We start from the raw sequence: 57,671 nt of genomic DNA, 5'->3' as shown, positions 1-57,671 counted from the left end.
CTCATCCCCATACGTCTGATAGAAGGGCGTATCACCCATGTCAACATCAAAGGCCAGGGCAGGCTGCAGGCACAATATCTGGAACAGAGACTGGTGCTGGCGCCAGAAGTATTCAATATGCCGGTTTTGCAGCAAAGGTTCCAGTTATTGCTGACTGATCCCTTGTTTGAAAAAATCAATAGCCGGCTTATCCCTGGCGATGTGCCGGGTACCGCCATACTGGACATTGACGTACAGCGCGCCCCAGCCTATGGCATGACGGTGTTTTTGAATAATTACCGCGCACCGTCTATCGGGTCCCAAGTACTGGGTAGTGCAGGATGGGTACGCAATCTGACCGGGCGCGGTGACATGCTGGATGCCAGCATCAGCCATAGCGAAGGGGCTGATCCTGTTCATTTGGGCTGGACCATGCCGCTGAATAGCCGTGGCACCAGCCTGAAGCTGAGTGCCGATCAGGGCAGTTCATCCGTCATTGGTGAATCGCTGGCTGCCATCGATATCAAAAGCCGCAGTTCGGGTGGCGAGGCAGGGTTGACGCAGACCCTGCAATCGTCGCCACAAAGAAAAATTGAACTGGGTTTAAGCTATGCGCAGCGCGAAAGCCGTAGCAGTTTGCTGGGTGAAGCCTTTTCATTTACGCCGGGCGAACCGGACGGACACTCGCGCATCAGGGTCTGGCGTTTTTCGCAGGAATGGACAGAACGTGCAGAAACCCAGGCACTGGCAGTGCGCAGTGTCTTTGCCTTTGGCCGCAATAATATAGACCAGAGTGCAAGTGGTGCTGGTGCTGCTGGCGTGCCGGATGCCAGTTACCGCATCTGGACCGGGCAACTGCAATATGTAAACAACCTCGCGCAAGATGGCAGACAGATCGTCGTACGCGCCTTTGTACAACAAACCCCGGATCGTTTGTTGCCGCTGGAACGGTTTTCACTGGGCGGTGCCGCCACCGTGCGTGGCTATCGTGAAAATGCCTTGGTGCGTGACCGCGCTTTTTTGTTGAATGCAGAGTTTCATTACCCGCTCAGCTTTGCCGCATTCGAGGGACAAAAAATAAAGCTGATCAGCTTCGCCGATATGGCCATCGCAAACAACCAGGATGAGGCCACACAAAAGCTTGCTTCAATGGGCGTAGGCATGAACTGGCAGTGGAATAAATGGAGTGCCGATCTGTTTTTAGCCCGTAAGCTCAAAAGTTTGCCCAATGCCGGTAGCGGTAATTTGCAAGACCACGGTGTGCATTTTCAAATGACTTACCACGTGTTTTAAGCGGACGAATCATGCACACCTTCAACCATACACAATGTGTCCGCAAAATATTGATCGCATGCCTGGCGTCGTTCAATTTTATTTTGCCTTTCGCCCATGCCCAAATGGAAACACTGAATAACAAACTGGATTTATGCGAACGCGGCAATTACAGCCAGGTATTGCAACCCTTGCTGGCGCAATACAGTGCCACCAGCGTACAGGCTGATAAAGTCAGGCTGGCCGCAGCGATTGCTGCCAGCTATATACAGATGCAACAGACTGCGCTGGCCGAACCCTATCTGCGCTTTGCCTACGAACATGCCGATACCGCAGTGGACAAGGCCGCCCATGCCATTGCCCTTGGCAACTGGCAGCAAAGCCGTGGTAATGCAGATGCCGCGCGCGCATCCTATGATGTTGCCATAACCCTGGCTGGAAGCGATGCCGGCATTGCCATCAGCAGTGGTTTAAATCGACTGAAGCTGGATGGCGGCAAACTCAGCGCCACGGCTCGCATCAGTAGCCTGAATGCATACTGGCAACGTCTGCCAGCAGTCAGCAAGCCGCAGGCAAGAATACGCTTTGCCATCAACCTTGGGGCGCAGGCAAAAGCTATCGGGCCAGCTGGCCATGCGCTGGCTTATCAGGCATTCGATTATGCGCGCCAGTTGGCGCAGGCCGGGCAGGAAAGCCGTCTCTTGCTGGAAGCGCTGGATCAACTCGCGCAAATGTATGAAGATGCCCATCGCCAGGACGACGCACTGGCCCTCAGTGATCAGGCCATGTTGGTGGCGCAGACAATGCAAGCCCATGATTTTCTGATTGCTGTCGAATGGCGTCGTGGCCGCATTTTGCGTCAGCGTGGGCAGACTGATATGGCAATTGCTGCCTACCAGCGGGCACTCGATCATATTGAGGCCATACGCACCGATATCCCGGTCGAATATCAGGATGGAAAATCCTCATTCCGTGAAACGCTGGAGCCGGTTTACCTGGGATTGGCGGATATGCTGTTGCAGGGCGCAGATCAACTGAATGCCGCTAATAAGGAACAGCAATTGCGACGTGCCCGCAACGTGCTTGAACTCATCAAGCAGACCGAGCTGCAAGATTATCTGGGTGACCGTTGCGCAGTTGAAAGCGCACGCGCCAATCGCCGTTCATCCACACTTGCGCCTGGCACGGCCATTATCTATCCGGTGATCTTGCCAAGCCGCATGGAATTGCTGCTGGAAACCGCTGGTGGCATGCAGCACCGCAGCATCGCTGTTTCCGCCGACAGCTTGCGTGCCGAGGTCATCGAATTTGGTAGCAACATCCGCGATAATCTGTCCTTCAAACCGCAAGCAAAACGCCTGTACGATATGCTGCTGGCACCGTTAGACAGTCTGCTGCAACAAAAGAAAATTGAAACCCTGGTAATTATTCCTGACGGTGCTTTGCGTCTACTTCCATTTGCCGCCCTGCATGATGGCCAGCGCTTTGCCATAGAAAAATATGCGATAGCCATCGTCCCGGCACTGACACTCACAAATACCGCTGCGCGCGAACAACAAGGTACAAACTTGAAAACCCTGCTGGCCGGTATGAGTGAACCGGGTGCCGTCGTCGATAAACTACCTGCCGTGATGGTAGAGCAGTTGCTGGCCGCCGGTCCGCAATCTGCGACAGCCACCGTGGCCACCTCAGCCACCACAGGCCGCCAGCTAAGCCGTGGCAGTTTCACCCGCAGCATGCGCAGCCTGCCAGCAGGCAAATCCGGCGCTGACAGCAACGCTGCTATGTCTGTTACCGATAAACCTGCTGCCGAAAAACTGCTGCGGCACCAGCAATTGCAGCAAATGCTCTCGCTCAACGGTGTCGATGAAGAAATACGCATGCTGGAAAAACTTGCACCAGGCCAGACCCTGCTGAACGCCGGTTTTACCGTGTCTGCATTCGCCGGGAAAATAAAAACCGGCGATTACCAGATCGTGCATATCGCCTCGCATGGTGTATTCGGCGGCACGGCAGACAACAGCTTCCTGATGGCGCATGATGACCTCATCACCATGAATGGTTTGCAGCAATTGTTGCGTGCAGGTGAAAAAAACAGTCGCGGGCTGGAATTGCTGACCCTGTCCGCCTGTGAAACGGCAGAGGGCGATGACAGGGCTCCGCTGGGCCTGAGCGGCGCAGCCTTGAAGGCACACGCCAAAAGCGCACTCGGTTCGCTATGGCCAGTATCCGATGACGCCGCCAGCGCCCTGATGGCGCAGTTTTATCGCAATCTGTCTTCACCGGCAAACAGCAAGGTGCAGGCTTTGCAAAAAGCCCAACTGGAACTGCTGAAAAACGACAACTACAGTCATCCTTTTTACTGGGCACCATTTATCATGGTCGGGAGCTGGTTATGAACACGACCCTGTTGCATTTCCCTGTGGGGCAGAAGCGTCGCAAACAGACCATGCGTGCCATGCACACAGTCATCTGCATTAGTTTGTTGTTCGCCTTCGGCACCACACCTTTGCTGGCAAGAGCTGGTGCTGTCACCGATGGTACGGTAGGCCCGGTACAAAATTTATCCGGCAATTTTGTGATTCCACAAAACCTGGGTACGACCAAAGGTGCGAATTTATTTCACAGTTTTCGCAGCTTCAGCATAGACAGCGGTGAATCAGCCAATTTCACTACGACTACCGCCTTGCAGAATGTCATCGCCCGTGTCACTGGTGGTCCGGCATCCCAGATCAATGGCTTGTTGCAATTGACAGCGGCCACAGGCAGCCAGCCTAATTTCTACTTCATTAATCCGGCAGGTGTGATTTTTGGTGCAGGTGCGGCACTGGATGTGCCGGCGGGTCTGCACATCAGTACCGCCAATTACCTGAAATTTTCTGATGGTAATTTTTATGTTGATGCCACGCGCGCCAGCACCCTGTCAGCAGCAGCACCCGAAGCTTTCGGATTTTTAGGCAGCACCCGCGCTACGCTGGAACTGCGGGATGGCGCCACATTGTCAACCCGGTCGCAGCAGGTAATCAGCCTGATCGCTGGTGATATCAGCATCGACAATGCCAGCTTGCAGGCGCCGGGTGGCAATATCCGTGTCGCTGCCGTGGGCAGCGGCAAACTGGATGTGTCACTTGCAATTGCCGATGTGACAGGTATGAATGGACGGCTTGCTATTGTCAATGGCGGCAGTGTCAACAGCCCTGGCAGTGGTTTTATTGACGGTGGACAGATACGCATACAGGCCGGCGATATCGTCATCGATGCCCAGGGGGGCAGACAGGACACCGGTGTGTTCAGCAACGCGAAAGATGGTATTGCCAGGTCGGGCGACATACAGGTATCGGCCAGCGGGCAACTCAGCATTCTGAACGGTGCCCGCATATCTTCATCAACCTTCACCAATGGTAACGCCGGTGCTATCCGTATCGATGCCGATACTGCCGTGCTGGATGGCCAGGGCCAGGTGACAGGCATCTACAGTCAGGCGAATGACTTTGGCGGCAATGCCGGCAACCTTGACATCCATGTCAAAGGCAAGCTGGCAGTGCTGAATGGCGGTCTGATTTCTTCATCCAGCAATGCCAGGGGTAATGCTGGCACCGTCGTTGTCAGCGCCGGTGAAATCATGCTCGATGGCAGCGAAGCAAATGGCCCCGATACCGGTATAGTCTCGACTGCCAATACCGGCAGCAGTAATAGTGGTAGCGGTAATGCAGGAAAGGTCGACGTATCCGCCAGCGGCAAATTGACTATCCTGAGCAGTGCGCAGATTTCATCTGCCACCTATACCGCCGGGCAGGGTGGTGATGTCAAAGTCAGCGCTGGTGAATTGCTGATCAATGGCGATGGCCTGTCAACCGGCATCAACAGTATTTCTGGTGGCAAGGGAAATGCCGGCAATGTCGATGTGGCCATACGCGGTACTGCCACCATGCAGGCCGAGGGTGGTATATCAACGTCCGCATTTGACAGGGGCAATGCTGGCATCATCAAATTTCAGTCGGATAGCCTTGTCATTGACGGTCAGGGCCTGAGTGCCGGCATTTATAGTGATGCAGGGGATTTTCGTATGCCAGCCAGTTTTCAGGGTGGCAACGGCGGCAATATTGATGTCAGTGTTGCCGACAGACTGATGCTCACAGATGGTGGCCGGATTTCATCCACCACCTACACCAGGGGCAATAGCGGCAATATCAGCATCGTCGGCAAGAACGTTAGCATTAGCGGTGGCGAATCCGGCGTGCGTGCCGAGACCATAGGCGTGGGCAACGGCGGCAGCATCCAGGTGCAGGCCGGTCAGTCTGTATTGCTGGAGGCTGGGGGCAGCATTTCTTCTTCCACCCGCTTTATCGGCAATGCGGGTGCTGTCAGGGTTGATGCGGCGGCAATCGATATCAATGGCAAGGGCCAGGCCACCGGCATATACAGTGATGCCGGTACTCAGGCACAGGGCAATGCGGGCAGTGTGGACGTGAATGTCAGCGGCAAGCTGAGTCTGACCGATGGCGGGCAGATTTCCTCCGCCACCATCAGCTACAGCACCGGTTCGGCCGGCGCTGTCAAAGTTATTGCCGGCAGTCTTGATATGGATGGCAAACCAACTCAGATGGTAGATGCTGGCAGCGACAGGCCAGCGCCTGTCACAGGCATACTCAGCAGTGCCAATGCCGGTGATGAATATACCCGCTACTCGGTTGGCAATGCTGGCACCGTCAATGTGAATGCCAGCAGCATTACCATGCGTAATGCTGCGCAGATTTCGTCCAGCGCCTTTGCCAAAGGCAAGGCAGGTGCGGTCAATGTCAGTGGCGGCATTATCGATATCAGCAACCATGCCATCATCAGTTCAGAAGCCGGGCCTGCTTCCAGTGGTTATGCCGGCAGTGTCAACCTGGCAGCATCAGAGAGCCTGCATATCGATCAGGGCATACTGTCCATCAGCAATGCCGCAAGGCCAGATCAACCCGGTGCCATCAGCAAAACCTTGCTGGCCGTGAATGCGCCCGACATACAGTTACAACAGGCGCAGATCAGTGCATCTGCCAGCGGTAATGTGGCTGCCAGTGATATCCGGATCAGCTACGCCAGCCGTTTCCGGAGCCGTGCCAGTGCCATTACCACCAGCGCCCAGGATGGCAATGGCGGCAATATCGTGGTGCGCGGTAGTGGCCCGCTATTGCTGGACAGCTCGCAATTGACTACTTCAGTCAATGGGCTGCAGACCGGTAATGGCGGTGATATCAGCATTACCGCACCGGCGCTGGTTCTCAGAAACGGCTTTGTGCAGGCCAATACGGCGGCACCTGCTGCCTCTGGTGGCAATGTCAATGTTCAGGTTGATGCCACCATCGCCACCGGCAACCAGCTACGCATAGGTGGTCCGCCATTGAGTTTTAGCCGCAATAGTGGCAATCTTATTCAGGCTGCGGCCCCTGACGGCGTGAACGGAGTGATAAGATTGAGCAGCCCGCAAGTTGATTTTGCAGCCAGCCTGCTGACCTTGTCGGCACAAGCCTATGATTTGGGAGATCTGACCATGGATTTATGTCGTATCGGTAACGGCAGTTCACTTAGTCCGGTTGGGCGTGGCGGCTTGCTGCCTACGGCTACCGGTCTGTTGAAGCCTTGATCTTGTCAATGCCAGACCAGCCATGACATCTCGTCCTGTTTCCACACGCTTTCGCCCCGGGCCAGGCTGGTGGGTGCCTGTGCTGCTGTGCGGCTTTGCTGCGTTGTTGCTCAACTGGTCTGGGACACAGGCGATGGATAACAAGCTGCTGGATATCCAGTTTTGGCTGGCGCGTGAGTATTCACCACAGACGGTAGAGCATGAACCCGTCATCGTCGGCATCAATGAAGCTTTCCTGGATGAAGTCGATGAACCACTGGTGCTGAACCATGTGTACCTGGCCGAATTCCTGAAAACCATGAACCTGGCCGGTGCCAGGGCAGTTGGCATGGATGTCAGCCTGCCCGAAAAACGCTACGATACCCTGGCCTCTACCCGTAAGACCGATGCCGATTTTCATAAGGCCCTGCTGTCCGGCATATTGGAAACCATACAGGGTACACCTGTGGTGGCGGCCAAGGTCTGGGATATGCAGCGCCGGCATTTTATCAATATCCAGGTCGATTATGCCGCCGTGCTGGGTATGCAGAATGCGCGCTTCCAACCGCTTGCATCGGCAGAATTTTGCCGCGACAGCGATCAGCGCATACGTCGTTTCCCTGGTAAACACTGTCAGCCCGATGGCGGTGCCAGCGGCCTGGCGACAGAAGTCGCAGCTGCTGCCGGCGTCAGGCAAGACTGGTCGGGTCTGATCAACTACCGCCTTGGTCCGCGTTTTGACTACATTCCGCTGCAAGACGTACTGCAATTATCAGACAAGGGCAATATCGGTGAATTGAAACGCCGCTTTGAAGGCCGCGTGGTGTTATTGGGCGCGACCATGGAAGCGACAGACCTGGTCGATTTGCCCGTGCCTTTGGCGTCCTGGCTGCCTGATGGTGTTCCCAATCCTGGTGTACTGGCGCATGCACAACTGCTGCGCAGCATCATGAACCAGCGCATGCTGAAACCGGCCAGCAATGAAGTCCTGTTCACGCTGTGCTGTGTTTTTGTATTGTTCTGGTTTGGTCGCTCGGTACGTTGGAAAGTCGCATTGTTTGTGCTGGCTGTGACCAGTTTGCTGGCTGCCAGTACCGTCGCCATGCAATATGATGTGTGGCTGCCACCAACTGCCATCTTGCTGACTGGATTGCTGGCGCTGGGTTCCAGTAGTGCTTATCAGGGTTGGCGGCATTTCATCGACAAACAGCGTTTGAGCAAGGCATTTTCAGGCCGGGTCAGCCCGGCTGTGATGGATGAAATCGTCGCCGGACGTGAGCACAACTATACCCACAGCCGTCGCTTGCCAGTGTGCGTACTGTTTTCAGACATCCGTGGTTTTACCACCCTGTGCGAACATGCCCAGGCGGAAGAGGTAGTCAGTCTGCTCAACCGTTATTTTGCGGTGATGAGCAAGGCCGTGCATGAACATGGCGGCACCATAGACAAGTTTATCGGCGACGGCATGATGGCATTTTTCGGTGCCCCGAATGCCTTGCCCAGCCCCGAACAAAGTGCCTTCGATGCAGCACGTGACATGCTGTATGCTCTGGCGGACCTGAATACTGAATTGCAGCAGGAAGGCAAGCCACCACTTGCCATAGGTATAGGCCTGCATAGCGGCGATGCCGTCATCGGCCAGGTCGGCTCTGCCGAAAGGCATGAATACACCGCCATTGGTGACACTGTGAATACCGCAGCCAGGATAGAAGGCCTGTGCAAGGACGTTGGCTATCCCGTGGTATGTTCTGACACCGTGGCCGACAAATTGCTGGACCTGGTTACTTTTGTTTCCCTGGGCGAAAAGCAGCTCAAGGGTCGTTCAGCCATGGCGGTTTTTGGCTGGCAATTGCCGCAAGAAACCACCACCAATCTTTTAAAGAAACAGGCAAATCCATGATGTCCGCATTTACTTCACGTCGTCCGATTAGCATCGGCCAGGCTTTCGCATCTATGGCCTGTGCTCTGGTGTGCGCGCTGTTTGCCCTGATGGCCGGTAGCGCTCAAGCCGATACTGCATTGGGCATGGTGCTGGATGTGCAGGGCAATGGCAGGATGGAAGTGAATGGCGTCAGCAGCAAGTTGCAACTGCTGGCTTATCTGCAACCCAAAATGCAGATTACCGTCGATGCCGGTGCCAGAGTGTCGCTGTCGCTGTATGCCACCAGATCGGTATATCAGGTGACCGGACCGGCACAGGTCAGCATAGAAAAAGAGAATGTCATCAGCCTGCAAGGACAAAAAGCCGTGGTCAGGCCCATGGCAGAAAAACTGGTACGCGCAGCAGAAACCAGTAATGTGATTGCCGGCGCAGTACGTATGCGTCAGTTACCGCCACGTATCGCCATCACTGCACCAGAAAATAATAGCTTGTTGCTGGGTGATCGACCTGTATTCAGCTGGATGGCGGCCGAAGCGGCTGAATTTGACATCAGTATCCAGGCCGTGGATGAAAAACTCACAGACGAAAAGCCGATTGTCAGCCACAAGCTGAAAGAAAATAACTGGCAATTGCCCGACAATATACGACTGGAAGAAGGCAGGACCTATCGCTGGCAGGTTAGCTATGTCTCTGCCAGGGATGGAAAAACACAGATGTCACGTGCCGAATTCAGACTGGCCAGCAAGGCCGAAGCTGCTGCATTGACTGACTTGCGGCCAGATGAACAGGCTGCAGTTGAAGAGTGGGTATTGTATGCCGCCACGCTGCAAGGCAGGCGTGCCTATGCCGAATCCCGGCTGGTCTGGCAGTCCATCGCCAGACAGCGGCCAGACCTGGCCCGCTTTGGTGAAAGCGGGCAATAAACGAAGACCCCGATGCCGATCTGTTCAGCGAAGCAGATTCAGGCAGATGCGCTCATGCCGGTATCGAGAAAATCGACATGAAAATCAACAATCACCTGGCCTGCGATGCGTTGTACCGAGCCATCCTTATGCATACGGCTGACGGTCTTGTCTTCGCGTGAACGCACATCAATCTGAAATTCAGGGTGGTTCTTGCCAAAGGCATTGGCGATGGTTTCCCTGACCTGCGCCAGCAAGGCCGTTTCGGCAGCCGTCACCGTTTCGATGGCATCCTGATTTGCTGCTTCGATATGGGTGATTGTGTTTTCATTCTCACCAAAGAATTGATCGACAGTCTGCTGGAACTCGCGCTGGGTGGTCACGCAATATTGTATCTTCGCAATCGGGAACAGGCTGTGAACTATGCGCGACGCCATCACCCTTTCCGGATCAGTGGTCATGATGATGAGATTGTCAGCGTTTTCTTCCAGGACGATCCAGTGATGGTCTTCGACATACGCGCGCTTGAAGTTTTTCAGCGCATCCGGACGCACGCGGTCTGCCTTGTAAGGTTGGTAGCCGCATTCAAAATAAGCCGCCAGTGACTGGCCGATATCAGCAGGCTTCACCTCGAATTCATCGATCAGTATTTCTTCCACATCCACACCCTTGCGTCGTGCTGCACGTGCAGCCAGACCCAGTTCGGGAATCGACAGGATGGAAGATTTGATCAGGCTGTCAAACTTGGTATGGATTACCTGCGGTGACATCAGGCGCTGGGCAAATGCCACTGCCAGGGTATTGCGCAGATAGCGGAAACCCTCTTCCAGCAATGGCGGGAACTGGCAATCATTGCGGTTATTGATCAACTGCAGCACACCCAGCAATTCATTGCTTTGCTCATGCACCAATGGGCCGACCATCATCTGCTTGGTGCGGAAACCGGTACGCTGATCCACCCGGCGCAAAAATTCCAGATTCGGCGAGTGGGTTTTCAGCTCCGCTTCGTCGTAGACATTGCTCAGGTTGATGGTTTGCTTGCTCATGGCGACATAACCGGCCACACTTTTTTCCGAAATCGGCAGGGCAAAATCCTTGAATGAACTGAGGCCAGTCTTGACCTTGGATTCAATCGCATTTTTCCTGTAATTGACCGAATACAGCGTCAGGCGTTCACACTCAAACAGCTCGCATATACGTTGCGACATATCGAGCATGATTTGTTCGATATTGCTGGTCGAATGGATGGCATTCGTGATGGTTTGCAGGTGTTTGAAAAATTGTAAGCGAGCATGCACGTCGTCGTTGTCGTAGACATCATACTGATCTTCCTGGATACGGCGCACAAAACTCATAAATGGACTTTCAATAATTAAGGATTTCAGCGTCTATTCTGCCACAGCTGGATGGTCCAGTCGTTGTGACAATGACAAACTTGATGCGGCTTGCTTAAAAATTGACCAGCTTCCCTGACTTTGCGCACGAATGGCTGCATGTATGGCAGCATTTTCCGAAGGTTTTGTCGGTAAAAGTCGGGTAAGCCGTTTTTTGAGAGGGGGATGATGTGTCATGTCTGATACAGACAGTTACTGTATCAGACATGACAGTATGGCAAATAGCCGGGGGCTGGATTTACCAGATCGTGATGCGCTTGTCTGGTGCTACATACATCTTGTCACCTTCCTTGACATCAAAGGCCGAATAGAATGCAGGCAGATTCGTCAATGGGCCATTGCCACGGAAGGCAAAAGGTGAATGTGGGTCGGTATTGATCCTGAGTATGGATTCACCGTCGCGTGACTTGCCGCGCCAGACCTGCGCCCAGCCCATGAGCACGCGCTGGTTGCCGGTAAAGCCATCAATCACCGGTGCTGCCTTGCCGCCCAGGGAAATCTGGTAAGCCTTGTACGCAATCGACAGGCCAGAATTATCAGCAATGTTTTCACCCAGGGTCAAAGCACCATTCACATGGTAGCCCGGTAGCGGGCTATACGCGTTGTACTGGGCAATCATGGCGGTGGTCAGCTTGCCGAAGTTGACCTTGTCTTCTTTGGTCCACCAGTCGCGCAAATTGCCATCGCCATCAGACTGGCTGCCGGAATCATCAAAGCCATGGCTGATTTCATGCCCGATAACAGCACCGATACCACCGTAGTTGACAGCGTCATCTGCTGCCGGATTGAAGAATGGTGGCTGTAATATCGCCGCCGGGAACACAATTTCATTCAGGCGTGGGTTGTAATAGGCGTTGACTGTTTGCGGGCTCATGCCCCATTCCTTGCGGCTGACCGGTTTGCCCAGCTTGCTTAGTTGTCGCTGGTATTCGTGTTCACGTCCATGCATGACATTGCCGATCAGGTCGTTCCTGGCGATATTGAGCTTGCTGTAATCGCGCCACTGGTCAGGATAAGCAATCTTGGGATTGAACTTGGCCAGCTTTGCCAATGCTTCCTTCTTGGTTTCCGGGCTCATCCAGCTCAGGGTTTCTATGCTTTGCTTGTAGGCCTGCAGCAGGTTATTCACCAGTGCCTGCATACGCGCCTTATTTTCTGGCGGGAAGTATTTTTCCACATACAATTCTCCCAGCGCTTCCGACATGGCTTCTTCTACACGGGCGACACCACGTTTCCAGCGTACCTGATTGGCTGGTACGCCACGCAAGGTCTTGTGAGTAAACTCAAAGTCCTGGTCGACAAAACGCTGACTGAGGAACGGTGCGTAGGCATTCAGGACCTGCCACTTCAAATAGGTTTTCCAGGTATCCAGTGAAGTCGTGTCGATTATTTTTGCCAGTCCGCTGAAAAAATCAGGCTGACGCACGATCACATAGTCGACTTTGTCTGCCATGTCATTTGCCGCGAAGTAGGCTTTCCAGTCAAAGCCTGGCACCAGTTGTGCCAGTTGCTTCAGGTCGTTCTTGTTGTAGGTTTTGACGGGATCGCGATTGGCGACCTTGGTCCACTGTATCCTGGCGATCTCTGTTTCCAGAGCGAGGATGGTTGCAGCACTTTTTTCCGGATTGGTCTGGCCGCTCATGCCCAGCATTTTTTCCAGATGCTTCAGATAGGCATCACGAAAACCCTTGAGCTTGGCATCGTCTTCCTTGAGGTAATAATCGCGGTCTGGCATGGTCAGGCCATTCTGGCTCAGATACACGGCATAACGACTGGAATCGCGCGCATCCTGACTGATGCCTGCTGCCACCGGCAGGTTGATGCCCAGCTTGCTCAGGTGTGCCATCAGGGCAGGAAGCTTGCTCTTGTCATTTAATGCATCAATGCGTGCAAATTCTTTTTGCAAGGGTTTGATATCCAGCGCGTTGGCGCGGGCTTCATCCATGAAGCTATTGTATAAATCGGCAATTTTTTTCTGGTTTGAGCCGCTGGCCAGTTTGCCATCTTTGGCCAGTGCCTGAATGATGTCGTAAGACCTTTGTTCGGACAGTTCCCGTAGCTGGTCAAAAGAACCAAAGCGCCCACGGTCTGCCGGTATTTCTGCCGTTGCCAGCCATTTGCCGGACATGAACTGGAAAAAATCATCCTGTGGCCGCACGCTTTTATCTATCCATTGCAGATCAATGCCGGAAACCAGTGCAGGACTGGCTGCTGCGGTGGGCGCAGCATTGTCAGCAAAGGCGGTAGCCATGCCGGCATTGGCAAACAGACCAGCCAGTGCGAGAGAAATCAGGGTGCGAGACATAATATTTCCTGTTTATAGGTGTTGGATCAGGAAATGTAGATGCTTTAACTTGCGCAAAGTTCAGCCATTTTAAAGAAACTTTATGCTGCACCCCGGCAAAAATGGCTGCTTCTACCCTTGGCTAAATTACTGGTGAACCAGGCTCTTGCGATAGACAATAAAACCGGAGCGGTCGGCCACCTGATTATAGAGTTGCTGGGCAGTGGCATTGGTCTCATGGGTTTGCCAATACACCACGGTGCTACCGGCCAGGTTTGCCTGTTCATAGACCGCCTGGATCAGTGCCCGCCCGACACCTTTGCCGCGTGCTTCCGGTAGCGTGAACAGATCATTCAGATAGCAACTGGCTTCGATGCGGCTGGTAGTTCTGTGGAACAGGTAATGAACCAGCCCCAGCAATTGCCCGCCCTGCTCAGCCACCAGTGCGTGTACCGGCTCATAGCCATCAAAAAACCGCGACCAGGTCATCTGCGTGACAGCATCTGGCAGTGCATTCGGGCCTGTGCGCTCATAGAAACGGTTATAGCCATCCCACAGGACAGACCAGGCGGCAAAGTCTTCTTTTTTTACTGATCTGATCAGGATGTTGTTGTTCATAAGGTATGTTCTCAAAGTCTTTAAATAAATAATTGCTGTTCCATGACGGTAGCCATGTCCTGCACGTCTGTATTGCCGAGTTCACGCAAGCCGTTCGCTATTGTCATGCGATCCTCTGTGGTTTTGTTCTGGCTGGTCTTCCATTTGCCACAGAGGCGACGGATGGGGATTTCTATGCCAACGATCATGTCCATCATCCGGTCTATGTACTCAGCCGGTGCATCGCTGACCTGCCAGGGTTGATCCAGCTTGTGTTCGAAATGTGCGCTGAGCTCCGTCAGCAAGGCCAGGAATTGTTGCCTGTCTTCGACGATGCGCATAGGGCCGTGTGCATGCACAACCGCATAGTTATAGGTAGGCACAACCGCGCCAGTACGTTTTTTTTCTGCATACCAGCGTGGACTGATATAGGCATGCGCTCCCTGGAAAATCACCAGCAGATCTTTACCGCTAGCCGCGCTTTGCCACACAGGATTATTGCGGGCAACGTGGCCACGCAAGATGCCATACGGGGCATCGGCAGTCGGTGGTGTCACCAGAAAAGGCAGGTGATTGGCATCCAGTCCATTCTCATTGTGCGTGACCATGGCGGCCAGAGGATGGGCCTGTATCAGGGCGTGTAGTACATCAAGGCGTTGTTCGGAAAAATGATCTGGCAAATACATGATTATTCGATTTCTACGATGACTTCTGCGTGAATGGAATTGGCGATATAGCATTGCTCATGCGCCATATGATGTAATTCTTCGCGTTCCTGCAAGCCAGGTTGGTGCTCACCTGCATAGCGTTCGCGCGGACGTAAATGAATGCGGGTGATGGCCGGTTTGCCTTGCGCATTCTTGTCCATAATACCGACCGCCAGGTCTTGATACTGGTCCAGCACATAACCGCGCTGGGCCACGAAAGATAGATAAAACAGCATGTGGCAAGAAGACAGGGCGGCAACCAGGGCTTCTTCCGGGTCGACATTGCCAGCCTCAGACATCGGCAACGGGACTGACAGTGGTGACGATGAGGCAGGTACCGTCAATCCTCCATCGAATTCCCATTGGTGGGCACGGCTGTATTTATTATCGGTAAATGCCTGCTGGCCACGTTCCCAAGCAATTTTTGCCTGATATTGATGCATTTTTTTACTCCCTGCATAAGAAATTAAGTTAATCTTAGTTTTTGTATTGGTTATTTAAAAGTACCAATTTTAAGTAAAATAAGAATACCAATTTATTGGGTAAGTGTTGATTCCATGCATCAATCCTCATTGATTGCCAATATCGCTCTCGACAGACGGCATGACATGCCCCTGTACCGGCAGTTATATGGCGAAATCAGAAAAGCCATACTCGGTGGCCAGATGCTGCCGGGCATGCAGTTGCCGCCCAGCCGTGAATTCTGTCTGGCCCTGGACATCTCCCGGCAAACCGTGCTGAATGCCTATGACCAATTGCTGGCGGAAGGGTATCTGCGCGGCAGTGTCGGGCAGGGTACCTTCGTCAATGAAGATTTGCCCGCACAGGTACAAACGCGCAAATTCAGGGATGTGCAGGTGGCTGACAGTGTGGTGGCTGAAGAACAGCGGGGTCTGTCGCAACGTGGCAGGCGGCATATTGATCCACGTGGCAGTACCCGTTTCCATGAAGGGCCGGTGCGCGCTTTCCGCGTCAGCATGCCGGACCTGGGCCTGTTTCCTTTTGATGTATGGGCCAGGCTGGAAGCGCGGCATTGCCGTCACCACAAAGGGCAGCTCGGTTATGGTGACCCTGCGGGCTACCGCCCCTTGCGTGAATTACTGGCGGTGTATCTCAAAGCAGCACGCGGCGTCAATTGCACGCCGGCGCAAATACTGATCACATCAGGCTCACAACAGGCGCTTTATCTGCTCAGTACCATGTTGCTGGATGTGGGTGAACAGGCCTGGGTAGAGTCACCCTGTTATCGCGGCACCACCGCAGCCCTGCATGCAGCACAGGCGCAGATGTGCCCGGTGCCGGTAGATGCAGAAGGCATGGATATCGCTTATGCCGCTGGTCATTTTCCCGATGCGAAACTGGTCTTTGTCACACCTTCGCACCAGATGCCTCTGGGCATGACCATGAGTTTGCAAAGACGCATGGCCTTGCTGGAATGGGCACAACAGAATGCAGCCTGGATAGTGGAAGACGACTACGATAGTGAATACCGTTTCGGTAGTTCGCCACTGGCGTCCCTGCAAAGCCTGGATACCCGGCAATGCGTGATTTATGTAGGCACCCTGTCCAAGGTATTGTTTCCAGGCCTGCGTCTTGGTTATATGGTCTTGCCGGAGACACTGCGCGAGCCGCTGATACAGGGTAAATCAGTGATTGATAAGCATACTGCCGTCATGCCGCAAATGGTATTGGCAGATTTTATTGCTGAAGGCCATTTTGGCAGGCATATCAAACGCACGCGCAAAATCTATGCGGAACGTCAGGCATGCCTGGTCAACTGCCTGCGCCGCGTACTGGATGATGAACTGGAATGTGGCGCGCAAGACGGCGGGCTGGACCTGGCCGTGTATTTCAAAAAAAGCCGTGATGAAGAACGTATCATCCAGGCCGGACTGGCGCTCGGTCTGGAGTTGCGCGGCTTGTCGCATTATGTTGGCATACCGGGACAGGTTGGCAAGGCTGCCGGCCATCCCTCAGGTTTGTTACTGGGTTTTGCTGCACTGGATGTAGCTGAGATCGAGCGCAGTGTGATGTTGCTGGCCAGTGTGTTCAACAATGACCAGGGTTTCACTCACACCGCATGAAATTTTAGCCTTCACCGCTCAGTTCAGGCTGCCAGCATGTCCAGTTCTGTACTGGACATTGCCAGCGCATGCCGGTTGATCGCACTGATGATGGCCTTGATGCTGGCCGTCGTCGCATCGTCAGCGATGGCGGCACCGTGCTGGTTGCTACCGTCATTGATACGCGCTTCAATGATGCAGACCGATTGCTGTTTGCCATTGCGCGTGACCTGTTGCTCGCTCCTGTCCATGATATTGATGTTAAAACCGATTGCCTGAAAAGCCTGTATCTGTGCGTCTGAAATACCATGGCCTGTACCGTGCGCAGCTTGTGGCTGTTCCTGGTGCAGCAAATCCATGCACAGGGATATCTGTGCTGAATCAGATGGCGGGGTCCCGTGATGCGGGACAGGGTTTGCATGATGTGCCTGATAACTTAAAGGGTTTGCCGGATGCAGATAGGTGTCGCTGAAAATCTGATGTATCTGTTGGGCATGCATTTCTTTGCCGCTTTGATCAGCAAAGGCCTGTACCACCCGGCTGAACTCAATCTGCAGACGGCGTGGCAGACTGATGCCATATTCCTGTTCCAGCAAAAATGCCATGCCGCCTTTGCCTGACTGGCTGTTGACGCGTATCACTGCATCGTAGTTGCGGCCCAGGTCGGCCGGATCTACCGGCAAGTACGGAACTTCCCAGATGCCATCGGCGCTTTGCTGGGCGAAGCCCTTCTTGATGGCATCCTGGTGTGAACCTGAGAATGCGGTAAACACCAGATCACCTACATACGGATGTCGTGGATGGACCGGCAACTGGTTACACTCTTCCACGCACTGACGCACGCTGTCGATGTCAGAAAAATCCAGGCCAGGATGTATGCCCTGGGTGTACAGGTTCAGGGCCAGCGTCACCAGATCGACATTGCCGGTGCGTTCACCATTACCGAACAGGCAGCCTTCGACACGGTCAGCACCCGCCATCACCGCCAGTTCGGCAGAGGCAACGGCAGTGCCCCTGTCATTGTGCGGATGGACACTCAGAATAATGGCATCGCGTTGTGCCAGATGCCGGTGCATCCATTCAATCTGGTCTGCATATACATTCGGTGTCGCGCATTCGACCGTAGTTGGCAAGTTGATGATCATCTTGCGTTCAGGTGTAGGGGCCCAGATCGCGGCTACCGCGTCGCAGATTTCCTTTGAAAAATCCAGTTCTGCCATGCTGAAGGTTTCGGGTGAATATTCAAATACCCATTCCGTTTCCGGCATGCTGTCTGTCAGTTGTTTGATGAGGCGGGTGCCATCGATGGCAATCTGTTTGATTTCTTCCCGCGATTTGCCAAACACGATACGCCGGAAAGCTGGCGCAATGGGATTGTATAAATGCACGATGGCGCGCTTTGCACCCCGCACCGAATCAACGGTGCGACGTATCAGATCTTCACGTGACTGTGTCAATACTTCGATGGTGACATCGGCCGGGATGCGCTGTTCTTCTATCAGCTTTCGCACAAAGGCAAAATCGGTTTCCGAGGCCGATGGAAAGGCAACTTCAATTTCCTTCAAACCTACCTTCACCAGCATTTCAAAGAAGCGCAGTTTTTTTGCTGCATCCATGGGTTCGATCAGGGCCTGATTGCCATCACGCAAATCGGTGCTCATCCAGATGGGGGGCTGTTGTATGCGGCGGCTGGGCCACTGCCTGTCTGCTAGATCAACGGTAGGGAAGGGCTGATATTTTTTACTTGGGTCGATGATCATCTTGTTCTCTTTTGTAAAGGACAGCACAGTGCCTCAGCGATGCGCTGATTTCTGTTTTGATTGCAATGGAAAAAGTGGCTTCAGGCTAACCGGCGGCCACGAAAAAATACGAGGCCGGTTAACCGATCAGTAGTCGTAGCGCAGCCAGGCGCAGCATGCGGGCAGCAGGGACGATCGCCGTCAGGGTGAACTGGTCACCGGCAGGAATCCTTGCTGAATTGATCAAATGTGTCATGCTGTTTTTTCCTGCGTACAGGAATCGCTAAAGGTGCTGCTGAATAAACTGTGGATGTGAAGCTGGAGGTACGACAGAAAGACGAAGCTAATGGAGCTTATAGTAGCGCGCCGGATAGTGCGGATAGTAGAGACAGTGTTACCGACATAGGCATCTGTACCGCTGGCAAGAGCTTGCCAGTAGTCGCGGTGTGCGCATCAGATGTGTAGGTAAGAAAGTTCATGTGCTTAATGTAAAAGATATCTGGCGCTTTCGTCAAGCAGAATTTGCTGGCACTTCAATCTGCTTGAAAAGATGGGTACACAGGATACGGTCTTGTGCACTCATCCCTCATTAGTTTTTCACCTGTTCCCGGTCAGGATTTGCGTGCCGGCTTGGCGGCAAATTTGTAGGAAAAAAACAGCAGTAACAAGCCACCCAGTATCATGGGCAATGACAACATCTGTCCTGCCGATATCGTGAATCCAAGGAAATCAACTTCGTAATCCGGTGTGCGGAAGTATTCGGTAAAAAAGCGCGTGCAGCCATACAAGGTTACGTACAGCGCACCGACGGCCAGACGCGGCCTTGCCCGCATGGCAAACAGCCACAGGATGATGAACACCAGCAGACCATCTACCAGCGCCTGGTATATCGGTGAAGGGTGGACCGGGAAATTGATACCTGGCCACATCATGGCCCATGGCAGGTCGGCAGAGGCAACACGTCCCGGCAATTCATGGTTGATGAAATTACCCAGGCGGCCCGCGGCATAACCCAGCGGCACCAGCGGCGCTATAAAGTCATACACATCAGCCAGGTGAAATTTAGCCTTGCGTGCCCACAAATACATGGCGACCAGCACACCCAGAAAACCGCCATGGAAAGACATGCCACCTTTCCATACCGCGAAAATTTCCAGCGGGTGAGACGCATAATAAGAAAAACCATAGAACAGGACTTCGCCCAGGCGCCCGCCTATGATGACCCCCAATACCCCGAAAAACAGCATGTCATCGATATGTTCGCGGGTCCAGCCTTTGGCCGCAATATGTGGCTGCTTCAGCCTGACGCGGCCAAGGATGATGAACTGGACAAATGCCACCAGATACATGATGCCGTACCAGTGAACAGAAACCGGGCCTAAGGAAAATGCAATGGGGTCAGGATTTGGATGAATGAGCATGAAGTTCGATTATTGCAATTATTGCTAATTATTGGTTAAACAGATGCACAAAGGCACCAAGTACTGCTGAGTGATTGTTCTTGCGCCAGGCCAGGCCAATTTCCACTACCGCCGTGCTGTCCGGTAAATCAAAGTACAGAACACCAGGGCGTTGCAGGTTCGACACGGATTGTGGCACAAGTGCGATTCCCATGCCAGCCGATACCAGGCCAACGATGGTCTGCATCTGTATCGCCTCCTGGCCAATCTCTGGCGTCAGGCCGGCACCATGAAAGCAACCCAGTATGGCATCGTGCAATGCAGGGGCAATTTTTCGTGGAAACAGGATCAGGGGCATGTTCTCGCATTCCGCCAGTCCCATGCTGTGGCGTCCCTGTGCAAAGCTTTCCGGTACCGCCAGCATCAGCGGTTCGGACAAGACTTTCTGGTAGCTCAGCACATGTTGCAGCTTTTCAGGGATGGGGGGAATCAGGAAGCCGGCATCGATTTCGGCTTTTTCCAGCGCATCCAGTTGAACATCTGTGGTGGCTTCACGCAATTCTATGTGTACCGACTGGTGCTGTTGGCGGAATTCGCGCAGCGCGGGCGGCAATATGCTGTAATCGGCAATAGACACAAAGGCCAGCGATAACTGACCACTGGCACCACTGGCTGCCAGTTGTGCCAGTTGTGGCAAGGCTTGTGCCTGTTGTATCAGTCGCCTTGCTTCCGGTAGCAGCGCCAATCCGGCAGAGGACAGGGCAATATTGCGGGTATTGCGGATGAACAGGTCAGCTCCCAGTATGCTTTCGAGTGCCTGTATCGCCTGTGACAGGGGGGGCTGGGTCATATGCAGACGCGCTGCCGCTTTGCCAAAATGCATTTCTTCGGCAACAGCAAGAAAATAGCGCAACTGGCGCAATTCAAGGTGTCTTGTTTCTGGTATCGGCATGGAGTGTTTCAGGCGGATTTCAGCCGTATTGCTATCAAAAGGCCTGTTTTGCTGATCTGATCAGCGTCTGCCGGTTTTTTTCTCGAAAGCGCGTTTTACCCGCTCTTTTTGCATTTTTTCGAAATGTGCATGGTCTTTGCGCTTGTCCAGTCCGAACATGCGTTCAAATATCTCGAACCATAGAAAAGTGATGAAAACACCACCCACCCACCACCACCAGGACATGTTGGCAAAAATGGAGATTTCTGCGAGTTTTAATACCAGCAGCAAAAACAGGACAATGATGGCGAACATGGCTAACTTCCTTTGTGTATGGAACTTGTGCAGAATCGGGCCAGATAAAGGATGCTATCTTACTTGAACAGAAAAGTCCCCGTCCTCAACGCTGACTGCACCGCAACTGTTACAGGTTCATTATACCTTTCAACGCTGAATATGCCTCAGGTCTGCTTCAGGTCAACCTTTGCTTTACCCGCAACGTTAGATGTTGGAAAAAGGCGGTAAAATGCGAGATAGTTTTTAACCTGGAGAAAGCAATGAAATATTCTTTGTTGGTAGGTTCTGTGTTGGCAGTCATGGCTTCTGGTTCGGCAATGGCAAATATGGATTTGGCGAAAGCAAAAAACTGCATGGCATGCCATTCAGTAGATACAAAGATTGTTGGTCCTGCCTATAAGGATGTGGCTAAAAAATATTCAGGCGACAAGACAGCCGAAGCCAAGCTGGTGCAAAAGGTATTGAAAGGCGGTACGGGTGTCTGGGGACCGATTCCAATGCCAGCCAATGCGCAGGTAACTGAAGCCGAGGCAAAGACGCTGGTGAAATGGATTTTGTCCACGAAGTGATCTTCATGGGTTTGCTGCCCCTATAGCTGACTGTATAGCTGGTAGTGATGTATATTGTCTTATTGGCAAATAAAGCAGATTAAAGAAACAGGCTGCCCTGTAAGGTAAAAAAACCAGAGTTTCTGCTCTGGTTTTTTTATGCCTGGCGAATTTTGCTTGCAGATAAAAAAACAGCCAGCTTGCGCTGGCTGTTTTTTTGCAGAAGGAAGTAATATTACTTCACAACTTGCAGCAATTCACGAGCGCCGCCTTTGTATGTGTACAAAGTCAGAGTACCGTCTTTGATGTCGCCTTTGGCATCAAATGCGATATCGCCTGTCACACCTTTGTGCTTGATTTTAGCCAGGAATGGCAGGTATTTTGCTGGTTCGGCAGATTTGGCCTGTACCATCGCATCAACCATAGTCATGACTGCATCATAAACATATGGTGCGTAGATCTGTACGTCGATACCAAATTTTTTCTTGTAAGCAGCTTTCCAGTCATCATTGATTTTCTTCTGCGCTTCCAGAACACCGCCTGCTTCAGCGCAGACAACCTGGCCTTCGCCGATTGCATCGCCAGCCAGTTTGGTCAGATCCGTAGTACAGATACCGTCACCGCCCATGAACTTGGCAGTAATGCCCAGTGCTTTCATCTGACGCAGCATAGGACCAGCAACTGCATCCATACCACCGAAGAAGATGACATCAGGTTTTTTCGCTTTGATTGTAGTCAGAATCGCGTTGAAATCTGTGGATTTGTCAGTTGTATGTTCCTGAACAACGATTTCAGCACCCTTGCCTTTGGCGCCTTTGATAAATTCAGCAGCAACGCCTTCACCGTAGGCTGTTTTGTCATCGATGACAGCGACTTTTTTCGCTTTGTTGATCTGAACCGCGAAACGGCCCAGTGTGCCACCCAACTGACCGTCATTCGCAACTACGCGGAATGCACCTTTGAAGCCTTGTTGTGTGTATTTTGGATTGGTTGCAGATGGGGAAATCTGAACGATGCCAGCAGCATTGTAGATGCTGGAAGCAGGGATGGTAGTACCGGAATTCAAGTGACCGATAACGCCATTTACTTTCGCATCAACCAGTTTTTGTGCTACGGTTGTGCCTTGCTTTGGATCGCCTGCATCATCTTCGGCCAGCAGTTCGAATTTTGCTTTTTTGCCGCCGATCATGACACCTTTGGCGTTCAGTTCTTCGATCGCCATTTTGGCGCCGTTTTCATTATCTTTACCCAAGTGGGCGATCGCGCCGGAGATCGGACCAACGTGGCCAATTTTAACAACCAGATCTTGAGCTGCCGCAGCACCAGCGAAAGCGAATGCAATTGCGCCAGCCAGTGGAATCATTTTAGTTTTGAACGACATGAACATACTCCTAAGGAATAAAAAAAGTAGGATAACAACACTGCATCTCTGACTTATTCAGATAACTGAACAGCAAGAAGGTACAACAGAAAAAATATTTCGCAAAGCTATTTTGTGTGGTTTTTTCTCCAAACTGACGTTTTTTATATGCCCCAATATCGCACCCTTGACAAGCTGGATCGCAAGCTCCTGAACCTGCTCCAGAAAGACAATCAAACCCCTACCAGAGTCCTTGCCGACAAGCTGCACATTTCGCAGCCGACCTGCCTGCGGCGTATCCGCGAACTGCGTGAAGCCGGGGTCATCAGCGCCGAGGTGGCCATGGTTGACAGCTTTGCGCTGGGCTATGGCATGCTGGCCTTTCTGGAAGTGTCGCTGACAAATCAGGCCGATGAATGCATGCGTGAATTTGAAGCCCGCATGAACAAGGAAGCCGAAGTCATGCAGTGTTATTTTGTGTCTGGGGAGTATGATTATTTCCTGGTAGTGCATGTGATCGATATGGACGCTTACTACCAGTTTGTGCGGCGCGCAATTTCTGGATCGGGCAATGTCCGTCATTTCCACTCGCGTTTCCCCATGAAGAGAGCCAAATTCACCACCCGTATCGCATTTGATGAGAAGGCAGCTGAATTGCCCGTGCGCACAGGTAAATAATTTACTCTAAAAACGCAGCTGGCAGGGTTATGGATGACAAAAGAACGCAAGTTGCCGCATCTTATGATGCTGAAACGCAACTTGCGTGAGGGGTAAGCGGAATTCGGGGCTCTGCCATGTCTCTGCTATTTCTCTACAATCGCCCGATTTTGTCTGGATAGCCGTTCAGGCTGAAGGAAATCAGGCTGTCTGCAACTGGCCTTTTTGTTGGTTGCGGGCAATGCCAGTAAAGGCAAAGTCGACTTCAGGTGTCAGGCCGGAGACGATGTCGGCGATGGCACGGCCAGATCCGGCTCCCATGGTCCAGCCCAGCGTACCGTGGCCGGTATTGAGGAAGAGGTTGTCGAACCGGGTTTTGCCTATGTAGGGCACATTCGATGGCGTCAGTGGACGCAAGCCTGTCCAATACACGGGATTTTCATAATCGCAGGCATCCGGGAACAGTTCACGCGTGCGGCGGGTGATGGCTTCGCAGCGGGCCGTGTTCAGGTCACGGCCGTAACCGTTGATTTCACAGGTGCCCGCCACCCGCAGGCGGTCGCCAAGGCGCGAGACTACCAGTTTGTATCCGTCATCCGTGAGTGACACGGTTGGTGCCAGTTCAGGCCGGGTAATGCGGTAGGTGGCGGAATAGCCTTTGCCTGGATAAATCATCAGCGAAATGCCCAAAGGCTTCAGCAGGGCCTGGGAATGACTGCCCATGGCCATGACGAAGGCATCGGCTTTCAGCACACTGTGACGGCCAGCCGCATCGATGATTTCGACGCCGGTAATTCTGGCGGCTGCGCCCGTACCTTCAGACAGCAGGCGGGTGATGGTGGTGTTGAACTGAAACTGTACACCGGCTACCCTGGCCTTGTCCGCCAGCCCGGTGGTGAATTGATAGACGTCGCCTGATTCATCGGTTTCGGTAAAGTCGCCACCGACAATCTTGTCGCGTATACTGGCCAGCGCCGGTTCCCGTTTGACGACTTCGTCGGCGGATATGGAGTCACGCGAACACCCCAGGTCGCGCATCAGCCTGGCGGCAGGCAGGGAACTATCGAATTCCTTTTGATCGGTATAGAAATGCAGTATGCCTTTGGTCAGGCAATCATACTGTATGCCGGTTTCTGCACGCAGGGCGCGCAGGGTTTGCCGGCTGTATTCTGAAATGGCGACAATTTGGCGGATATTGTCTGCCGTACGGGCGGGTGTGCATTCACGCAAAAAATGCAGGCCCCACAGCCATTGCAGCAATTCAGCCCGGGGACGGAACAATAGTGGTGCGTCTTCCTTGCCCAGCCATTTCAATACCTTCATCGGGGCCGATGGATTGGCCCAGGGTTCTGCATGTGATACTGAAATCTGGCCGCCGTTGGCGAAGCTGGTTTCCTGTGCCGGGCCAGGCTGACGGTCTATTATTGTGACCTCATGTCCCTGTTTTTTCAGAAACCAGGCCGAGGACGTGCCAATAATACCGGAACCAAGAACGATGACTTTCATTGCAGAAATCTCCTTAAGTGATCTGAAACTGATCTGATCGATTAAGGAGATTGTAGAAATACTTTGCTTTTCCGGGTAATCAAAAGTGATGCGTTGATTTTTATTTTTGAAAGCGAAATTAAGTTTTGTGTTTAAAAATAAAAATAATTCACGAATTTTTGATTATTTTGAGGACTTTACCTTGCTAATTTCCTGAGTGATGGCGCGAGTGATGACTTCTTCCAGGGTTTTATGCAATCCCGTGCGTATTTCACCAGCCAGATTCTCGACGGCAATTTGCAATACATCTGCCAGGCTATCTCTTACCCTGTGTTCGAGTACGAAATCGATGCGTGCCAGTACCTGACGCAAGACGTTTTCATGCAAGGTCTGCTCCAGTGCCTGCCAGTCTTCTTCACTGCGGTCATCAGTCACATTGTTCGTGGTCACAGACGGCGTTTCTGGAGCGGCAGGCACGCTTACAGGTTCTTTGGCCGCAGCGATTTCTTCCGGCAGTATGACTTCGGTCAATACCGGGATGCTGGCATCAATTTGATTATTCATTTTATTTTGCCACCGAGTGAGTAAGTGGATAGCCCTGCTGCTGATATTGCCGGTAACGCTCGCGTCCGGCAAGTTTGTCGACATCTTCAGCGGAGATGACTTCTATCATGCGCTGAAACTGGGTGAAATTGGCTGGTGTTTCTGCGGTCAGGTTGATCAGCACGTCGTAGTGCGGACAGGCTGCCCTGTCGTCATAGCTGAGCACGATGGGTGTGCATGACGACAAAGGGTCGGTCAGCATGACATGCGGCAAGAAATCTGCCTCGGTCAGTGTCCACAGGGACATGCTTAGTTTTTGCAGAAAAACCCGGTCGTGATGAAACACGACCATCTTGCTTTTGGCCGCATGTGCCTTGCGTATCAGCCGGCAAGTGTAATTTAGCTTGTCGGCCACATTGCTATGAAAATCGATCCGTGTCATGCGATATTAAAAGCGTATGCCATTGTCCTGTGTTGGTTTTTGCGGCGGCAAGGGTGTCGCCGGTTTCGGTGGGGCAGCCGCATCCTTGGCAGCCGTTGCTACCACCGGGGCTGCCGGCTCTGCCGCCGGATAGCGATAATCCTTGGGTAATTTGCTGGTGGCGGGATAGCCGGCATTGCTCAGCGCTTTTTTCCAGTCTTCTGTATTGAAACCATGAAACTTGACATTGGCAATGATCATGAATGGTAACTGGCTGTCGCCGCTGACCTGCTTGAGTTTGTCCAGGTCAGCGTTATTGCTGATGGTTTTTTCATTGAACGGGACGCCATTGGTCTTCAGGAAATTACGTGAATCATTGCAGGGCGCGCAATTGTTGGTGCTGTACAGGGTCACCGGGTTTTTGGCCACAACTGCCGCCAGTTCGGGCGGCAGGTTACCAAGGTCCGGGCTATCGGAATAGCTTTTCTTTTCCACCTTGATCTTGCCTGAAGGAGGTGGCTGATCGCTGTAAGTGACCTTGCCATCCGGACCCACCCATTTATACATTTGCGCTTGCGCATTTGCGCTAAAAGATAGTGCAGACAATAGCGCCGGGAGTAGTGAGCAGGCCAGGATTGTTTTATTTGATTTCATCGTTTTCTCCGGATAAAGATTATGCACTCATGCCATTATGTCGCAACAGGGCGTCAATAACGGGTTCGCGTCCGCGAAATGCCTTGAATGAAGCAAGTGCCGGGCGTGAGCCACCAGCTTCCAGTACGGCTGTCTGGAAACGTTCTCCCACTGCGCGCGACAGGGTGCTGCCAGCTTCCCTGGCATGTTCTTCAAATGCAGCATAAGCATCTGCCGACAGCACTTCTGCCCACTTGTAGCTGTAATAGCCTGCGGCATAACCACCCGAGAAAATATGACTGAATGAATGCTGGAAGCGGTTGAATGCTGGCGGGTGCAGTACCGCGACTTGGCTCCTGACCACTTGCAGTATGTCCTGCACGGTTTGCGTACCTTGTGGATCAAAGGCATCATGCAGGCGCATGTCAAACAGTGAAAATTCTACCTGGCGCAAAGTCTGCAAGCCGGACTGGAAGTTTTTCGCCGCGATCATCTTGTCAAACAGGGCGCGTGGCAAGGCTGCACCAGTATCAACATGTGCCGTCATGTGTTGCAACACATCCCATTCCCAGCAAAAATTTTCCATGAATTGCGAAGGCAATTCCACTGCATCCCATTCAACACCGGAAATGCCGGAGACGGACAGATCATCCACCTTGGTCAGCAAATGATGCAGACCATGACCAAATTCATGGAACAGGGTAATCACTTCATCATGGCTGAACAGGGCCGGTTTGCTGACGCCATTGATGCTGACAGGCGCGCTGAAGTTGCAGGTCAGGTAGGCAACAGGCGTTTGTATGCCTGTACCGGTGAGCCTGCGGCCACGGGCATCGTCCATCCATGCACCGCCGCGCTTGCCATTGCGTGCGTACAGGTCCAGATAAAACTGACCTATCAGTTCACCATTTCTTTCGAGACGATAAAATTTGACGTCCTTGTGCCAGGTGGTTGCCTGATCCGTTTTGATGTCAACTGCAAACAGCGTCTGGATGACGCGGAACAGACCATCCACCACCTTGTGTTCAGGGAAGTATTCTTTCACTTCCTGCTCAGAAAACGCATAGCGTTGCTGGCGCAGTTTTTCTGACGCGAAGGCATAATCCCAGGCCTGTAGTTCAACTATGCCCAGTTGTTCTGCCGCAAAGGCGCGCAGTTCCTCCAGGTCTTTTTCTGCATAGGGGCGGGCACGACTGGCCAGGTCTTCAAGGAACTGGCTGACCTGTGCCGGAGATTCCGCCATCTTGCTGACCAGCGATACCTCGGCAAAATTCTTATAGCCCAGCAATTCAGCTTCTTCCTTACGCAGACGCAAGAGGTCGCTCATGATATTGCTGTTATCCCACTCTGTCTTTGCGCCCAGTTCAGAAGCCTTGGTCACGCTGGCGCGATAAATCGTTTCGCGGATGCTGCGGTTTTCTGCATATTGCAGCAAGGGGTAATACGAAGGGAAATGCAGGGTAAATTTATAGCCGTTTTTTTCATCGGCTTCTGCTGCCGTTTTGGCAGCTTGCAGGATATCCTCAGGCAAGCCTTTCAGGTCGGCTGCGTCTTCGATAAACAAGCCGTAATCATTGGTGGCATCCAGCAGGTTTTCCGAGAATTTCGTCGACAGGGCAGCCTGCTGTTCCTGAATGTCGGCATAGCGTTGTTTTTGTGCTTCCGGCAGTTCTGCACCACTCAGGCGGAAATCGCGCAGGGCGTTCTGGATAATGGTTTGCCTTGCTTGCGGCAAATCAGCAAAGTCAGCCGCATTTTTCAGTGCCTTGTAATTGGCGAACAGAGACAGGTTCTGTCCCAGTTCAGTCCAGAATTCGGTAATGGCGGGCTGGTTTTCATTATAGGCAGCCCGCATTTCCGGCGTGTCAACCACTGCGTTCAGGTGACCAACGATACCCCAGGCGCGGCCCAGTTTTTCGGTGGCATTGTCGAGTGGTTCGACAAAGTTGTCCCAGGTGACCGGGACAGCATTTTTTTCGAGTTCCGCGATAACCGCACGATTTTCCTCCAGCAGGGCTGCAATGGCAGGGCCAACATGCTCGGCCCGGATATCGGCAAAACGTGGCAGATCACTAAAGTCCAGCAGGGGATTATCTTGGGTCATATTAAATTCTCTCAGCAGCTTCTATGGTATTGACCAGCAACATGGTGATGGTCATCGGGCCGACTCCGCCTGGCACAGGCGTAATATAGCCTGCTACTTCCTTGCTTGGCAGATAATCAACGTCGCCGCACAATTTACCTTCATCGTCGCGGTTCATGCCAACGTCGATGACGACGGCACCGGGCTTGATCATGTCTGCCGTGACGATATTACGCTTGCCGGTCGCGACTACCAGGATATCGGCGTTGCGGGTGTGGGATGCCAGATCGCGGGTCTTGGAATTACAGATGGTGACGGTTGCGCCAGCTTGCAAGAGCAACATGGCCTGTGGTTTGCCGACGATGTTGGAAGCACCGACCACGACCGCATTCGCGCCGCGTACCGGATAATCGATGGATTCCAGCATCTTCATGACACCATACGGCGTACAGGGACGGAACAATGGCTGTCCTGTCATCAACAGTCCGGCATTGCTGATATGAAAACCATCCACATCCTTTTCTGCAGCAATGGCTTCTATCACCTTGTTGGCATTGATATGGGCAGGCAAGGGCAATTGCACCAGAATGCCATTGATTTTTGCATCCTTGTTCAGCCTGTTTATATGAGCCAGCAGCGCTTCTTCGCTCAAATCGGCTTCGTATTTTTCCATTACGGAATAAAAACCGCAGTCTTCACAAGCCTTCACTTTGTTGCGTACATAGACCTGGGAGGCGGGGTTTTCACCTACAAGAATGACGGCCAGACCAGGCTGATGGCCTTTGACAGTCAGTGCGGCTGCGCGCTGGGTCACATCGGCACGTATTTGTTGAGAAAGCTGGGTTCCGCTGATAATTTGAGCAGTCATGATTAGGCAATAAAGTGAAAATGGGGTGGGAAACAAGTAGAAATCAGCCTCGATTATAAATGATGCGCGCTGAATGGCCCCTGCGAGTGAAGGAGGCTGGATTTTAGTGAATTGCCGGAGCGTCGAAAATTGCATTAAATATAATGAATTTACGTCCATAAATTACTTTCTTGTAAAAATAATTTCCCATTTGGTTATGGTTTGTCATGCGTCTGTTGTTTTCTGACCGCATTCGTTGGGTAGTAATTGACTTCACATTTCAGGAATGGCTTCATACCACCTGTGAAAATTAATTTTCAAAAGTTTTTCATCGCGACATGGATTTGACGTCGTAATGCCCAGATTCAATTGAAAAGGAGAAATATATGCTGAAGGAAAAAGTACTTTCGAGATCGCTGCGTATGATGTTTTCTGGCGGTTTGGTGGTGACAGCCGGTATGCTGGCACAGCCTGCGTTTGCGCAGGATGACGGCAAAGTCCAAAGGGTAGAAGTGACAGGTTCCAGCATCAAGCGTGCTGAAGCTGAATCTGCTTCCCCTATCCAGATCATTACCCGTGCCGATATCGACAAGGCAGGCAAGACTACTGTTGCTGAATACCTGCAAACACTGACTGCTGATGGCGCCGGTTCTTTGCCAACAAGTTTCGGTAACGGTTTTGCTGCCGGTTCTACTGCAATCTCCTTGCGTGGTCTGGGTGCCACATCCACACTGGTATTGCTGAACGGTCGCCGTATGGCACAGTTCGGTCGCGCGGATGACGGTCAAAAAGCATTTACCGATATCTCCACTATCCCTATGGAAGTGGTTGAGCGTATCGAAATCCTGAAAGATGGCGCTTCTTCCATCTACGGTGCTGATGCGATCGCCGGTGTGGTCAACATCATCCTGAAAAAGAACTACGAAGGCGTAACAGTCAGCGCTACTGCAGGCACTTCCGGTTCACGTGATGCCAACCAGGCAAAAGCTTCGATTACCGCAGGTTTTGGTAATCTGGAAAAAGACAAATACAACATCATCATCAATGCAGAGGCTTACAAGTCCAATGAACTGATGAATTCCCAGCGTTCTGACCGTGACTGGATCGGTACAGGCGACTGGCGTCGTTGGGGTTACCCGATGAATACAGTTGGTTCCTTCACCAACGGTTACATTGCCGGTAATAACAGTGCTTCCCCAAGCCCTACAGGCTCCCTGCGCGATCCTAAGACACTGAATTATGTATCCCTGCCAGGTTGCTCGACATTGTCGACAACCAAAGTGCAAGATCTCGGCGGTGGTTGCTTGTGGTATGCGGATCAGTTCCGTTCCATGCTGCCACAAATCGATGGCGTGAATCTGTTCAGCCGTGGCACATTCCAGATCAATGAAGATCTGCAAGCTTATGCAGAATTTGGTTATTCTCAACGTAAGGCAGCCTTCACGGTAACGCCTCCGTCGACATCTTCCAACGTTTTCTTCCCGCCAAATACAGCCAGCCCGACTGGTAACATCAATTACGGTACAGTCATCGTAATGGCAGCAGAGCATCCACAAAACCCGTATGGCGCGCCAGTCCGTCTGCGTTATTCCATGTTTGACGTAGGTGCCAATCGCCGTATCGCTGACAACTCTTTCTACCGAGCTGTCGCCGGTTTGAAAGGCACGATGGCAGGCTGGGAATTCGACACTGCGATTCTGCATTCCGAATCCAAGCTGCACCTCGACTACACCAACATGATCAACATGAACGTGTTGAAGGCAGCTCTGGGCGATCCTAAGAGCCCATACTTCCCATACTATATCGGCACACAGGCAAGCAAAAACAATCCAGCCCTGTACGCTGCAATGGTCAAGACAGCATCCCTGGATGCGCCTACCAAGATGGACATCATCGACTTCAAGGCTTCTCGTGAGTTGATGCCTTTGCCAGGCGGTATGATGGGTCTGGCGGTTGGTGCTGAATACCGCAGAGAGTCTTACAACATGCCATCCCTGGACGGCAGTAAAGACGGTTCCATCAACAGCAGCTACGTTGCTGCAAAAGGTGATGAAACAGTATCTGCTCTGTATGCCGAAGTATTGGCCCCAGTGGTCAAGACAGTGGAATTGTCTGGCGCGCTGCGTTACGACAAATATTCTCACTTCTCTTCCGTGACACCAAAAGTCGGTGCCAAGTGGACACCGGTGAAAACTTTTGCTCTGCGTGGTACTTACTCTGAAGGTTTCCGTGCACCTAGTGCACCAGAATCCGGCTCAGAAAGCTTCAGTGCTGGTACAGCAACTGTCAGGGATCCAGTTCGCTGCCCGAATGGCACACCACTGGCAGGTGCACAGGCATCTGATTGCGCAACGACTTTCACAGGCTTCAAAGTTGGCAATCCTAACCTGCAACCAGAAACTTCCAAAGGTTACACTCTGGGTCTGGTCTGGGATCCGCTGCCTGATACCAATCTGGCTGTAGATGGCTGGTTGATCCGTCGTAACAACGAAATCAACTCCATGTCCTTCCAGACAGCAGCCGCTTTGCCAGGCGTACTGCGTCAGGACAATAACCTGACCATCAACGGCGTGGTAACACCGAATACAGGTACCATCATCGGTGGTGCAGCTCCATATGCCAACTCCAGCTACACTGAAGTCAAAGGTGTTGATTTCAATGCGAAACAACGTTTCAACCTGGGTGAATATGGCAAGTTGAATGCAGACCTGAACTGGACACACGTGATTTCATGGTTGCGTGTTGACGGTGCAGTTCAGCATCAATATGCAGGCACACACGGTAACTGCGATACATCCAACTGTATCGGTACGCCAAAAGACAAAGTCAACTTTGTACTGGCCTGGGACAAGGGTGACTGGAACGTGACTGGCATCATCAGCTATCGCGGTTCCCTGAAAAACATTTCCGAAGAAGGTCAGCCATGTGCTAACAAGTTTGCTGACGGCACTGATGCGCCAGCAGGTTGCACACTGGCATCCTTCACTACGCTGGATATGTCTTTCCGCTACAAAGCAATGAAAAACCTGGAAGTATTCGGTTCCATCTCCAACGTATTTGACAAGGTCGCTCCATTGGATCCTTTGACATACGGCGCCATGGGCTTCAACCCTATGGATTCCAGTGGCGCACTGGGTCGTTACTTCAAAGTTGGTCTGAAATATCAATTCAAATAATAGCTGGATAACCCGGTTCAATTCGACGCAAGTCGAATTGCGCTAATGAAGCGATAAAGAGCGATGAGAAATCATCGCTCTTTTTTTATCGCCATGCCCGCCGTCAATGATGAGTTTGATGGAGGACATTTTTGTCTGGTTTTATGTTCAGGCAATGCCGTTAGCTAAAAAACGGCCCAACCCGTAGAATGCAGTCTTTTTAACGCGCCTGTTGGCGACTGCGCGGAAAATTTTCATGCGCATCACATGACTTTTAAGGAAACATCCATGCAATTCAGCGAAATTCTGTCCACCCTGCCTGTCATTGATCACCTGGCTGCCATTCAATTATTTGATGGCCTGACACTGGTCGCGCAAATAGATAACAAGCCGGGCTCGGCTGGCAGCGTACGTGTCTATCATGCCCTGTTACAGGAATTTGCCGAAATCAATACCGCAGCCGCTGCAAAGGGCCTGCAGTTGTATGCTGAACATACGGCAGATGCCAGGGCTTTCCCGGGCAAGCACCCGAATATTGATCGCCTGTTGGTATTGCTGGCAGATGCTTCTGGCAGCAAGAAACTGACCGGGAAACTGATCGCTCATTGATTGTGTATTGATGGCCAATGCAAGGGACGGATCTGTCCTGACTGGCGAGGCTGGATTCTCCCGCAGACTCCTCGTGCTGCAATGGCCAATGCGCCACATGATTTCATTTGCTTTCACCTGCGGTAAATTTTCTCAATCTTTATGAAAAACATCAAAAAACTCACATCCTTTCTGTTGCTGTCTTTGCTTTTGACGGGCTGTGGCGGTGGTTCCGGTGGCGGTGCCGGGGCAGGTACGAATACAGGTACTAATACCGGCACAAGTACAGGCAATCCGGTTGACACGCTGCCGGTAGTATCCAACGATGGTGGCTTGAGCTTTACGCCATCGAGTTTGACGGCGACTATTCTGCCTTACGAAAATAAAACCTTATCACTTGATATACGCGCGAACCGCAATTTCCCGGATGTGGTGAATGTCGCGATAATCGACACAACAGGTGTTATTACCGACGATATCAGGATCAAGGCGGTTGATAAATATAATTACCAGGCAAGTGTCACAACAAGAAGCCTCAAGCCGGGCAGATATAGCGGCATACTGGAGGTGAGATTATGCAAGGACAGTCCCTACAGTTGCGCACAGCCGCATGACGGCTCACCCTGGAAGCTGCCATACAGCTTTGAAGTAAGGGCGCCAAGTATTACGGTCAGCCCAGCGGAGATCACGGCATCATTTGTCCCTGCCGAAGAAAAGTCATTTGAGCTTGAAGTCAGAAGTGAAGCAGGCATCGACTTCATCAATCGTGTCGGTGTCAGTGTCACCGATCCTGCCGGTTTGCTGACCAACGGTAATGCAGTGACCAAGATCGATAAAAACACCATACGCACGACCCTTAGGATGACTTCAAAACCGCCAGTGGGTAAATATGTTGGGGCGCTGGAAGTACGCTTGTGCGGAGGGAATATTAATTCATGTGATTTCCCCTATCAGATCAACCCCTGGAAAATACCCTACAACCTGGAAGTAAAAACGAATACCGTCACACTGACACCAACGCCGGGCGCGGCCGACTGGAATGGCTACCAGGGTAATGTGGCGCATACAGGTTACGTGCCGGTAACGCTGAATGTGAATGCCTTCGCGCCGCGATTCCTGTTTGAGATCGACAACAGCAAATACATGGCGCAGGGGCCAATCACTACGCAGGGTGACACAGTCTATTTTTCAGCACAGGCAGCAAATGGCGGGAGTGGTGGAGCGGTATTCGCTGTCAATGAATCTGATGGCAAGATCAAATGGACGTTTCCGGTTGCTGATGGCTGGGTGAACCCACCTGCTGCGCAAAACGGTAAAGTCTATTTCATGAATACTGCCACACAAAGCTCGGGCTTGTGGATGCTGGATCAATCCAATGGCAATAGATTGGGTAAAACGAACGTCATCACAACAATCAGTTATTTTTATGCGCCGGTGGTCGATGGGCAAACTGTTTTCAGCCGGAATGGGCCACAGAGTCAGTTTCTGTCCAGTTCGTCAGCGGATACACTGAGCAGTAACTGGAGTTTTTTATCCGACAATATGGAGGCACTCTGGTCACCAGCGGTAGATGCCAATTACGTTTATATGTTTGTCCCCAAGGGAAATACTGCCGGACCAAGCGGATTGGCGATAATTAATCGTCAATCCGGCAAGCAGACGACGCTGATCGCTGCTCCTGATATCCAGGCATCAATGACCAGGGTAGAGCCTACGCTGTGTGATGGGGTGAATTTATTGATTGCAAGTAATGGATTGAGTCTGGTGAACTTTGATCTGGCTTCGCAAAAAATTAAATGGACCGTCAAAGACACGTTTTATAGTAATCCTGTTTGTGCTGGTTCCACCCTGTACATCCTCAATGGATATGGCGTTGATGCTCGCTCACTCAGCACAGGTGCCTTGCTGTGGCAGTGGAAATTTCCGGACGGCGTTTACTATGACCAAAAGCCGATTGGTGCCAATGGCTATCTGCAAAACATGATTGTCACCAATAATGTTTTATTGCTTGGTTCTTTTAGTGCCGTATTTGCTGTCGATTTGAGTAGCCATCAGACGGTGTGGTCTTATCCACGGGGTGGCGATCTGGCCTTGTCTAAAAATGGCATTCTTTATGTGAACAAAGGCACCAGCGGTTATGGCAGCTTTATGGCGTTCAATACCAAATAGTCTGGAGTTGGCAGGTACCTGTGCGTACCTGTCTTTAAGAAGCTGCTTATGATATTGCTGCGGACTTACTCCTGGTCATAGCCGGGCCTCAAGAGCCGTAAGATCGTAGGCAGAATCCAGGAATCATATAAATGTTCTGGCATGGTGGTATGGGGTAAAAATGCTGCGCCGCAGCTTAAATTTCACAATATGGAATCATATATCGCTATTTGAAAAATGGAAAAGTCCTGTTAAAATGCTTGCGAAAACAAAATTCAAGCCGTAATTTGTCGATTCGCCCACGCGCGTTTCACCCAAACGTGTAATAACAGGAGACCCCTTCTATGTCACCCCAGATAGACCAGGTGCTGGCCCAGGCCGCCAATGATCCCGATGTAGTTGAAACCAATGAATGGCTGGATGCGCTGGAAGCCGTTATCGAAACAGAAGGGCCAGAACGTGCCCATTACCTGATGGAGCGCATGGTGGACCTGGCGCGTCGTCGTGGTGCCCATATCCCGTTCTCCAGCAATACGGCTTACGTGAATACCATTCCTGCTGATCAGGGTGAACATTGCCCTGGCAATCTGGAAATCGAAGAGCGCCTGCGCTCCTATATGCGCTGGAACGCGATGGCCATGGTGGTCAAGGCCAACCGCGTAGATGGCGACCTTGGTGGTCACCTGTCCAGCTTTGCTTCGCTGGCAAACATGCTGGGCATAGGTTTCAACCATTTCTGGCATGCCCCGACTGAAGATCATGGCGGCGATCTGCTCTACATCCAAGGCCATTCTTCCCCTGGTATCTATGCCCGCGCCTTCCTCGAAGGCCGTCTGTCTGAAGAGCAATTGTTGCATTTCCGTCGCGAAGTCGATGGCAAAGGCCTGTCTTCTTACCCGCATCCAAAACTGATGCCAGACTTCTGGCAATTTCCTACCGTATCCATGGGCCTGGGCCCATTGATGGCGATTTATCAGGCACGTTTCCTGAAGTATCTGCATGCACGTGGTATTGCCGACACAGAAAAGCGCAAAGTCTGGGCTTTCTGCGGTGATGGTGAGATGGACGAACCAGAATCCATGGGCGCCATCGGCATGGCTGGCCGCGAGCAACTCGATAATCTGGTGATCGTCGTCAACTGTAACCTGCAGCGTCTGGATGGCCCGGTACGTGGTAATGGCAAGATCATCCAGGAACTGGAATCGGATTTCCGTGGCGCCGGCTGGAATGTCGTCAAAGTGATCTGGGGTAGCGGCTGGGATGAATTGCTGGCGAAAGATAAAGACGGTATCCTGCAAAAAGTCATGATGGAAACCGTGGATGGCGAATACCAGAATTACAAAGCCAAGGACGGTGCCTATGTACGCAGCCACTTCTTTGGCAAGCATCCAAAATTGCTGGAAATGGTCAGCAAAATGTCGGATGACGACATCTGGCGCCTGACCCGTGGCGGCCATGACCCACACAAGATTTATGCTGCATTCAAAGTTGCCCAGGAAAACAAGGGGCAGCCTACCGTTATCCTGGCGAAAAGTATCAAGGGCTTTGGTTTTGGCAAGTCCGGCGAAGCACGCAATACCGCCCACAATACCAAGAAGCTCGATGATGAAGCCATCAAGGCCATGCGTGACCGCTTCCAGTTGCCGATTGCTGATGCCGAACTGCCGAATATTCCTTTCTTCAAACCGGCTGATGACACACCAGAAATGCAATATCTGCATGCGCGTCGCAAGGAGCTCGGTGGCTACCTGCCACAGCGCCGTCAAAAAGCCGATGAAGCACTGGTGGTGCCAGAACTGACTGCTTTCCAGGCGATGCTGGAACCAACGGCAGAAGGCCGTGAAATTTCGACGACGGCTGCGTATGTCCGTATCCTGACCGCCTTGCTGCGCGACGCCAGCCTGGGTCAGCGCGTGGTGCCTATCATGGTCGATGAATCGCGTACCTTTGGTATGGAAGGTCTGTTCCGCCAGATCGGTATTTTCAGTCAGGTTGGTCAGTTGTATGAACCGGTCGATAAAGATCAGGTCATGTACTACCGCGAAGATAAAGCCGGTCAGATTTTGCAGGAAGGTATCAATGAAGCCGGTGGTATGAGCTCATGGATCGCTGCGGCGACTTCCTACTCGACCAATAACCGCGTCATGATCCCGTTCTATACCTATTACTCCATGTTCGGTCTGCAGCGTATTGGTGATCTGGCCTGGGCTGCGGGCGACATGCGCGCACGTGGTTTCCTGCTCGGTGGTACAGCCGGTCGTACGACGCTGAATGGCGAAGGCTTGCAGCATGAAGATGGTCATAGCCATGTATTGGCTTCCACCATCCCTAACTGTATTCCTTACGATCCGACCTTTGCCCACGAAGTGGCAGTCATCATGCATGATGGCTTGCGTCGCATGGTAACTGACCAGGAAGATGTGTTCTATTACATCACCCTGATGAATGAAAACTATAGCCACCCAGGTTTGAAGGCGGGTCAGGAAGAGGGCATCATCAAGGGCCTGTACCTGTTGCAAAAATCTGAACAGACCACCAAACACCGCGTACAACTGATGGGCTCAGGCACGATCTTGCGTGAAGTGATTGCCGGTGCTGAACTGTTGCAAAATGACTGGGGCATTGCTGCCGACGTCTGGTCTGCACCATCCTTCACCTTGCTGGCCCGTGATGGCCAGGATGCAGAACGCTGGAACATGCTGCACCCGACTGAAGAGCCACGTGTGCCGTATATCGCACAATGCCTGAAAGACACGACTGGCCCTGTCGTTGTATCGACAGACTACATGCGCACCTTTGCTGAGCAGGTACGTGCCTTCATACCAAAAGACCGCAGCTATAAAGTCCTGGGTACGGATGGTTTTGGCCGCTCTGATTCCCGCGCCAAACTGCGTGAGTTCTTTGAAGTCAACCGCTACTTCGTGGTGATCGCTGCATTGAAAACACTGGCGGATGAAGGTGCACTGTCCGCTTCTGTGGTTGCTCAGGCGATTGCGAAATATGGCATTGATGCAAATAAACCAAATCCGGTGACTGTGTAATTTTGACGTTTGACACCCACTGACATGTCCTTCCTCTGGCGTCTTGCCTGAGGGAGGATAAGAATCCATCCCCACACTAACCCTCCTCTCGAAAAAGAGGGTGTAAATGGAGAAAATTATGAGTAGCGTAGAAGTCAAAGTACCGGACATCGGTGATTTCAAGGAAGTTGAAGTCATTGAACTGATGGTCAAAGTCGGCGACACCATCAAGGTGGATCAGTCATTGATCACCGTAGAATCAGATAAAGCCAGCATGGAGATTCCATCCAGTCATGCTGGTGTGGTCACAGAAATTAAAGTCAAGGTTGGCGACAAGGTTGCTGAAGGTTCTCTGCTGGTCGTGGTTGATGCTGCGGCAAGTGCAGCAGTGCCAGCGCCAGCACCTGCGGCGACACCAGCACCCGCGGCAGCGCCAGTAGCTGCAACGCCAGCACCAGCGGCCCCGGCAACAGTGTCAGCCGCCGCGCCTGCCCCAGTTGCAGCGCCAGTAGCATCGGCTGCACCTGTAGCAACAGCCAGCGCAGGCAAGGCACATGCGTCTCCATCCATACGCAAGTTTGCGCGTGAGCTGGGTGTCGATCTGACACGCGTTGCCGGTTCTGGTCAAAAAGGCCGTATCACGCAAGAAGACGTACAAAACTTCGTCAAGGGCATCATGGCAGGCAGCACTGCCGTTGCTGCGGTTTCTGCTCCGGCAAAAAATGGCAGTGGTGTTGGTCTCGATGTATTGCCATGGCCATCGCTGGACTTCAGCAAGTTTGGCGCGACCACGACATCGCCTTTGTCACGCATCAAAAAACTCAGCGGTCCGAACCTGCATCGTAACTGGGTCATGATCCCGCATGTTACGCAATTTGATGAGGCAGATATCAGCGACCTCGAAGAATTCCGTAAATCATCGAACGAAGCCCTGGTTAAATCCGGCGTCAAACTGACGATGCTGGCTTTTGTCATCAAGGCCAGCGTTGCTGCGCTCAAAAAATTCCCGGCATTTAATTCTTCGCTTGATGCGACCGGTGAAAACCTGATCCTGAAGCAGTATTACAACGTCGGCTTTGCTGCTGATACGCCGAATGGTCTGGTGGTGCCTGTCGTTAAAAATGCAGATCAGAAAACCCTGTCGCAAATCGCCGTTGAAATGGGTGAGTTGTCAGGCCAGGCGCGCGATGGCAAACTGAAACCTGCTGACATGCAGGGCGCAACTTTCACCATATCTTCACTCGGCGGTATCGGTGGCACGGCATTCACGCCTATCATCAATGCGCCTGAAGTGGCGATCCTGGGCTTGTCCAAATCCAGTATCAAACCAGTCTGGGATGGCAAACAATTCCAGCCACGCCTGATGCTGCCTTTGTCGCTGTCGTATGACCACCGCGTCATTGATGGTGCCATGGCTGCCAAGTTCACCGCTTATCTGGCTGATGTACTGGCTGATTTGCGTAAAACCTTGCTGTGAACGGAGAGCAGACTATGAGCACTATCGAAGTCAAAGTACCCGATATCGGTGATTTCAAGGAAGTTGAAGTCATAGAATTGCTGGTCAAGGTGGGTGACACCATCAAGGTCGATCAATCACTGGTGACCGTGGAGTCCGACAAGGCCAGCATGGAAATCCCGTCCAGTCACGCCGGTGTCATCAAGGAATTGAAAGTCAAACTCGGTGACAAGATTGCCGAAGGCAGTTTGTTGCTGGTCATAGAAGCTGAAGGCGCTACGGCAAGTGCAGCGCCAGCGGCTCAAGCCGCTCCCGCAGTTGCTGCTGCTACAGCCCCGGCTCCTGCTGCCACTCCTGTGGCACCAGTTGCAGCCGCACCTGCCGGGCCGGTTGGCATTGTCGAAGTCAAAGTCCCTGATATCGGTGATTTCAAGGAAGTTGAAGTTATCGAAGTCATGGTCAAGGTGGGTGACAGCATCAAGGTTGACCAGTCGCTGATTACCGTCGAATCCGACAAGGCCAGTATGGAAATTCCATCCAGCCATGCCGGTACGGTAAAAGAAATCAAGGTCAAGGTCGGTGACAAGGTTGCTGAAGGCAGCTTGCTGTTGCTGGTGGAAGCCGCAGGCCAGGCAGCGTCTGCTCCTGCTGCCGTTGCCCCAGCAGCAACTGCTCCTGCTGCTCCAGCCGTCCCTGCGCCGATTGCGTCTGGTTACACGGGCAAGGTCGATATCGAATGCGACATGATGGTCTTGGGCGCTGGTCCTGGTGGTTATTCCGCAGCCTTCCGTTCTGCTGATCTGGGCATGAACACAGTACTGGTCGAGCGTTATTCCACCCTCGGTGGTGTTTGCCTGAACGTAGGCTGTATCCCATCCAAGGCATTGTTGCACGTAGCCGCTGTGATTGATGAAACTGCATCCATGGCAGCACATGGCGTGACATTTGCCAAGCCAGAAATCGATATCGACAAACTGCGTGGCTACAAGGAAAGCGTCATCAAGAAAATGACGACTGGCCTGAATGGCATGGCGAAAGCCCGCAAGGTCAATGTAGTGCAGGGTGTGGGTCAGTTCCTCAGTCCTAATCATATCGAAGTCACAGCAGCAGATGGCAGCAAAAAAACCGTGCAGTTCAAGCAGGCGATTATTGCGGCTGGTTCTTCTGTCGTGAACCTGCCTTTCGTACCGGCTGACCCGCGTATCGTTGACAGCACCGGCGCGCTGGAATTGCGCCAGATTCCAAAACGCATGTTGGTCATTGGTGGCGGCATCATCGGCCTGGAAATGGCGACCGTGTATTCCACCCTGGGCTCACGCATTGATGTCGTAGAAATGCTGGATGGCCTGATGCAGGGCGCAGACCGTGACATGGTCAAGGTCTGGCAAAAATTCAATGAAAAACGTTTTGACAACATCATGTTGAAAACCAAAACGGTTGCTGTTGAAGCCCTGCCTGAAGGTATCAAGGTCACGTTCGAAGCTGCTGAAGCTGGCGCAACTGCACCCGCACCCCAAGTCTATGACCTGGTGCTGGTTGCGGTAGGCCGTAGCCCGAACGGCAAAAAAATTGCTGCCGACAAGGCAGGCGTGGCGGTGACTGACCGTGGCTTCATCAATGTCGACAAGCAAATGCGCACTAACGTACCGCATATCTTTGCGATTGGTGACCTGGTTGGCCAGCCCATGCTGGCACATAAGGCCGTGCATGAAGCCCACGTCGCAGCCGAAGCAGCATCCGGTGAAAAAGCTTACTTCGATGCCAGCGTGATTCCATCCGTTGCCTATACCGACCCTGAAGTCGCATGGGTAGGTATGACAGAAGATGAAGCCAAGGCCAAAGGCGTGAAGCTTGAAAAAGGTCATTTCCCATGGGCAGCTTCTGGCCGTGCCGTGGCGAATGGCCGTGATGAAGGCTTCACCAAGTTGCTGTTCGATGCAGAAACCAAGCGCATCGTCGGTGGCGGCATCGTCGGCACGCATGCCGGTGACATGATAGGCGAGATCGCCCTGGCTATCGAGATGGGTGCTGATGCGGTCGATATCGGAAAGACCATCCATCCACATCCTACTTTGGGTGAATCGATAGGCATGGCGGCTGAAGTGTATAAAGGTGTCTGTACCGATTTGCCACCGCAGCGCAAGAAATAAGCACTTAATAAAATACTGAAGCAGTAAGCAGGTACGACCCCTGTTGCAGGAAACTGCAGCGGGGGTTTTGCTTTTGTGGCGGGGGTAGTAGCGATAGTCGCAATGGAAAACCTGGCAGGGAATGTGCTTTTGCTGAACTTGTTCTTGCATTTGCAGTCTTATGACGACAATATCATCTACCTAAATGATTTCCTTATCCGGAGAAAAAATGAAAAAAATGCTACCCGCCACGCCGGCTTTGACCCTTGCTTTGGCACTGGCAGGCCTAGGCCTTGCTTTACCTCTGCAAGCGCAAGATTCTGGCACCGGCAGCGTCAAATCTGCCAACAAGCCTGTCAAGGAAGCACAGGGTAGCAAGGATGTATTGCCATTCCAGGCCACGGAAAAGCTGTTGCCAAATGGCTTGAAAATCATCATCGTGCCCACTGGCCTGCCAAATATCGTATCGGTACAGATTCCGGTGCAGACCGGTTCGCGCAATGAGGTGGAACCTGGCAAATCCGGCTTCGCCCATTTTTTTGAACATATGATGTTTCGCGGCACCAAGGACATCCCGGCAGACAAGTACAAGGATATCCTGACCGCCACCGGCGCACGCCAGAATGCCTATACCAGTGATGACCTGACGAATTACTACACGACTTTTTCCAAGGAGGACCTGGAAACGGTATTGAGAATTGAAGCCGACCGCTTCCAGCATCTGTCGTACAGCGAAAGTGATTTCAAGACGGAATCACGGGCCGTGCTGGGTGAATACAATAAAAATAGCGCCAATCCCATTACCAAATTGCTGGAAGTGATGCGTGATACGGCTTTCCAGAAACATACCTATAAGCACACGACCATGGGCTTCCTCAAGGATATTGAGGACATGCCGAATCAGTACGCTTATTCCAAAATTTTCTTCGACCGCTGGTACCGCCCGGAATACACCACCATCATCGTGGCCGGTGATGTCGAACCCAAATCCACCATTGCCCTGATAGAGAAATACTGGGGCCAATGGCAGCGTGGTAAAGCCCAGGCTCCGGTACCGGCCGAACCGGCAGCCACAGGTGCCCTGTACAAGCATGTGCCATGGCCCAGCCCAACCTTGCCGTATGTTGCTGTTTCTTTCCATGCGCCGGCGTTTTCCGTGACGAACAAGGAACATGCGGCATTAAGCATGTTACTGTCCTTGTCCTTTGGCAGTACTTCAGATATCTACAAGCGCTTGCAACAGGATGAACAAAAGGTGGATCAGTTATTTGATTTCACCCCTCCCTCTGTGGATCCGGGTCTGGCGGTGATAGGCGCGCGCGTCAAGAAGCTTGAAGATACTGTCTATGTGCGTGACGCCATCCTGCAAAAGATTGCCCGCATCGTACAGACACCCTTGGCCGACCAGGAACTGGCAGATGCCAAATCCGCACTTAAATATGGCCTGATACGCAGCCTTGATAACACAGACCAGATCGCTGGCACCCTGGCACGCTTTGTTCATTACAAGCGTTCTTACGCCACCATCAATCAGTTTTATAAAGTGATTGATAGCCTGACACCGGCAGATTTGCAGGCAGTCGCCAGGAAATACCTGGTTGATGACGGTATGGTCGTTACCAGCCTGTCGAATGCAGCCCTGCCAGCAGAGTTGAGCAGCCTGCCGAAACTGGCCAGCTTCAATGACAAAGCTGTGGACGGCAAGTTCGACGTACTGGTGCAGGCATCGAAGTTGCCACAAATCCGCTTCAAGCTGGTGTTTGCTGCTGGTTCAGCACAAGACCCGGCGGGCAAGGAAGGCCTGGCCAGAATGACGGCAGCGATGATAGACAGTGCCGGTTCGAAAGAACGCAAGATCGATGAAGTCAAGAAAATCCTGTTCCCGCTGGCGGCCAGTTTCTCGGCCCAGACAGATAAGGAAATGACCAGCTTCAGTGGTTCCGTGCACAAGGAAAAATGGAAGGAATTCATCCAGATCGCCTTGCCGCAATTGCTGGAACCCGGCTTCCGTGAAGAAGACTTCCGCCGTATCAAGGATGAACAGAAAAATGCCTTGTTGCTGGACCTGAAAGACAATAACGAAGAAGAGTTTGCCAAGGAACGTTTGCAGACCAATGTGTTTGCCGGTTCTGCCTATGCCCATCCGGTATTGGGAACGGTCAAGGGTATAGACGCCATTACCCTGGATGATGTCAGACAGTTCTGGAAAAAAGCCTATACCACGGGTGCGCTGAAAGTAGGTATTTCCGGTGATGTGTCTGACACCATGGTGACCAGTCTGAAGCAAGCCCTGAACAAATTGCCGGATGGTGCCGGCATGGCTGCCATTACCGCACCGGTTGGCAAAGTCAGCCAGGGCATGGAAGTCGAAATCATAGAAAAGAATACCCGTGCAACAGCGATTTCCATGGGCTTTCCTATTGCGGTTACCCGTTCACATCCTGACTTTGCAGCACTGTGGCTGGCGAAAACCTGGCTGGGTGAACATCGTTCCAGTTCTTCCCACCTGTATCAACGCATACGTGAAATACGCGGCATGAACTATGGTGATTATGCATATATCGAAGCATTCCCGGGCGGTATGTTCATGTCCTTCCCGACGCCCAACCGCGCCCGTCAATCACAACTGTTTGAAATCTGGATACGCCCTGTAGCGCCTGAAAATGCCCACATGGCCCTGCGTGTTGCCGTGGCTGAACTGGACAAGATGGTGAATCAGGGTTTGAGCAAGGAACAGTTTGAGATCACCCGCACTTATCTGATGAAGAATGTTTTCATGATGACGGCAACGCAAGACCAGCAACTGGGTTATGCCCTGGATGCACAATGGTATCGCACGCCCGAGTTCACGAAAATGATGCGCGATAATTTGTCTAAACTCAGTCTGGCCGATGTCAATGCCGCCATGAAAAAACACCTGTCGGCGCAAAACATGTCGGTGGTCATGATTGCCAAGGATGCGGTGGGTCTGAAAGACAAGCTGGTGTCTGATGGTTTTTCTGCGATCAAATACAATTCCGAGAAACCTAAGGAATTGCTGGATGAAGACCAGGTCATCGGTAACCGAAAATTAAACATCAAGGCGGAAGCAGTCAGCATTACACCTGCCAGCAAGGTGTTTGCCGAATAAAGCGCAGTAGCTGAATTGGAGATGCGCAGTAGCTGAATTAAAGATGCGTTGAAGATGAGCCGAAAAGCATGTTAAAAAATCCTGAAGCCGCGAGGTTTCAGGATTTTTTTATTTACTGGTTTTTATAACCAGGCCATCATTTTCAAAGTGCTTTTTGTACGATCAGACCTATCGAGGTAACGACATATTTTTCTATCTGCAGACGCAGATGGGTGTCCTGTATATACGGTGCAAGATCAACATGACCATCAGCGTAGCCATCACCCTCATCCCAGTCTATGGCTATCTGATGGCCCTGCGCCTGCAAGGTGTTGATGATTTCCTGTATATCCCGTTTGCGGAACAGTACGGTGGCGCCACTGTCTACGGTGTCCTCATCGGATGACAGGTTAAACTCGGTCGTATGGATGGCAAATCCACCCGGCTTCAGGCAGTGCATGGCGTTGTACACAAAATTCTTGCCGTGTTCGATGGACCCCAGATGTTCAAACGCGCATGAAGACCAGAGGAAGTCGAATTTGCCATGCAGTTCTTCACTGATATTGTTCATATCGGCAAACTTGAATTCAACCAGCCTGTGCAGCTCTTTTTCATCACACAGGTTTCTCTGGTTGATGGCTTCAAAACCATTGGCGTGCTGGGTCGATTCTACCCAGCCCTTGGCCTGTGCTTCTTCGGTAAACAGATCGGTTGCTACAATGCTGGCACCGTGGGCGGCGAACAGCGCCGTCAACGGTTCAGTACCAACTGCAAAACCCAGGCCCAGTTGTCCAGCCTGTAGCATGCCGCGTTCTTTCAGCGCCTGCACAATAAACGCCCATTCCCAGATTTTTCTGTGCATATGTCCGGGGCGGTCACCCATGCGCACCGTCCAGTACTGAAAGGTTTCAGAACGCATGACCTGTTCTGTACATATCGCCGATTTTAATAAATGGGGAAGTGGGAGGGCAGGGTCTTGCTGATAATCATGCCTGGCAGTGAAGCGATCTTGCCACGCCTGGATGTGTTCGGCGATATTTTGTGTGTCTGCTGCTGGTGTTGCTGCGGCTAACTCAGCTACGGGCTCTGGTGTGACGGGTTGCTGTGTAATAACGATGGGCTCGGGGTGTGACACTGCGTGTGGCGGCGGTATGAACTGCTTTCGTATTCGTGCGGCTAAACCCGTTTCCCGGAACTGCCTGGGAAGCATATGCCACACCGGGGTGACTATTTTCAGTATTCTGGTTTTCATGATGGGTCGATTGGATTATCTGCTCACGATCTGAATGTTCAACAGTATGAGTGAGTGGCACACATGCAAAAAGTTCATTAAGAATGTTTATTTTAGCAAACTATTTGCAATTTAATTAATGTTTCTTTTAATCAAAATATTGATTCATGTGACACGGCATGCAAAACTGCCTCTACACTTGAGGAATTGATTGCCGTGATGCTCTGCCACTATAATTTCCTGCAGTCTTTTATTCATCCTCCTCCACTGACGCAGTACAAACATGAACGGTCCACAATGAACACACCGCATGGCGCTGATACCTTTACCTGCCCGGAATTTCTGGCCATGGAACGTACTATCATCGACGATTTTGTCGATTGCACGCGTGAGGCATGTGAAGAGGCCGAGGTTTGTGTCAAGGAACTCAATAATGGCGGCGGCACTGCCTATATCCACCGCCTGTTCCGTGCCATGCATTCGCTCAAGGGCAATTGCCAGATGGTGGGGCTGGGGCCTTTTACTGATTTGCTGCACCGCATAGAAGAAATCGTCGCCAGAGTTCGCGCGAACCAGGATCCTTATTTCCGCGAACTGGGTGAATTTTTGCTGCTGGCTAACGATGAAGTTGAAGATTTGCTCAATGATTTGATCGCCCATGGTTTTACCAGCGATATCCGGCGCAAGAAATTATTTGACTTGTGTGATGCGCTGCAAAAAAACAGTGCACATGGCTTTCAGCCTCAACACTTCAAGGATGCCATTGCACTGCTCGATGGCAAAGCCGAAAGCAATGACACCGTGTCAAAACCCCAGAAGGTCGTACTGGAATTGCCAGCCGACATGGAACTGATGCGCAAATTTGCTGCGCATATCGACAATCTCAGTATCTATCGCAAGAACCGTACTGACCAGGTCGCGCAATTGACGGAGTCGCTGAATGAGGCTTTGAACTTTCTGGTCGATGCAGAGCAACTGAAAGTCGCGTCTCTCATGCATGATGTGGGCATGAGCTTCATCCCGCATAGCATCTTTAACAAGGAAGGTGTCCTGTCCAAGGAAGAAGTCAAAAAGATCCAGGAACATGTGGTCACCAGCAGCCAGCTACTGTTGCGCTTTGGTGGCTGGGATGAGGCGGCACGCATGGTGCTGGATCATCATGAACGCTTTGATGGTTCCGGCTATCCCAATGGCTTGCAGGGTGAGCAGATTCATCCCGGTGCCCGCATGTTATCCATCGTTGATACCTTTTGCTCGGTCACCAATGAACGTTCAGACCGCAGCTACAAGCGCAGTTTGCTGAGCGCCATTTCAGAAATCAATGCCAATAGCGACAGCCAGTTCGATCCGCAAATGGTTGAAGTATTCAACTCGGTGGTACGCAAGCTTATCGCCAAACAGTAGACTTGCCTTTTTAGTATTCGATATGCAGATAACCAACATCCCCGATCCGGGTTTTGACGATTTAACACTGCGCAATATCCGTGTTGATGATGCCAGTGCATGGTATGCCTACCTGAAAAACCCTGATGTCATACGTCATACCAGCTGGAATCTGGAATCGGCAGACGACTTGCTGCCCCAGCTTGCCATGTATGAAGCAGATGAAGTCAATTCGCCCATACGTCTGGCTATCGTCAGAAAGCTGGATGATGTGCTGATAGGGACAGTCGGCTTTCATACCATGTCCGATCTTAACCGCAGCGCAGAACTAGCCTATGACCTGGCCCCTGAATACTGGGGAAAACGCATCATGCCTGCGGCTGCCCGGGCCATGTGTGACTGGGGTTTTGGCGAGGGCAGACTGAACCGCATACAGGCCACGGTACTGGAAAGTAATGCCAGTTCTGTCAGTGTGCTGGAGCGCCTGGGATTTCAGCGCGAGGGTTATTTGCGGGCTTTTCGCATGTTACGTGGCAAGCCAGGTAATTTCTGGATGTACGCATTGCTGCATCCGCATATTACCGGCTGAATAGCAACTGACGCTTTACTGGTTCAACAGTCAATATCCTTCAAAGCTGTTTTTTTCATGCCAACACCATCGTTTTGTGTTGGACATATGCATCCTGGTTGAGTTAGTCTGGAAACGAACAGATTCCATGTTGAACTCAAGCTTGATTATGCAAGGGTGAAATGTCTGATCGCTCGCCTGCATAGCTGCCAGGGAAATTCAGTATGTTTTTAAAACGCTCAAAAGAAGAAATCATCTTGCTGATGCTCTGCGGCCTGAGCATACCCAGCATACTTCCTTTCGGCCTTATCCGCATGGCCCAGAAGAACTGGTTGCTGGCAACCGTCGATTTGCTGATTGTTGCCGGCATGTTGTGCATCATGCTGTTTGTCTGGCGTACCCGGCGCGTACGCTTTGCCGGCCTGGCCGTTACCGTGTTTTATTCCATGGGCATGCTGGCCGCCATCTATATCAAAGGGCAGGCCATCGTGTATTGGGTCTATCCCACCATGATTGCTGCATTCTTTATCCTGCGTGCCAACGAAGCCCTGATGATCAACTCCGTCTCCCTGGCGTGCCTGATAGGCATTTTGTTCAGTGCGATGTCGGTACTGGATCTGTCCAGCATCATCGTGACGCTGGTACTGATCAATCTGTTCGCCGCCATTTTCTCGCATAGAACCAACCTGCAGCATTCTGAACTGAACCAGCAGGCGGAAAAAGACTTTCTGACCGGGGTCGGCAATCGTCGCGCCTTTGATCGCAAATTGCAGGAAATTTGTGCTGATGATCATTCTCAGGTAAATGCCTGTCTGCTGATACTCGATCTGGATCATTTCAAGAAAGTGAATGACCAGTTTGGTCATCCGGTGGGGGACCAGGTACTGATCAGTTTCTGTTCACTGCTGCGTGGCCGCATTCGTGCCATTGACAGCCTGTTTCGCTACGGTGGTGAAGAGTTTGTAGTGGTCGCAATGGGGGCTGACCACATCACAGGTGCCCGCTTTGCTGAAGAATTGCGTGCACTGGTTGAAAAAACAGAATTGCTGCAAGATTATCCGGTAACGGTTTCCATCGGCGTTGCTAAAAAACTGCCGAGTGATGACACCGATACCTGGTTCCAGAGAGCCGATACCATGCTGTATGCAGCAAAGCTCTCCGGGCGCAATGCGGTGCGTATGGATCAGCCGCCTGAAGCTGATTCTGCCGGTGGGGCCGGCGCATCTTCCCTGGTGGCAGGTTCATCATCTGGCCGATAACTCCAGGCTGGCATGAACAGCAAAACAAACAGTGAAAGCAGGGCGGTGATGACACTGATCCAGACTACAAACTGATTCGCCGCAATACGATCCGGGTAGATATGTACGACCGCCCCCAGGCCTATTGCATTTGCCGCAGCCACCAGCACTGCACAGGCATAATCCTGAAACCGCCTGGCCTTGTTGGCAGTCCTGGCCCAGCGTGGGTCCGTGTTATAACTGGGCAGATGCAGGTGGGCATTTTCCAGCCTTTCCAGTGTGGCAAGGAAATGGCGCAGATTGGTTATGGAGCGTTCTGCCTTGTAATTCAAAAATGCCAGGCAGATTGACGCCACCGGAAAACCCAGTACCAGCCATTCTATCGGCAACTTGCTGGTCGCTTCGCCCGGTTTCAAGGCCACCAGCGCTGCCAGCAGGCTCACTACCAGGGTCACATACAGCGCCAGTGCCTGATGTCTTTGGGCGATACGGGTATTCACTTCCTGATTGGCGGCAATGAAACGGTAATTGGCATCAACATGGGATTTCGACATACAGGCGGCTTTCAGCAATCATGGCACAAGCCGCTATTATCGCCCAAACATCGCCCAAACCCGGGCTCCCGCCTTCAGAAAGCCCAGGTGGCTGACAGATAAGCCATCCTGCTGTCCGGCAATTGCGCCAGTATCGCCCTGGCAGGACCGCCATACAGACGCAGGCCGGCATTGATGCTGATGCGGTCGCCTTGCCAGCCCACTGCTGCCGTGATGATGCGACCATTGTCTTCCGGTGTCCACAAGATATCCAGTGAAGGTTGCCAGTTGTTTTCTTGCCAGCTCCAGCGCGCAAAAACATTCTTGCGGCGGATATTGCCTGATGCCGACAGTGCCTGGTTTTGCCAGACCAGGTTATAGCCGATGACTTGCCGCATTTGCGGCAGGTAATTTACGCTGGCCTGCAAGGCTTGATTGCGCGTGTTCCAGTCTTGCCATTCCCGGCCGGACAGGGCGGTGCCATCCCACCAGGCTTCCAGGAAAAAACTGTGTTGCGATTCTGTCGTGTAATTGGCACCCAGCATGGCTTGCACGACATTATTTTGCGTGCTGTTTTGCCAGGGCGTGTTGCGTTGCAAAAGGCTGCTGTCGGCATTCATGCGCAGACCCGTGTTGCGCTGCATATAACGCAGGGATGCATGTACTTCCATTTCATCGGTCGCTACCCATGAGGCTGCTGCACCGACACTGCCTCCATTTTTTTGTCCATAACGGGCAAAGCCATGTAAATCGACACCGCCAGTGTGGTGATAAACGCGGGCGGCAAGAGCTTGCTCATCCGCGACATCGGTGCTTGCTGCATGGCCAGGGTTGACCCAGACCGCAGACACAGACGTAGTCGTATTGAAGTATTCGACACTCGCCAAAGGTTTGCCGATGATGGTGTTGCTGATCAGTGAACGGCGCTTTTCCTGCGCCACGACATCATTTGGCCGGAAACCATAGCCGACGTCCCAGGCGATGGTTTTTTTGCCGGCGCTGAACTGCCAGGCACCATCCCCCATGCTGCCATACAATTCATTCAGCCAGGCCGTTGCCTGAGTGCGCCCGCCATCGTTCATCTGTCCTTGCACGGTAGCGACCGCGTTGATGCCCTTGGCGCTGGCGCGCAACTCGGTTTCCATGACGGCCAACTGCGCATGACCGCTGGTCAGCCCGGGAGCAAGCTGATTCGCTATGGCGAGCTGGCTGGCACTGTTGCTGGTCGTGCTGTTGACCAGCCCTCGCACCTGGCCACTGAAATCGGATTCTTCAGCCATTACCGCAAAAGGTGTGCAGAACAATACTGTCAGCAAGCTGGCAAGTACATGGTGTTTGAAATCAGGCATGCTTACTCCAGACTGGGATTTTTCGCCAGGAACATAGGGTTCAGCCATTGTTCAGGCACGGTTTTTTGCTTGCGGCTGATATACCGTACCCGCGTCTCCTTGTGGCTGCTCAACTGGTCCAGCAACAGCATTTCTGCCACGGCAGTCGGTGCTTGTGGCTTGTCCAGGATGAAACTGGCCTGCTTGGCGAGTTTTTCTGATTGCACATACAAATCTGCCTTGACCGGTTCATGCCGGGTTTTGCCCAGCCACAGTTCTATGCGCTGGTAAGCCACCGATTTGCGCACGGCATTCAGGCTCAGGTGCAGGCAGGGTTTGTCATTGCATTTTTCTTCGCCTATGATCTTGCCGGTGTAATCCTGGGCCCAGCTCATGGTGGCTATGTCACCGATGGAGGCGTCACCCAGCAGTTTTTGCATGGGCGTAATCCGCAGCGGACGCTGGCTGCCAGGTAACAGCATCCAGAAATCATCACCCAGCATCAAGACCTTTTGGCCTTTTTCTGCGGGACTTTTCATCAACACCAGCGATTGATGGTTGGTTTGGGAAAATACCAGGTAATTTCTTTCTTTTTCTTTACTGCCGTCTTTGGCATAGGTGGTGATCTCGGTTTCCACCTGCATGTTTTCTGTTCCTATACGAAACAGGTCGGCAGCTTTCAACAAGTCACTGACTTCATCTGCCCTGACCAGGCCAGCGGCACTTGCCAGCAGCAGGATGGCGATACGTGTATAAGTTTTCATGGTGTTTTCCGTTTTTTAATTGTGTGCCAGTGCATCGACGATGGGCTGACGCAGTGTCTTGCGGGCGATCAGTGCTGAAGACAGCATCGACAGAGCAATCATCGTGAAGATGGTGATGGCGTACATTGCCGCATCTATGCTGATCAACAATGGATAACCGCTGGAACGTCCTGGTGGCGGGGGCATCTGCACCGGGAACACCGTCAGCAGCAATGCCACGCTGATTGCCAGTACCGCCCCCAATACCGCACCTGCACCACCCAGCAACATGCCTTCGAAGGAAAAGCTGCGTGTCAGTTGTCCGGGTAAAGTACCCATGGCACGCAGAGTGCCGATTTCGCGGGTACGTTCGATAATGGCCATCGCCATGGCATTCGCCACCACAAACACCACGATGAAGCTGATGATGGCACCCAGTGCACCAAAGATGCGGTTATACAAATCGCGGACTGACTTGTAAAAGAAAGCCTGTTCAAGCCAGTTTTGCACCGTCAGTTCGGGCAGTGCCTGTGCCAGCCTGGCCTGGGCCGGCATGGTCGCTTCCATGGAATTAAGGAAAACCCCAAGGCTGGAAACCCGCTGCGTATTCAGCAGTTTTTGTGCCGTCCTGATATTTGAATACACCAGGCGCTTGTCCAGATCCGGCACACCGGTTGAGACCAGGCCTTTGACCGTCACATCCACTGCATTCAGGGCGCCGTCGGTGGTGCTGGCCATCAGGGTCAGGCTGCTGCCGGGCCTGGCTTTCAGACTGCGTGCCAGGGCTTCACCGAGGACGATTTCTGCTTCTGTCGATTCAGTCTGTATCAGTTCGCCTTCCTTGACTGTCAGGGTAGGGCCTTTGACAGAAAATTCGGCATCGGGGTCTATGCCTATCGCCAGCATGATGGTGGATTTGTCGCCATTGCTGATCAGGCCACTGTATTCAATGCGCGGCAAGACATAGCGCACGGCAGGGTCTGCCAGGATTTTGTTTTTCAGGTCACCGGCATTGTCCAGCCCATACTGCAAAGGTACATCCTGGTCGCTGGTGAAGTGCTGGGGTTTTCCTATGATCAGGTGGCCGGTGCTGCGTGCCGATATCTGTGCCAGGCCTTCGTAAGTCGAATAGGCAAAACCACCTGCCAGCAAAATGGCAGCCGTGCCCAGGGCCGCTACCGCAACCGTAATGGTGGAGCGGCGGCGATTGCGCAGCGTGTTATAAAACGCAAATTTCATCCAGCTCTGTTTCATTGCAGTCTCCCATCCAGCAAGGACACGATACGGTCGCTGCGGCTAGTCAGGCGGCTGTCGTGGCTGGCTATCACAAAAGCCACGCCTTCGGCATGGCCGCGTTCGCGCATCAGGTCCAGTACCTGATCTGCTGTGTGTGAATCCAGGCTGGCCGTCGGTTCGTCGGCAATCACCAGACTGGGCCGCTTGATCAGGGCACGGGCAATCGCCACCCGTTGCCGCTGACCACCCGACAGGGCATCCGGCAAATGCTGGGCATGTTCATGCAGGCCGACGGCTTTCAATTGTGCGGCGACACGTTCACGTCGTTCGGCGATCGGTACGCCCGTCAGGAACAGGGGGTAATCCACGTTTTCAGCCACCGTCATGACCGGTACCAGATTAAAACTTTGGAAGATAAAACCTATGGTGTCGCGTCTTTGCAGGGTCTTTTGCGTGTCGCTGTACTGATCGATGTTGACGCCGTTCAGCAGAATGTCGCCGGAATCAGCATCGTCGATCAATCCGCACAGGTTCAATATCGTGCTTTTGCCGCTGCCTGATGGGCCGGTCAGTGCCAGCAGTTCGCCACGGGCCAGCGACAGGTCTACGCCTTGCAGAGCTTTGACTACGTGGGTGCCCAGGCGATAGGTTTTGTGAACTGCACGCAGCTCAATTGCAGGTGCCAGGGTTGCCATATTCATGATGGAATACCTTTCAGCATGGCTTTGGCAGCTTCTGCCTGCGGTACATTCTGCTTGACGGCTTCGTTCAGGTAGCGTTTGGCATCCTCAGGCCGTTTTTGCTCATTGGCCAGGTTTGCCGCACGCATCAGCACGGCACCACGGAAGCCCGGTTCTGCCTTTTCGAATTGCTTGTGTTCCAGCACCTCGTTAAGCAATTTGATACCGCGCGGGCCACGGTTCATGAAGGCCGGTACTGCCAGAAAAGTGGTCGCTGCCACAAATTTGACTTCCAGTACGACTGGCGTGCTGCCATGTCCCTGGGCATTGTCGTTGCTGGCAGCCAGTTGCAGGGCTTTTTCCAGCATGGCCAGACCTTCTTCTGCATACGACATTTTTTTCCAGGGGAACATCGTGGTAACCGCCAATTTACCGGTGCTGGCCCCGGCATACGCCATCACCAGCGGGCTGGCGGGGTCCTGCTTCAGCAATTCATTGAAGGCATTCGCGGTACTTTCTTCATTCCCCTTGGCGGGCTGTACGAACTGCTGGAAGGCCGCCTGGAATTGGGTATCCGAAAACGCCAGTGCCTGAGTGGACAGGGCAAGGAACAGGCTGCTGGCCAGCAGGAATTTTTTACCGGCAGTGGTTTGAATGAGGGTCATATGAGGCTCCTGTGCAGATTGAGAGGTGTGGTGTTATGTAGTGTTATGCGGTTTGATAAGTGCGACAGGTGGAGCTTAAGCAGACAGCCGCCGTACCTCAACGTCGATGCGACCAGATGCAGAAGTTTGGTGTGAGCGGGGTTGAAAACGGCGCGGAATGCAATGAATGCAGGATGGCTAGATCGTTATATTTTTGAAAACTATTGAATTTGAAGTGCAGAGCCGGAAAAATTTCACAAATCATGCAATACTTGATTTTTTAAAAAACATATAACGAGACCATGAGCATCCAGCCCAAAGAATTCATCGTCAACAAGAGCAATTTGCCTGACTCCCGATTCGTGCCCTTGCGCGTGCCAGAACCGGCCGAATTGAAGGACGGGCAGGTGCTGCTACAGATAGACCGCTTTGCTTTTACCTCCAACAATGTCACCTATGCCGCTTTTGGCAAGGCCATGCAATACTGGAATTTTTTTCCTGCAGAAGAGGGGTGGGGCAATATTCCGGTCTGGGGTTTTGCCGATGTGCTGGCATCCAGGGCTGACGGCGTGAATGTGGGTGAACGCTTCTATGGTTACTACCCGATGGCGACCCATCTGACGGTCAATGCCACCAGGGTGTCGGATGCCGGTTTTACTGACGGCGCAGAACACCGCCAGGCCATGCATGGCTTGTATAACCACTACGTCAGAACCACGACTGATCCTGGCTATACCAAGGAATCGGAAGATGTGCAGGTTTTGTTGCGACCCCTGTTTATCACGTCTTTCATGATTGATGATTTTCTTGATGACAATCAGTTCTTTGGCGCGCAGTCGGTACTGATATCCAGCGCATCAAGCAAAACGGCCTATGGCCTGGCGTTCATGCTTTCACTACGCAAGGACAAGGCTTGCAAAGTCATCGGCCTGACCTCGGCAGCCAACCTGGAATTCGTACGCAATATGGGTATCTATGACGAGGTGATCAGTTACGATCAGGTTACCACACTGACAGCCAGCCAGGCCGTGGTCTATGTCGACATGGCAGGTAATGGACAATTGCGCAGCCAGTTACATCATCATTTTGGCGATAACATGAAATACAGTTGTGCCGTTGGCGGCACCCACTGGGACGAATTGAGCGGCGCATCCGATTTGCCGGGTGCCAGACCAACCCTGTTTTTTGCCCCCGCACAAATCAAAAAGCGCATGACAGACTGGGGCCCGGGTGGTGTACAGACACGCCTGGCACATGCCTGGCAAGCTTTCATGCAGCCAGTGATGGCCGCTGAAAAGCCATGGATGCAGGTCACTCACGGATATGGCGAAGCCGATGTGCGTCAGGTCTATGAAACCATGCTGGGTGGTTCTGCGCGCCCGGATCAGGGGCATGTGCTGTCACTGTGCCGCAAGCTTGATTGAGGATCAGTTTTTCCAGAGTGCAGGCAAGTCACCTGACTTCCTGCCTCTGGTGATGGCAGCATTGATTTTATTGATGACCTCCGGTGCGCTGTCTATGCTGGAAGTGAAATGGATGTGATCAACCAAAAAAGGTTTGGCAAATACCTTTACACCAAAATTCACCTGTATTTCAGTACGGATATTTTTGTCACTCAGGTATTTATTCAATTCTGCTTCGAGGTCTTTGGCATTCGACATGCGTGAATTAACCAGCATCACATCCATGCGTCCTGACAAGAGCTTTTTTAAACGTGAACTGTTTTGTGGCTGGTCTTCTTCCACCCTGAACAGGACATTACGTTTGCTGTCAATCTCATCGCCAAAACGTATACCCCGCACGATGCCAACTGATTTACCCTTCAGGTCGCGGATACTGGAAAACTCCATCTTGCTGTCATCCCTGACCACGACCCAGACAAAATCTGAAAAGACCGGATCAGAGTAACGCATGGTTTTCAGTCTTTCGGTATTCTTGGACAGGCCAAAACCCATTCCTTCGCCTTTGCCTATATTTTCGATGACGCGCGGTAGCGGATAGCGCCGCACATCAAACTCCATATCCAGCGCATGTTCAAAATAATGGAGGATTTTTTGATTTTCAGGGCGTATGGGGGCAATCTCGCCGTTTTCATCACGTGTCTCTGCCAGCAATAAAGGTACGATGGTTTTTGCATGCGCAGTCAACTGCATGCAGGAGCAGCAGATCAAAAGCAGACCTGCCACCCGACTGGCATAAGCACTCACATAAGCACGAAAAATAGGAAACGACTTGTCTTGCACGTAATCTTCTCATTTTGAAGGATGCACTGATCATACCAGTAGCCCAGACTGGATTGTGACGTGGTTTTTCAAGGTGGAAAAAGTTGACGCAAATTAACATATTCTGTTCATTAATCTGCTTCCTGGCTGACTATTGAGGTTATCTCTTTGCTAAATTTGAAAATCATTTTCAATAATTTGATAAAATAACAAAACTCGTCCTTATTGATGAAATGAGTTCTAATACTCATTCCAAAAAAGGGAATGAGCTGCCTCAGCTTAAGGTCTGCCAGACGACGTTATGCTACATCCGGCGTCGTCTTGCTCGCCACAATTTGCGTGGAAAGGAGACATATCATGCCTTTAGTCACAATCACCGTCTGCAAGCCCAAATCCCTGCTTTTCAAAGAAACCGTATTGAATGCCGTGCATGCTGCACTGGTTGAAGCAGGGGTGCCGGAAACCGACAAGTTTCAACGCATCCTGGAACTGGATACCGAGAATTTTCGCTTCGATCCACATTATCCCGATCTGCACAAGAACCGTAATCAGGATTTTGTCCTGATCGAGATACTCTGGTCCGTTGGCCGCAGTGTCAGCATCAAGAAAAAATTGCTGGATACCCTGATGA

45 protein-coding genes (2 of these 45 cut by a window edge) are annotated in these 57,671 nt (G+C 52.2%); 20 read left to right on the top strand and 25 right to left on the bottom strand.

The annotated features are described in order from the left end of the window. The 5 genes in view from H8L32_RS14885 to H8L32_RS14865 are tightly spaced (at most 22 nt apart) and all read left to right on the top strand, a layout consistent with a single transcriptional unit that may run on beyond the window. Window positions 1–1,272, top strand: the 3' portion of a protein-coding gene (locus tag H8L32_RS14885) for a ShlB/FhaC/HecB family hemolysin secretion/activation protein (protein WP_222619369.1). It extends 366 nt beyond the left edge of the window; 1,272 of the gene's 1,638 nt are visible here — the last part of the coding sequence; the start codon falls outside the window, past its left edge; it ends in the stop codon at window positions 1,270–1,272. A gap of 11 nt (window positions 1,273–1,283) precedes the next feature. Beyond that, on the top strand, window positions 1,284–3,650 hold the full coding sequence (locus tag H8L32_RS14880; protein WP_222619368.1) for a CHAT domain-containing protein: 2,367 nt from the start codon (window positions 1,284–1,286) through the stop codon (window positions 3,648–3,650). Next, window positions 3,647–6,877: a beta strand repeat-containing protein gene (locus tag H8L32_RS14875; RefSeq protein ID WP_186948041.1), complete on the top strand. Its 3,231-nt coding sequence runs from the start codon at window positions 3,647–3,649 to the stop codon at window positions 6,875–6,877. The genes H8L32_RS14880 and H8L32_RS14875 overlap by 4 nt, the downstream gene beginning before the upstream one ends. 22 nt (window positions 6,878–6,899) lie before the next feature. Beyond that, window positions 6,900–8,756, top strand: coding sequence for a CHASE2 domain-containing protein (locus H8L32_RS14870; RefSeq protein WP_186948040.1), 1,857 nt, complete (start codon window positions 6,900–6,902; stop codon window positions 8,754–8,756). Further along, entirely contained in the window at window positions 8,756–9,661 is a 906-nt protein-coding gene (locus H8L32_RS14865; protein WP_186948039.1) for a hypothetical protein, read from the top strand. The genes H8L32_RS14870 and H8L32_RS14865 overlap by 1 nt, the downstream gene beginning before the upstream one ends. Before the next feature lie 38 nt (window positions 9,662–9,699). Here the strand turns inward: H8L32_RS14865 and H8L32_RS14860 are convergent, their stop codons facing one another. From H8L32_RS14860 to H8L32_RS14840, 5 genes are all read right to left on the bottom strand, one after another. Beyond that, window positions 9,700–10,995, bottom strand: coding sequence for a GspE/PulE/PilB domain-containing protein (locus H8L32_RS14860; RefSeq protein WP_186948038.1), 1,296 nt, complete (start codon window positions 10,993–10,995; stop codon window positions 9,700–9,702). 277 nt (window positions 10,996–11,272) lie between these two features. Next, the gene (locus H8L32_RS14855) at window positions 11,273–13,339 is read right to left on the bottom strand and encodes a M13 family metallopeptidase (RefSeq protein ID WP_186948037.1); all 2,067 of its coding nucleotides are present in this window, start codon (window positions 13,337–13,339) and stop codon (window positions 11,273–11,275) included. Between the two features lie 126 nt (window positions 13,340–13,465). Beyond that, window positions 13,466–13,936: a GNAT family N-acetyltransferase gene (locus H8L32_RS14850; protein WP_186948036.1), complete on the bottom strand. Its 471-nt coding sequence runs from the start codon at window positions 13,934–13,936 to the stop codon at window positions 13,466–13,468. Window positions 13,937–13,956: 20 nt separating this feature from the next. Further along, complete coding sequence (locus H8L32_RS14845; protein ID WP_186948035.1) at window positions 13,957–14,601, bottom strand: FMN-binding negative transcriptional regulator; 645 nt, start codon at window positions 14,599–14,601, stop codon at window positions 13,957–13,959. A 2-nt stretch (window positions 14,602–14,603) separates the two neighbouring features. Then, complete coding sequence (locus tag H8L32_RS14840) at window positions 14,604–15,065, bottom strand: OsmC family protein (RefSeq protein WP_186948034.1); 462 nt, start codon at window positions 15,063–15,065, stop codon at window positions 14,604–14,606. A gap of 114 nt (window positions 15,066–15,179) precedes the next feature. On the opposite strand from H8L32_RS14840, the gene pdxR reads away from it, so the two are divergent. Further along, window positions 15,180–16,706, top strand: coding sequence for a MocR-like pyridoxine biosynthesis transcription factor PdxR (gene pdxR, locus H8L32_RS14835; RefSeq protein ID WP_186948033.1), 1,527 nt, complete (start codon window positions 15,180–15,182; stop codon window positions 16,704–16,706). A gap of 23 nt (window positions 16,707–16,729) precedes the next feature. Here the strand turns inward: pdxR and leuA are convergent, their stop codons facing one another. The 5 genes from leuA to H8L32_RS14815 form a co-directional block, all read right to left on the bottom strand. Then, complete coding sequence (leuA, locus tag H8L32_RS14830; protein WP_186948032.1) at window positions 16,730–18,445, bottom strand: 2-isopropylmalate synthase; 1,716 nt, start codon at window positions 18,443–18,445, stop codon at window positions 16,730–16,732. A 332-nt stretch (window positions 18,446–18,777) separates the two neighbouring features. Next, complete coding sequence (locus H8L32_RS27990; RefSeq protein ID WP_268977632.1) at window positions 18,778–18,903, bottom strand: hypothetical protein; 126 nt, start codon at window positions 18,901–18,903, stop codon at window positions 18,778–18,780. Between the two features lie 132 nt (window positions 18,904–19,035). Next, window positions 19,036–19,845, bottom strand: coding sequence for a prolipoprotein diacylglyceryl transferase (gene lgt, locus H8L32_RS14825; protein ID WP_186948031.1), 810 nt, complete (start codon window positions 19,843–19,845; stop codon window positions 19,036–19,038). Between the two features lie 28 nt (window positions 19,846–19,873). Further along, window positions 19,874–20,776 carry a LysR family transcriptional regulator gene (locus H8L32_RS14820; protein ID WP_186948030.1) on the bottom strand — a complete coding sequence of 301 codons (903 nt, stop codon included), beginning with the start codon at window positions 20,774–20,776 and terminating at the stop codon, window positions 19,874–19,876. A 60-nt stretch (window positions 20,777–20,836) separates the two neighbouring features. Beyond that, complete coding sequence (locus H8L32_RS14815) at window positions 20,837–21,070, bottom strand: TIGR04438 family Trp-rich protein (RefSeq protein WP_186948029.1); 234 nt, start codon at window positions 21,068–21,070, stop codon at window positions 20,837–20,839. A gap of 242 nt (window positions 21,071–21,312) precedes the next feature. Between H8L32_RS14815 and H8L32_RS14810 the strand changes: the two genes are divergently transcribed. After that, entirely contained in the window at window positions 21,313–21,621 is a 309-nt protein-coding gene (locus H8L32_RS14810; protein WP_186948028.1) for a c-type cytochrome, read from the top strand. 214 nt (window positions 21,622–21,835) lie between these two features. On the opposite strand, the gene H8L32_RS14805 is transcribed toward H8L32_RS14810, so the two are convergent. Beyond that, window positions 21,836–22,981 (bottom strand): branched-chain amino acid ABC transporter substrate-binding protein, encoded by a 1,146-nt coding sequence (locus tag H8L32_RS14805; protein WP_186948027.1) that lies wholly within the window; start codon window positions 22,979–22,981, stop codon window positions 21,836–21,838. Between the two features lie 147 nt (window positions 22,982–23,128). Between H8L32_RS14805 and H8L32_RS14800 the strand changes: the two genes are divergently transcribed. Next, window positions 23,129–23,638, top strand: coding sequence for an Lrp/AsnC family transcriptional regulator (locus tag H8L32_RS14800; RefSeq protein ID WP_186948026.1), 510 nt, complete (start codon window positions 23,129–23,131; stop codon window positions 23,636–23,638). A gap of 180 nt (window positions 23,639–23,818) precedes the next feature. On the opposite strand, the gene H8L32_RS14795 is transcribed toward H8L32_RS14800, so the two are convergent. From H8L32_RS14795 to folD, 6 genes are all read right to left on the bottom strand, one after another. Beyond that, on the bottom strand, window positions 23,819–25,123 hold the full coding sequence (locus tag H8L32_RS14795) for a D-amino acid dehydrogenase (protein ID WP_186948025.1): 1,305 nt from the start codon (window positions 25,121–25,123) through the stop codon (window positions 23,819–23,821). A 162-nt stretch (window positions 25,124–25,285) separates the two neighbouring features. Next, window positions 25,286–25,666 (bottom strand): hypothetical protein, encoded by a 381-nt coding sequence (locus H8L32_RS14790; RefSeq protein ID WP_186948024.1) that lies wholly within the window; start codon window positions 25,664–25,666, stop codon window positions 25,286–25,288. A gap of 1 nt (window position 25,667) precedes the next feature. Then, on the bottom strand, window positions 25,668–26,087 hold the full coding sequence (locus H8L32_RS14785; RefSeq protein ID WP_186948023.1) for a DNA polymerase III subunit chi: 420 nt from the start codon (window positions 26,085–26,087) through the stop codon (window positions 25,668–25,670). A 6-nt stretch (window positions 26,088–26,093) separates the two neighbouring features. Beyond that, the gene (locus tag H8L32_RS14780; RefSeq protein WP_186948022.1) at window positions 26,094–26,720 is read right to left on the bottom strand and encodes a glutaredoxin family protein; all 627 of its coding nucleotides are present in this window, start codon (window positions 26,718–26,720) and stop codon (window positions 26,094–26,096) included. Between the two features lie 19 nt (window positions 26,721–26,739). Continuing rightward, window positions 26,740–28,803 carry a M3 family metallopeptidase gene (locus tag H8L32_RS14775; protein WP_186948021.1) on the bottom strand — a complete coding sequence of 688 codons (2,064 nt, stop codon included), beginning with the start codon at window positions 28,801–28,803 and terminating at the stop codon, window positions 26,740–26,742. Between the two features lies 1 nt (window position 28,804). After that, entirely contained in the window at window positions 28,805–29,650 is an 846-nt protein-coding gene (gene folD, locus H8L32_RS14770) for a bifunctional methylenetetrahydrofolate dehydrogenase/methenyltetrahydrofolate cyclohydrolase FolD (protein WP_186948020.1), read from the bottom strand. A gap of 365 nt (window positions 29,651–30,015) precedes the next feature. On the opposite strand from folD, the gene H8L32_RS14765 reads away from it, so the two are divergent. From H8L32_RS14765 to H8L32_RS14735, 7 genes are all read left to right on the top strand, one after another. Beyond that, on the top strand, window positions 30,016–32,805 hold the full coding sequence (locus H8L32_RS14765; protein WP_230412225.1) for a TonB-dependent receptor: 2,790 nt from the start codon (window positions 30,016–30,018) through the stop codon (window positions 32,803–32,805). A 267-nt stretch (window positions 32,806–33,072) separates the two neighbouring features. Next, window positions 33,073–33,393, top strand: coding sequence for a DUF2322 family protein (locus H8L32_RS14760; RefSeq protein WP_186948019.1), 321 nt, complete (start codon window positions 33,073–33,075; stop codon window positions 33,391–33,393). Window positions 33,394–33,534: 141 nt separating this feature from the next. Next, complete coding sequence (locus H8L32_RS14755; protein WP_186948018.1) at window positions 33,535–35,541, top strand: outer membrane protein assembly factor BamB family protein; 2,007 nt, start codon at window positions 33,535–33,537, stop codon at window positions 35,539–35,541. A 323-nt stretch (window positions 35,542–35,864) separates the two neighbouring features. Then, window positions 35,865–38,561: a pyruvate dehydrogenase (acetyl-transferring), homodimeric type gene (gene aceE / locus H8L32_RS14750; protein WP_186948017.1), complete on the top strand. Its 2,697-nt coding sequence runs from the start codon at window positions 35,865–35,867 to the stop codon at window positions 38,559–38,561. Between the two features lie 118 nt (window positions 38,562–38,679). Next, window positions 38,680–40,017, top strand: coding sequence for a dihydrolipoyllysine-residue acetyltransferase (gene aceF, locus H8L32_RS14745; RefSeq protein WP_186948016.1), 1,338 nt, complete (start codon window positions 38,680–38,682; stop codon window positions 40,015–40,017). A 14-nt stretch (window positions 40,018–40,031) separates the two neighbouring features. Then, entirely contained in the window at window positions 40,032–42,146 is a 2,115-nt protein-coding gene (gene lpdA / locus H8L32_RS14740; RefSeq protein WP_186948015.1) for a dihydrolipoyl dehydrogenase, read from the top strand. Between the two features lie 208 nt (window positions 42,147–42,354). Further along, the gene (locus tag H8L32_RS14735; protein ID WP_230412224.1) at window positions 42,355–45,255 is read left to right on the top strand and encodes a M16 family metallopeptidase; all 2,901 of its coding nucleotides are present in this window, start codon (window positions 42,355–42,357) and stop codon (window positions 45,253–45,255) included. A 142-nt stretch (window positions 45,256–45,397) separates the two neighbouring features. Here the strand turns inward: H8L32_RS14735 and H8L32_RS14730 are convergent, their stop codons facing one another. Continuing rightward, window positions 45,398–46,369, bottom strand: a complete 972-nt coding sequence (locus H8L32_RS14730; protein WP_222619367.1) for an SAM-dependent methyltransferase — start codon at window positions 46,367–46,369, stop codon at window positions 45,398–45,400. Between the two features lie 393 nt (window positions 46,370–46,762). Here H8L32_RS14730 and H8L32_RS14725 point away from each other — a divergent pair, with 393 nt between their 5' ends. The 3 genes from H8L32_RS14725 (at window position 46,763) to H8L32_RS14715 (ending at window position 49,675) form a co-directional block, all read left to right on the top strand. Then, window positions 46,763–47,869 carry an HD-GYP domain-containing protein gene (locus H8L32_RS14725; RefSeq protein WP_186948014.1) on the top strand — a complete coding sequence of 369 codons (1,107 nt, stop codon included), beginning with the start codon at window positions 46,763–46,765 and terminating at the stop codon, window positions 47,867–47,869. A 22-nt stretch (window positions 47,870–47,891) separates the two neighbouring features. Next, window positions 47,892–48,437, top strand: coding sequence for a GNAT family N-acetyltransferase (locus H8L32_RS14720; protein ID WP_186948013.1), 546 nt, complete (start codon window positions 47,892–47,894; stop codon window positions 48,435–48,437). Window positions 48,438–48,640: 203 nt separating this feature from the next. Then, complete coding sequence (locus H8L32_RS14715; protein WP_186948012.1) at window positions 48,641–49,675, top strand: GGDEF domain-containing protein; 1,035 nt, start codon at window positions 48,641–48,643, stop codon at window positions 49,673–49,675. On the opposite strand, the gene H8L32_RS14710 is transcribed toward H8L32_RS14715, so the two are convergent. The 6 genes from H8L32_RS14710 to H8L32_RS14685 all read right to left on the bottom strand — a co-directional run bounded on the left by H8L32_RS14710 (window position 49,600) and on the right by H8L32_RS14685 (window position 54,839). Further along, complete coding sequence (locus H8L32_RS14710; RefSeq protein ID WP_186948011.1) at window positions 49,600–50,208, bottom strand: hypothetical protein; 609 nt, start codon at window positions 50,206–50,208, stop codon at window positions 49,600–49,602. The two genes, H8L32_RS14715 and H8L32_RS14710, sit on opposite strands and share 76 nt — an antisense overlap. Window positions 50,209–50,282: 74 nt before the next feature. After that, window positions 50,283–51,536: a hypothetical protein gene (locus H8L32_RS14705; protein WP_186948010.1), complete on the bottom strand. Its 1,254-nt coding sequence runs from the start codon at window positions 51,534–51,536 to the stop codon at window positions 50,283–50,285. Between the two features lie 2 nt (window positions 51,537–51,538). Next, the gene (locus H8L32_RS14700) at window positions 51,539–52,279 is read right to left on the bottom strand and encodes an outer membrane lipoprotein-sorting protein (protein ID WP_186948009.1); all 741 of its coding nucleotides are present in this window, start codon (window positions 52,277–52,279) and stop codon (window positions 51,539–51,541) included. Window positions 52,280–52,294: 15 nt separating this feature from the next. After that, window positions 52,295–53,512, bottom strand: a complete 1,218-nt coding sequence (locus tag H8L32_RS14695) for an ABC transporter permease (RefSeq protein WP_186948008.1) — start codon at window positions 53,510–53,512, stop codon at window positions 52,295–52,297. Then, a complete protein-coding gene (locus H8L32_RS14690; RefSeq protein WP_222619366.1) occupies window positions 53,509–54,195 on the bottom strand; it encodes an ABC transporter ATP-binding protein in 687 nt (228 codons plus the stop codon). Before H8L32_RS14690 ends, H8L32_RS14695 begins: the two co-directional genes overlap by 4 nt. Continuing rightward, window positions 54,192–54,839 (bottom strand): hypothetical protein, encoded by a 648-nt coding sequence (locus H8L32_RS14685; RefSeq protein ID WP_186948007.1) that lies wholly within the window; start codon window positions 54,837–54,839, stop codon window positions 54,192–54,194. Before H8L32_RS14685 ends, H8L32_RS14690 begins: the two co-directional genes overlap by 4 nt. Before the next feature lie 281 nt (window positions 54,840–55,120). Here H8L32_RS14685 and H8L32_RS14680 point away from each other — a divergent pair, with 281 nt between their 5' ends. Continuing rightward, entirely contained in the window at window positions 55,121–56,242 is a 1,122-nt protein-coding gene (locus tag H8L32_RS14680; protein ID WP_186948006.1) for a DUF2855 family protein, read from the top strand. 3 nt (window positions 56,243–56,245) lie between these two features. Here H8L32_RS14680 and H8L32_RS14675 read toward each other — a convergent pair whose 3' ends face one another. Continuing rightward, entirely contained in the window at window positions 56,246–56,971 is a 726-nt protein-coding gene (locus H8L32_RS14675) for a substrate-binding periplasmic protein (protein WP_186948005.1), read from the bottom strand. Between the two features lie 426 nt (window positions 56,972–57,397). Between H8L32_RS14675 and H8L32_RS14670 the strand changes: the two genes are divergently transcribed. Next, window positions 57,398–57,671: the 5' portion of a tautomerase family protein gene (locus H8L32_RS14670; protein WP_186948004.1), read on the top strand. The gene runs 107 nt beyond the window's last position; the window shows 274 of its 381 coding nt (coding positions 1–274); its start codon is at window positions 57,398–57,400; its stop codon lies off the right edge, out of view.

It is taken from the genome of Undibacterium hunanense, assembly GCF_014284335.1.
Taxonomy (GTDB): Bacteria; Pseudomonadota; Gammaproteobacteria; order Burkholderiales; family Burkholderiaceae_D; genus Undibacterium; species Undibacterium hunanense.
This window is presented reverse-complemented; position numbering and strand designations above follow the sequence as displayed.

What these genes read in the sequence shown, in the direction of transcription:
- H8L32_RS14880 (WP_222619368.1), top strand. Translation starts at nt 1,284, where the DNA reads ATGCACACCTTCAACCATACACAATGTGTCCGCAAAATATTGATCGCA.
- lgt (WP_186948031.1), bottom strand. Translation starts at nt 19,845, where the DNA reads ATGCTCATTCATCCAAATCCTGACCCCATTGCATTTTCCTTAGGCCCG.
- H8L32_RS14780 (WP_186948022.1), bottom strand. Translation starts at nt 26,720, where the DNA reads ATGAAATCAAATAAAACAATCCTGGCCTGCTCACTACTCCCGGCGCTA.
- H8L32_RS14775 (WP_186948021.1), bottom strand. Translation starts at nt 28,803, where the DNA reads ATGACCCAAGATAATCCCCTGCTGGACTTTAGTGATCTGCCACGTTTT.
- H8L32_RS14675 (WP_186948005.1), bottom strand. Translation starts at nt 56,971, where the DNA reads ATGCAGTTGACTGCGCATGCAAAAACCATCGTACCTTTATTGCTGGCA.
- leuA (WP_186948032.1), bottom strand. Translation starts at nt 18,445, where the DNA reads ATGATCATCGACCCAAGTAAAAAATATCAGCCCTTCCCTACCGTTGAT.
- H8L32_RS27990 (WP_268977632.1), bottom strand. Translation starts at nt 18,903, where the DNA reads ATGAACTTTCTTACCTACACATCTGATGCGCACACCGCGACTACTGGC.
- H8L32_RS14870 (WP_186948040.1), top strand. Translation starts at nt 6,900, where the DNA reads ATGACATCTCGTCCTGTTTCCACACGCTTTCGCCCCGGGCCAGGCTGG.
- lpdA (WP_186948015.1), top strand. Translation starts at nt 40,032, where the DNA reads ATGAGCACTATCGAAGTCAAAGTACCCGATATCGGTGATTTCAAGGAA.
- H8L32_RS14705 (WP_186948010.1), bottom strand. Translation starts at nt 51,536, where the DNA reads ATGCCTGATTTCAAACACCATGTACTTGCCAGCTTGCTGACAGTATTG.
- H8L32_RS14765 (WP_230412225.1), top strand. Translation starts at nt 30,016, where the DNA reads ATGCTGAAGGAAAAAGTACTTTCGAGATCGCTGCGTATGATGTTTTCT.
- H8L32_RS14820 (WP_186948030.1), bottom strand. Translation starts at nt 20,776, where the DNA reads ATGCCGATACCAGAAACAAGACACCTTGAATTGCGCCAGTTGCGCTAT.
- H8L32_RS14875 (WP_186948041.1), top strand. Translation starts at nt 3,647, where the DNA reads ATGAACACGACCCTGTTGCATTTCCCTGTGGGGCAGAAGCGTCGCAAA.
- H8L32_RS14720 (WP_186948013.1), top strand. Translation starts at nt 47,892, where the DNA reads ATGCAGATAACCAACATCCCCGATCCGGGTTTTGACGATTTAACACTG.
- H8L32_RS14810 (WP_186948028.1), top strand. Translation starts at nt 21,313, where the DNA reads ATGAAATATTCTTTGTTGGTAGGTTCTGTGTTGGCAGTCATGGCTTCT.
- H8L32_RS14755 (WP_186948018.1), top strand. Translation starts at nt 33,535, where the DNA reads ATGAAAAACATCAAAAAACTCACATCCTTTCTGTTGCTGTCTTTGCTT.
- H8L32_RS14680 (WP_186948006.1), top strand. Translation starts at nt 55,121, where the DNA reads ATGAGCATCCAGCCCAAAGAATTCATCGTCAACAAGAGCAATTTGCCT.
- folD (WP_186948020.1), bottom strand. Translation starts at nt 29,650, where the DNA reads ATGACTGCTCAAATTATCAGCGGAACCCAGCTTTCTCAACAAATACGT.
- H8L32_RS14860 (WP_186948038.1), bottom strand. Translation starts at nt 10,995, where the DNA reads ATGAGTTTTGTGCGCCGTATCCAGGAAGATCAGTATGATGTCTACGAC.
- aceF (WP_186948016.1), top strand. Translation starts at nt 38,680, where the DNA reads ATGAGTAGCGTAGAAGTCAAAGTACCGGACATCGGTGATTTCAAGGAA.
- H8L32_RS14815 (WP_186948029.1), bottom strand. Translation starts at nt 21,070, where the DNA reads ATGTTCGCCATCATTGTCCTGTTTTTGCTGCTGGTATTAAAACTCGCA.
- H8L32_RS14690 (WP_222619366.1), bottom strand. Translation starts at nt 54,195, where the DNA reads ATGAATATGGCAACCCTGGCACCTGCAATTGAGCTGCGTGCAGTTCAC.
- H8L32_RS14760 (WP_186948019.1), top strand. Translation starts at nt 33,073, where the DNA reads ATGCAATTCAGCGAAATTCTGTCCACCCTGCCTGTCATTGATCACCTG.
- H8L32_RS14685 (WP_186948007.1), bottom strand. Translation starts at nt 54,839, where the DNA reads ATGACCCTCATTCAAACCACTGCCGGTAAAAAATTCCTGCTGGCCAGC.
- H8L32_RS14795 (WP_186948025.1), bottom strand. Translation starts at nt 25,123, where the DNA reads ATGAAAGTCATCGTTCTTGGTTCCGGTATTATTGGCACGTCCTCGGCC.
- H8L32_RS14840 (WP_186948034.1), bottom strand. Translation starts at nt 15,065, where the DNA reads ATGCATCAATATCAGGCAAAAATTGCTTGGGAACGTGGCCAGCAGGCA.
- H8L32_RS14725 (WP_186948014.1), top strand. Translation starts at nt 46,763, where the DNA reads ATGAACACACCGCATGGCGCTGATACCTTTACCTGCCCGGAATTTCTG.
- H8L32_RS14805 (WP_186948027.1), bottom strand. Translation starts at nt 22,981, where the DNA reads ATGTCGTTCAAAACTAAAATGATTCCACTGGCTGGCGCAATTGCATTC.
- H8L32_RS14715 (WP_186948012.1), top strand. Translation starts at nt 48,641, where the DNA reads ATGTTTTTAAAACGCTCAAAAGAAGAAATCATCTTGCTGATGCTCTGC.
- H8L32_RS14735 (WP_230412224.1), top strand. Translation starts at nt 42,355, where the DNA reads ATGAAAAAAATGCTACCCGCCACGCCGGCTTTGACCCTTGCTTTGGCA.
- H8L32_RS14710 (WP_186948011.1), bottom strand. Translation starts at nt 50,208, where the DNA reads ATGTCGAAATCCCATGTTGATGCCAATTACCGTTTCATTGCCGCCAAT.
- aceE (WP_186948017.1), top strand. Translation starts at nt 35,865, where the DNA reads ATGTCACCCCAGATAGACCAGGTGCTGGCCCAGGCCGCCAATGATCCC.
- H8L32_RS14700 (WP_186948009.1), bottom strand. Translation starts at nt 52,279, where the DNA reads ATGAAAACTTATACACGTATCGCCATCCTGCTGCTGGCAAGTGCCGCT.
- pdxR (WP_186948033.1), top strand. Translation starts at nt 15,180, where the DNA reads ATGCATCAATCCTCATTGATTGCCAATATCGCTCTCGACAGACGGCAT.
- H8L32_RS14695 (WP_186948008.1), bottom strand. Translation starts at nt 53,512, where the DNA reads ATGAAACAGAGCTGGATGAAATTTGCGTTTTATAACACGCTGCGCAAT.
- H8L32_RS14800 (WP_186948026.1), top strand. Translation starts at nt 23,129, where the DNA reads ATGCCCCAATATCGCACCCTTGACAAGCTGGATCGCAAGCTCCTGAAC.
- H8L32_RS14845 (WP_186948035.1), bottom strand. Translation starts at nt 14,601, where the DNA reads ATGTATTTGCCAGATCATTTTTCCGAACAACGCCTTGATGTACTACAC.
- H8L32_RS14790 (WP_186948024.1), bottom strand. Translation starts at nt 25,666, where the DNA reads ATGAATAATCAAATTGATGCCAGCATCCCGGTATTGACCGAAGTCATA.
- H8L32_RS14785 (WP_186948023.1), bottom strand. Translation starts at nt 26,087, where the DNA reads ATGACACGGATCGATTTTCATAGCAATGTGGCCGACAAGCTAAATTAC.
- H8L32_RS14865 (WP_186948039.1), top strand. Translation starts at nt 8,756, where the DNA reads ATGTCCGCATTTACTTCACGTCGTCCGATTAGCATCGGCCAGGCTTTC.
- H8L32_RS14850 (WP_186948036.1), bottom strand. Translation starts at nt 13,936, where the DNA reads ATGAACAACAACATCCTGATCAGATCAGTAAAAAAAGAAGACTTTGCC.
- H8L32_RS14855 (WP_186948037.1), bottom strand. Translation starts at nt 13,339, where the DNA reads ATGTCTCGCACCCTGATTTCTCTCGCACTGGCTGGTCTGTTTGCCAAT.